Below are 57,671 nucleotides of genomic sequence, written 5' to 3'. Positions count from 1 at the left end.
TCTAAAAAACGGAGAACCTGCCCTTGCGGGCCACCCATAAATTCAATACCACAACGCTTGGCTTCCTTTTGTACCATCAGATGTACCTGGTGCCCAAAACGTTTAAAGACTAACATTGGTTTATCCATGATTATTCCCTTCTAATTAAAAATAGTTCTCTTGAGAACAAATAAGTTTCCACGAGAGCTATTTTATCATTTTTTAAAAAGATGTCAAGAAAAAGTTTCCTAGAGAACTATCTAAGCAGAAATTGACATTAGTTGATAATTTATCTATAATAGGCACTAACTTGTCTGATTACACTAGAAATGGGAGAATTTTCAAATGAAACAAGAAGAGTATAAAACCTTAGGAATCCTTGCTGTCATTTTTGGAGCCCTGGCTCTTCTCAGCTCTCGGATACCAATTATCAATAGTCTAGCCTTTCTCCTTGGATTTGTTGCCTTGATCTTAGGAGTCATCAGCATTGGCCTCAATCTCCAAAATCAAAAAACATTAGCTATGATTGGTTCAAGCTTTGGCCTCATTTCCATTATCATTGTACTGATAAGCCAACTGCTATTCACTCCTATCTTCGCTGATTTTATAAGAGGCTATCGTAGCTCTTCTAATTATCTCATGGAAGAACCAACCAATGAAGATTGGCCAAATAGTACCATTGATGAATATGAAGAGGAAGAAGAGATCTTTACCTGGACTCAAGAACAGTTTGATGCCTTAATAGAGGGCGACCCTTCCAACCAAGGGCAAGGGGGTACCAACTACAAAGACATTATCAGTGAACATGGGATTCCAGATTCTGAAGTAGATTCAAGTGACAGTGATTATGAAACCAAAAGAATCACCTACCTCTCCCTAGGTTCACCTAGTAAGGCAGTTGTTTTAAACTTTGTAAAGCAGAAAAATGGTCAGTTTCTTCTGATTCATAAATTTGCTGTCGGACTGGACCGAAAAGAACAATCTGATTCTGGAGTGAAAGTTTAACATAACTAAAAAGGTGCTGGGAATACAATCGGTAGACCAAGTCTCGATTTCTAAATCCCAACACCAGGATATTTCCACAATCCATTGGATTATGGACAATTATAGATTACTAATAACGTTTTGAGCAAAAGAGATTTCCGTCTCTTTCCTGCTCCTTTTGTTATCACAAGATAAACAAACCCCTTGAAAATATTGAATTTTCAAAGGGGTTATTTTTATTCTTAGAATCCGTCTACGTTTGTGTAGATTTTTTGTACGTCTTCGTCGTCTTCAAGGACTCCGTAGAGTTTTTCAAATGTTTCCAAATCTTCACCTGACAACTCAACTTCTGATTGAGGAATCATTTCCAATTCAGTTACTTGGAATTCTTCAATACCAGCTTCACGCAAGGCAACGATAGCCTTGTGAAGATCAGTTGGAGCTGTGTAAACAGTGATTGTTCCTTCTTCTGCTTCTACATCGTCTACATCGACATCTGCTTCAAGCAAGAGTTCAAAGATAGCATCAGCATCATCACCTGCAAAGACGATAACACCCTTGTTGTCAAAGAGGTAAGATACAGAACCTGAAGCTCCCATGTTCCCGCCGTTTTTACCAAAAGCAGCACGAACATTCGCAGCTGTACGGTTAACGTTTGAAGTCAAGGTATCAACGATCAACATAGAACCATTTGGTCCGAAACCTTCGTAACGTCCTTCTGTAAAGGTTTCGTCTGTGTTTCCTTTTGCCTTATCGATAGCCTTATCAATAACGTGTTTTGGCACTTGCGCTTGTTTGGCACGATCGATAACGAATTTCAAAGCAGTGTTTAGTTCTGGATCTGGCTCACCTTTTTTAGCTGCTACATAGATTTCTACACCAAATTTTGCATATACTTTAGAGTTAGCTCCATCTTTAGCCGTTTTCTTGGCTACGATATTGGCCCATTTACGTCCCATTAGGAATCTCCTTTTTTCACATTTTAATCTTTCTTATTATAACACAAGTCTATCCGATTTTCACTAGAGGAAATGGATTTTCTTTTGTAAATTAAGCTAGGATTTCCCGCCAGTAGCCAAGAGTTTTTTGCCTTCTTTGATCCATGGATGTTTGGAAAGTGAGAAGTAAAGTTGGGCAGTCATAACTAGCCAGAGAAGGGGCTCACATAGAATCACACCTGTATAACCTGTCCAAGGAATAATCCAAGCGACGAAAATAATTTTACCAAAAAACTCGATAAAGCTTGATACAAGTGGCAAGAATTTTTGACCGAGACCCTGCAAGCTATTTCTATAGATCAATAAAAGACTCAAAAACGGATAGAATACAGAACTGATGCGTAGGTACAAAGCCCCATTTTCAATCAAGTAACCGTCTGTCGAACTTGCCAGGAAAGAAACCAGGCTAGGGCTTGCAAAAAATAGGAATACACAAGCAAAGCTTGCCCAAGCCATACTGATATAACTCCCTAGTCGAAGACCGTGGACAATGCGATCTGGACGTTTTGCACCAAAGTTTTGAGAGATAAAAGTCGTCATCGATGCTGAGATAGCCGTCATTGGCAATAAGGCAAAGGCCATGATTCGGCGTGCTGCTGTCTGAGCACTGATAATGACTGCTCCAAAACTATTGACAGAGGATTGCAAAATAACACTTCCGACAGAGACGATTGAACCCATCAAGCCCATGGCTAGCCCCTGCTCTAAGAGATCGACATAGAGGGCCTTATTCCATTTAAAATCCTTCAACCTAGGAAGGAGCTCTGGAACACTCTTTCGGATATAGAAATAACAAAGGATAGCTGACAAACCCTGGGATATAATGGTTGCAAGACCAGCAGATTGAACACCTAACTGCAATTGTGTAATAAAATACAAATCCAGAATGACATTAACGATGGCTGAGAAAATAAGAAAACCAAGCGCAGCAAGACTATCGCCAACAGAGCGTAGCAAACCTGCAAAAAGATTATAAGCAAAGCTCACTCCCACACAAGTAACAATCATGGAGATATATTCATAGGACTGAGGGAGAATTTCTGCAGGTGTTTCTAGGTACTGTAAGAGAGGATAAAGACCGAAAAAGCCCATCAACATGACAAGCACACTCAAGATAATCCCTAAAATCCAAGTTGCTGCGACAGCTTCTTTAATCTTAGCAAAATTACGAGCGCCGTAGAGACGTGCAATAACAACACCCATCCCATTTCCAACACCGAGGGCAAAGCCGATAATCAAATCAAAAATGGCTGTCGTTGCTCCGACTGCCGCCAATGAATCTTGCCCTAAAAAACGCCCAACAATCAAGATATCAGCTGTATTGTAAAGTTGCTGAAAGATATTGGACAGTAGAATCGGTAATGCAAAACTAATTAGCGCGGGAAGGATGGGACCATGAATCAGGTCCACCGTTGATTTTTTATTCATAAGGCTATTATATCAGCTTTCTAGTAGGGGAACAAGGGAATTTGGATAAGAAAGCGTTGCCTAGATGCAAACAATCTGGTATAATCGTGACAGAAAAGGAGGGTAGGTATGACCTTAACAAGCCAGTTAATTACTGATGTATTCCCAGACCTTGAGAAAGTTGACCAATTAAACAAGGAAGCCTTTCCTGAAGAAGAACGCGTCTCTTTGGAAGAATTTTTAAGTTACCAGGATAGAGATGATGCCCACTTTTTCGCTTTCTATAACGAGGAAGAATTTGTCGGCTTCGCTTTTGCCATTTCCAACCAAAAAGCATTCTACATTAGCTTCTTTGCTATTATGCCTCATCTCCGTAGTCATGGCTACGGGAGAGAAATCATTGAAAAACTCATTGATTTTTACCAACGTACCATGATTCTTGAAGTGGAGCGGTTGGACGAAGATTGTGATAACCTCGAACAACGAAAAGCCCGCATGGACTTCTACCTACAAAACGGCTTCAAAACAGCCAATGCTTTTTTGGAGTACGAAGGTCTTAGTTTTGAGATTCTATATCGTGGCGACCACTTTGATGAAGAAGCCTATCGGAATATCTTCCAAAAATTACAAGAAGAAAATTATTTTGACTTCCACATCGAGTACCGTCGCTTTAGTGAACACTAATCTATACTGCAGTCTTTAACTTCCCAGTAAGAAACTGCAAACTTCTCGACAATGAAAACTCAATCACCTGTGCTACAGGTGATTTTTTTGTGATTCCGAAATCAAATAGCAGAAAGTTTTGCTAAATCCATCAAAATATAGTAGATTGAATCTAGAATAGTGCATTACGACTGCTAAAAACATTCCTAGAAATAAGTTTGACTTTCCTAATCGAATTGTTCATCCCTTATTTGAATCTACTATAGTATTTTCTATTCAATCTGCTACACAACAAAATTATAGTAGATTGAATCTATAATAGTACATCACGACTGCTAAAAATATTTCTAGAAATAAGTTTGATTTTTCTAATCGAATTGTTCATCCCTTATTTGAATCTACTATAGTGTTTTCTATTCAATCTGCTACACAACAAAATTATAGTAGATTGAATCTATAATAGTACGCTACGAATTCTAAAATATTTCTAGAAATAAGTTTGACTTTCCTAATCGAATTGTTCATCCCTTATTTCAATCCACTATAAATAAGGCTGAAACAATTTTGTTTCAGCCTTATCTTGATTTCTCTTATAAAAATGTCACTAAGTTTACGCTTTTGTTCCAGCTTCTGGCATGATCAGCCAGAGAATGAGATAGGCAAGAATTCCTGATCCACCTAGTAATGTGAAGAGAATCCAAAGTCCACGAACAAGTGTTGCATCAATATCTAAATAGTCAGCAAGACCTGCACAAACACCTGCAATTTTTTTATCTTGAACATTGCGAACTAAACGTTTTTCCATACCAACAATCTCCTTGGCATTACTTTTATTTTCAATTTATTTTATCATCAAATCAAATCTTTTGCAATAGTCTTCCTCATTTTTACTGTGAAAATCTGTCATTCCTACTCTCATAACCTTGTTTCTTTATTCTCATATAGCAGAAAAAGTGGGGATTCCTCCGCCACTTTTACTTTTTAATCTTCAATTTCGATTTCAAGATCATCGCCAAGGTCAAGAGTCACTTCTTGATTAGCTACTTCTACTTCGGGAGCCTTTACTTTTTCATCGGCTACTGCATCGTCTTCAATCAAGCCAAACTTGACACGAACTTGGTGGTCAATCTCATCAAAGACTTCTGGATGATCTGCCAAGTATTTCTTTGCATTTTCAGAACCTTGACCAATCTTTTCGTCTTTATAAGAGTACCATGCTCCTGCCTTCTTGATGATGTCAAGATCACTTGCAATCTTCAAAAGCTCACCAGTTCTTGAAATTCCTTCTCCATACATGATTTCAACAAAGGCTTCTTTGAATGGTGGAGCTACCTTGTTTTTAACAACCTTAATCTTGGTTTCCTTACCTACGCTCGTATCTTTTTGATCACCAGTTCCCTTGATTTGTGTGCTTCCACGAACATCCAAACGGACAGAAGCGTAGAATTTAAGGGCACGTCCACCAGGAGTTGTCTCTGGATTACCAAACATAACTCCTACTTTTTCACGCAATTGGTTAATGAAGATAGCAATTGTCTTAGTCTTATTAATAGAAGCTCCAAGTTTACGCATAGCCTGGCTCATCATACGAGCTTGAAGACCAACGTGGCTATCTCCGATATCTCCATCGATTTCCGCACGAGGTACAAGAGCAGCAACTGAGTCGATAACAACAAGGTCAACTGCACCTGAATCAATCAATTTCCCAGCAATTTCAAGACCTTGCTCCCCTGAGTCTGGTTGTGACAAGAGCAATTCGTCAATGTTAACCCCAAGAGCTGCTGCATAGGCTGGGTCAAGCGCGTGCTCCGCATCGATAAAGGCAGCAATTCCGCCTTCTTTTTGGGCTTGCGCTACCGCATGAAGGGCAACCGTTGTCTTACCAGATGATTCTGGACCGTAGATTTCGATGATACGTCCCTTTGGATAACCACCTGATCCGAGTGCAATATCAAGAGCCAAAGAACCTGAGCTCATCACTTGGACCTTTTGCTCTGCACGTTCACCCAAGCGCATGATTGATCCCTTACCGAAATCTTTTTCAATCAATTTAAGGGCATCGTTTAGGGCTTTTTCACGATCAGCACCAAATTTTTTGCCAATTTCGTCTAATTTTTTTGTTGGTTTTTTCGCCATTTTATTCTCCTGTATTCTAATAGTCCTTAGACCTTCTTCTATTATAACAAATCTCCATCACTTAATAAAGCTTTGCGAACTAGGTTAAAGGCATGTAATACTGCAATTTCTCGCACATCTGCACGACTTCTACCTGCGATATTGGCCTGGATAACTTCTGCCCCCGAAGCTTGCGCCAAAGCAATAAAAACTGTACCTGCTGGATGTCCTTCTAGGCTATCTGGTCCAGCCACTCCTGTCAAACTAATGCCAAAATCTGACTGGGTCTTGATTCGCGCCTGTTCAGCCATTTTTTCAGCAGTAAAGGCTGAGACGACTCCGTGTTTTTCCAATTCAGCCTGTGGAATATCAAGCATCTTAGCTTTTTCTTCAAGGCTATAAGTCACAAAACCACCTTTAAAGATAGCAGACACACCTGAGAAATCAGCCAAAGTAGCTTGAAAAAGACCTGCAGTCAAGCTTTCTGCTGCAGTGATAGTTTTCTTTTGCTTTTTCAACTCTTCTACTACCAGACTAGCCAAGCTGGTTTCTTCCCCATAGCCATAGCAAATTTCTCGAAGTGAAACGCCCTCAAAAGTTTCTCTTTCAAGGATTTTTTGTTCTAAAGTATCTAGAACACGATCTGCTTCTTCTTGACTCTTAGCCTTGGTCGATAAGCGAAGGGTCACTTCCCCAGTTTTAGCATAAGGTGCCAAGGTTGGATCCGTCTGCTGGTCAATCAAATCTGATAGAATGGTCACTAGCTGGCTCTCACCAATCCCAAAAAAACGTAGCACACGTGAATAGAGCTTAGATCCCGTTGTCAATCTTGGAAGCAACTCATTTAAGACCATAGGTTTCAATTCACTTGGAGGTCCTGGTAGAACAACGTAGGTTACCCCAGCCACCTCGATCATACCACCGACTGCCAGTCCTGTTTCGTTTGGTAATGGAGTTGAACCTTGAACGATTTGAGCCTGGCGTTCATTATTTGGAGTTCTAGCATAGTCTGGTCGATGAGCAAAAAAGTCATCTAGCTTAGCCTGAGCCTGAGGATCAAAAGTCAAGTCGCGTCCCAAAAATTGGGCCAAAGTTTGCTTGGTCAAATCATCTTCCGTCGGTCCCAAGCCACCTGTTAAAATGACTAGACTACTGCGATTCTGAGCAATTTCTAACAAGGATAAGAGACGAGCCTCGTTATCTCCTACAGCTGTCTGAAAATAGACATCTACACCGATTTCAGCCAATTTTTCAGACAAGAATTGCGCATTGGTATTGACAATCTGACCTGTCAAAATCTCTGTTCCAACAGCTATAATTTCTGCTTTCATTTTTTCCTCCTACTTACCTATTCGGATTTCTTTGAAAAAATCGCAGGATAATTCCTACGATTTGATGGATAGTTTCTTGTTATTCTGACTCCTCAGAAGATGGTGGCAAGTGGCCAAAAAGATTCTCGTACAAGACTATATTGGTCTCCAAATTCGTAACCTCTGGTTGTCCGAGCGAACGGCGTAAAAGATTTTGCATCTCTAGTATATGCTCACCAGAAACGATTTGGTAAGAAATCCCGTCAATCATTTCACCTTCACCACGTAATTGTTGGGTTTCGATATTTTTAAAGGAATCTTGATAACCCATCAACTGAGGAATGGTTGTCGTTGTAATCTCGATATTTGTCTGCATGTTGTCACTAAGAGCCTTCAGAATCTCTTGGTAGTGACTCACACTGTTCAAACTAAGAATTTTCTCGACAACCTTTTGAATCACTTCACGCTGGCGTTTTTGACGACCATAGTCCCCTTCAGGATCCTGATAACGCATGCGTGAATAAACAAGGGCTTCTTCACCATTGAGGGTTTGCTCACCGACTCCAATCGAAATCGTATTAAAAGGTTCCTGATCTTGAATAGAAATTGGGAAGCCGAGAGTGTTGTTGACTGTAATACCACCTACAGCATCAACCATTCTTTGAAGGCCATGCATATTGACCATCACATAACGGTCGATATGAATGTTCATCATCTTTTGAATCGTTGAAATAGACAACTCTGCTCCGCCATCAGCATAGGCAGCATTGAGTTTCGCTTCTCTAACACTACCATCTGGTTGCTGGATTTGTGTGAGAATATCACGCTCCAAACTCATCATGACCGTCTTCTTAGTTTTAGGATTCACTGTCACTAAGATCATTGAATCACTATTCCCAGCCCATGGGTCTGTACGTTCAACATTTCCTGTATCCACGCCCATAAGCAAAATCGTCAGAGGTTCGGTCGCTTCAATTACCTTGGTTTCTTCACCGATTTTTTTATAGGTTTTAGCTAAAGTTTGCGTACTTTGCTGATAAATTGTATAGGCATAGGCACCTACACCTAGCACAGTCACAAGGACCAAACCCAAAAACATTCCAATTATTTTTTTTACCATACTCTTATTCGTCTATCAGTTGACCCATTAGGTAAACATCTAGAAACTCTCCTCCTTCTATACAAGCACCACGTTCCTGTAATCCTTCTATGATAAAGCCCATTTTTTCATACAGATGCACCGCGGCAAGATTTCTTTTTTGAACTGTCAATTGTAACCGTCGAATACTACCACTTGATTTGGCCCATTCAATAGTTTCTTCCATCAAGATACTACCGAGACCATTTCCCCAGTAAGCTTTTTTTATTCCTAAAAAAACATCTCCAATATGACTGACTCGCGGACGTTGATCAGCTGTTGTATTGATGATTCCTACTAACTCATCATTCAAAAAAGCGAGTAGGGTAATTTGATTATCCGACTGGGCCTGCTTATCCAAAAAATGTTGCATCTCAGACTCACTCATTGCAATCCCATTTTCATCCAGACTGGTAAAATTAGACTCTTGACCAATTTGATCTAAGAGAGCAATGACCGCTGAAGCATCCTGGATTTCCGCTTCACGGATTAAAAGATCATACTCCATCCGTCAATCCTTTCAAAAGTTCTGTCGCTCTTTGGCCATGAGCATGAAAGACGATTTCTCGGCCCTCATCTTTTTTAAGGATTTCTAACTCCAGATAATCTGATGGAAGATTTTCCCCCAATAGATGTCCCCACTCAATAACCGTTACACCTGAACCAAAAAGAAATTCATCCAAGTCGATAGAATCTGCATCCCCTTCGATGCGATAAACATCTAAGTGATATAAGGGTAGACGTCCCTCATATTCTCGAACAATGGTATAAGTAGGACTTTTAATCATTTGATGAATGTCTAATCCCTTAGCCAGACCCTTTGTTAGCGTTGTTTTCCCAGCACCTAATTCACCAGTCAAAATCAACACATCATTTCTTTCTAACAAATGCCCTAGGTCTTCCCCAAGTGCAATCAACTCATCTTCATTTTTTGTGTACATGTACTTATTATACCAAAAAGTTTTATTTTGTGATATTTCCATCAACAAAAAAAGAGGAGACTCCCCTCTTTTTTTGTTTTTGTCATTAGTTAAGAGCCATACTGATGTAATTCAAGATAAACAAGGCATCCAAAATCCAAATCATGACATGCACATCTTTCACTTGACCTTTGACAACCTTCGTCAAAGTATAAGTTAAGAAACCAACGGCAATCCCTTGTGTGATTGAGTAACTGAATCCCATAAAGATAGATGTGAAGAAAGCTGGAACAGCTTCAGCCATATCATCCCAAGGAATATTTTTCAAGTTAGAGAGCATCATAATTCCGACAATAATCAAAATTGGTGCAGTTGCAGCTGTTGGAACGATTGCTAGAAGTGGGCTAAAGAAGCTTGATAGGGCAAAACAGATGGCAACAACCAAAGCTGTCAAACCAGTACGTCCACCAGCACCGATACCAGCTGCAGACTCAACATAAGTTGTAACGTTTGAAGTACCTGCAATAGCACCTACTGAAGTTGCCACCAAGTCAGAGTAAAGAGCCTTATCCAATTTAGCTGACTCATGGTTTTCACCACTTGTTGCAATGATACCAACTTTTTCACCAGTACCGATAAGAGTACCGATAGTATCAAAAATATCTGTCAATGAGAAGGCAAGAATGGCCATCAAGGTTTCTGGCAAACGAGAGGTGTTTGAAATCAGAGATCCCAATCCTTCTGAACCAAGAGCAGCACCAAACAAGGTTCCTAGATCGTTAACTGCTGATGAAAGATTATTGCTTGCAAAGTCAATGCTAGACAAATCAACAAGACCAACAGCAATCGCAAGAACTGTCGTTGTCAAAATAGAAAGGATGATACCACCTTTGATCCCCTTAACAACGAAGAAGATAGTAATGGCAATACCTGCAAGAGCTACCAAGACAGCTGGCGTGTTGAAGTCTACCAATCCTGGAACAGCTGCTGAGTTTGCAGTAAGTGCTGCTTGAGCCTTATCTGCTCCTTCACCTGCTACTGTATAAGTACCTGGGTCAATCGAGAATTTCAAGAGACCAGCATTCTTAATCCCAACATAAGCAAGGAAAACCCCAATACCTGCTGAAATCGCTGAACGAAGTGTTGTAGGAATAGACTCAATGATCATTTTACGAACATTGGTCAATGTAATAATCAGTGAAATAACTCCACAGATGAAGACCATCCCAAGAGCTTCTTTCCAAGTGTAGCCCATCCCAAATACAACTGTAAATGTAAAGAAGGCGTTAAGTCCCATACCTGGAGCTTGTGCATATGGCAAGTTAGCATAGAAGGCCATCATCAAAGTTCCCACAACAGAACCGATGATTGTTGCCAAGAATACACCCTGAACAGGCATTCCTGTTTGTGAAAGCATTTGAGGGTTTACAAAGAGAATATAACTCATTGCAAAGAAAGTTGTTAAACCAGCAAGAACCTCTGTACGGACGTCTGTCCCGTGCTCTTTTAGTTTAAATAGTTTGTCCATTTTTAATCTCCTTTGTCATTTTACGAACAATAGAACCATTATATCATCAATCATTCACCTTTTCAAGGTGTTTTTTTAAAAAATTAAAAAACACTAATAGATATTGTTCTCCCGCATTTCACTTAGAGTCAGCTTTTCTCTCCGCTTTTTGATATAATAGAAAACATCTTATCTGAAACTAGATTCGGGAGGATCTTATGACCCAAAAAATGATTGCCGTCGACTTGGACGGAACCTTACTTAATGGCGAAAGCAAATTATCGGATTTTACCAAGGATACTATCAAACAAATATCTAAAAAGGGCCACCATGTCGTGATTGCAACAGGTCGCCCTTATCGTATGGCTAAAGATTTTTATGACCAGCTTGAACTTGAAACGCCTATGATCAATTTCAATGGTTCACTCACTCACTTGCCTGGTAAGGTTTGGGAGCATGAAAAATGCCTGACTGTTGATAAAAAGTATCTCTTAGATATGGTTCAACGAAAAGAGGAAATCGAGGCCGACTTTATCGCAGGTGAATACCGTAAAAAGTTTTACATTACAGCTCCAGACAAGGACATTGCCGACCCTAGGCTATTTGGTGTTGAAAACTTCAGACCTGAAAATCAGTTTAATTCTGAACTTGTCACCAAGGATCCTAACTGCATTTTATTGCAGACTCGCGCAAGTGACAAATATGCCCTAGCAGAAGAGATGAATCAGTTTTACAAGCACCAACTCAATATTAACACTTGGGGTGGTCCTTTAAACATCCTCGAATGTACACCCAAAGGAGTTCACAAGGCCTTTGCCCTTGAATATCTTCTCAATGTCATGAATATAGACAAACAGAATTTAATTGCCTTTGGCGACGAACACAATGACCAAGAAATGCTTTCCTTTGCAGGCAAAGGATATGCTATGAAAAATGCTAATCCTGCTCTACTTCCTTTCGCTGACCAACAGTTGCCACTAACCAACGAGGAAGATGGAGTCGCTCACTTTTTACAGGAACACTTCCTTTAACACCATCCGTTCTGTACTTTTTGGGTAGAACTTAACTACCTTAAAAGTATGGAATTTTTTAATCACCAGAAATTGATGGAAGAAAAAGGACTTGAATCTGGTTAATTTAGATTCAAATCCCTACAAATAATGTTTATTTCTTTAACACGATACGGTCTGAAATCTCACGATCCATATCATCAATGATAATCTGGTTTTCTTCTGCTACATAAACCTTGATATCGTCTCCAACAAAGACTCTCTGGTTTTCTGGTTCGAAGGTTACCTTTTTAATTTCCTGATCACTATCAGGCTCTACTTCCGTCCATGTTCCAGTATTTCCAGTAACGACCAAGATAACGGTGTCCCCATCATCTTGTCCCGTATAGGTTCCATCAATATTAGTTACTGAACTAGCTGTTGAACTAGAAGCTGACGTTTCCGATTTCTGACTAGTGCTCGCTTCTGCACTAGTGCTTACTTGAGAGGAAGGAGTTGACTGCGCTTTTGGGGAGCAAGCAGCTAAGAGACTAAGACTTGCCAAAGCAGCAAGAGAAAGTGTGAATTTTTTTAGTGACATAGGATCTCCTTTCTTTTAACAACTATGAAGCAGCATAATACTGCTGAGCCATTTCACCTCTACTATATTAAATAAAGAGAGGGGCGAGGTCAAACATTCACAAGATAGGCACGAACCTCTGATATAAAATAGAGAGAACCCGTCACAAACAGTAAATCTTTCTCCCCTGCAGAAGCTTCAAAGCCATCTATAAAATCTCGATATGAGGAAACTCTATGATAGTCACTCAAGTCTTGGTCCTCCAAGGAACCCTGATAGTCAAAGCTCGTCACATAGAGAGCTGTATCAGGTAAATGTTCTGTCAAATAAGTAAGCATTCCACTATAATTTTTTCTCTTCAAAGCACCAAAAAGGATTTGTGGATGATAGCCTTGCTGGATTTTCTCCTGAATAAATTCAACCAATCGTTCTAAAGCCGGTAGATTATGGGCACCATCTAGATAAATGTGCTCTGTAACAGCTTCTAAACGCCCCGCCCATCTGGTAGTTTTCAAAGCAGCTTGGATGGACTCTTCATTGACCTTTTCACTTCTTTGCGTCATAAACAATAGAAAAGTTTGCAAGGCCAGAGCTGCATTTTCCTCTTGATAGGCTCCTTCCAAACCTAGTTTTAATTGGCTCAAGTCCACTAGAGAAGAAGAAAAATGTCCTTCTTTGAAAGAAAAATCTTTGTCAGCTTGATAGAGAGTCACACCCAAATCTTCTGCAACCTTTTGACAAACAATCTGTGCTTCCGGTGCTAGGTTGGCAATAACGGCTGACTTGCCTGACTTAAAAATCCCTGCCTTCTGTTCAGCAATTTCTGCTAAACTATTACCTAAAGTCTCTTGGTGATCGAGGCCGATCGATGTAATAACTGAAATTTCTCCAGTTACCACATTAGTCGTGTCCAGTAAACCTCCAATACCAACTTCCAGCAAGACCAGATCCACCTTTTGTTCTTTAAAATAAAGCAAAGCAATCAAGGTCAGCAACTCAAAAAAAGATAGCTGATCGTGAGTTTCTAGAAGCCTTTGCTCCATTGCTTTGACTTGATCTGCTAAACGAATAAAATCTACGTCCAATATGGGGTCACCATTAATACAGATGCGATCATGGATGCTAACAATGTGGGGCGAAGTAAAGGTTCCAACCTTTTTGCCATGAGAAACAAAGAGTTCCCTCATAAAAGCAATAGTAGACCCCTTGCCATTAGTTCCTGTCACATGGATAATAGGATAAGTTTTCTCAGTATTCCCCAACAAATCCACCGCTTGTTGCATCCGCCCCAAACCCGATCGGAAATTCAAGCCAATCCGACTATGAAGCCATTCTTCAACTTCAAACATATGTATCTCCTTAATAAAAAAGACGGTGGGACAGAAATCGATTGACGAAGTCTCGATTTCGTAGTCCCAGCCCCGCGAGGCTTCAACAATTCATTTGATTGTTGAAGGTTGCGGATAGAAAAATGAAATTTTTCACCAAAAAAGCTTTTGGGAGTCTAAAAGACGAACAAAAAGTCCAATCAGCTACCGCGTCAAAATTTGGTGGCTAATAAAAAGCGAGGCCGGGATTTTTATCCCAACCTCTTACCTAATTTGCTAGTTCCTAGCTAAATTTTATTTTTAGTGGGGACTAAAAACACCCACCGGACTTACTTGCAGTCTTCATTTTTATCACAAGGGTAAAAATGTTCCTCGGACGTTCCTGCTTTTTCTTATTTCTAGAAGCAGGGCTGATACAGTCTACCAGACTTACTTACGGTCTTTATTTTTAGCGTAAGGCTAAAAACGTCTACTGGACGTTCCAACTCTTCCACTTTCTAGGAGTTGGGGTAAAAATATTCACTGAACATTTTTACTCCTCCATAAAGCTGTTGAAGACTTCTTCAATCATGTTCCATTCATCTTCTGAATCTTCAGGGATTGGTTGCAATTCGCCTTCTGTTCCATCTTCATTTTCGATGAATGAGTAAGCTTGGATTTCAACTTGTCCATCTTCGTCTTCTTCTGCGTTAACTGGTACAAGAAGAACATAGTTTTTACCAAATTCTTCTTTTCCGTCAATGGTCAAAAGGATTTCAAACAAGGTTTCGTTTCCTTGCTCATCTACAAGTGTAATAAGTTCACGTTCTTCGTGATCGTGGTTGTGATTGTGATCGTGTGACATAGTTTCTCCTCTGTCTTAAAATTTTCTATCTAAATAATTTTGCAAAATCAATTGAGCGGCTAATTTATCAATAACTTTTTTACGCTTATTGCGACTAATATCCGCTTGCTCAATCAACATACGCTCTGCAGCGACCGTAGTTAGGCGTTCATCTTGATAATCTACCGGTAAGCCAAAGAGCTCTACCAACTTCTCGCCATATGCCTGGCTAGCTTCCACCCGTGGGCCACTTGTATTGTTCATGTTTTTAGGCAAACCAACAACAAACTGCTCCACTTTATAGGCTTCAACCAATTCTTTGAGACGTTCAAAACCAAACCGACCTTGCTCTTCATTGATTTGGATGATTTCAAGCCCTTGAGCCGTAAACCCAAGTGGATCACTAATCGCTACCCCTACCGTTTTTGAACCAACGTCCAATCCCATAATTCTCATAGATTATAGATCGACTCCTTGTCCTTTAAGGTAGTAGCGGACCAATTCTTCAACGATTTCATCTCGCTCGTACTTACGGATTTGATTTCGTGCATTGTTATAACGAGGAACGTAAGCTGGGTCACCACTAAGAACATAGCCTACAATCTGATTAATAGGGTTATAGCCCTTTTCGTTCAAGGAAGCGTAGACATCTGTCAATGTTTCGCTGATTTCTTTTTTATTGGAATCGTCCAATTTAAAACGTACGGTTTCTTCAGTAAATCCCATTCTAACACCCTCTTTCCTTAGAATAGTACTATTATAGCACATTCACGGTCGTTCTACAAATCACACAGTCTGATTCTGTTGATTTTCTGTGACTTTCTACTTGACTGTTGCCCCATTTGCAACACGATTTGCGATATAGTCCTCTGGTTCGTTTTTCAATAGGTTTTCCAGTCCAACATTCTTCAAATATTCGTTTTCGCTGGCTTTTTTAATATCCATCGTTTGGAAATCATAGCTAGTCTTAGTTTCCATTTCTTTCTCATTTAAAAGAGTCGTTTCAATGGTAAAGCCTGAAATTTTTCGAGCTGCTTGAACAGACTCATCTTTGTCCTCAGCTTCTTTTAGAGCTTTTTTAGCTTCTTCTAGTCCTCGTTCAGAAATATAAGCTTTTAAATCTTCTGATACAGGACGTTTTTGCTGAATGGTCAAGCTTAAAAATTGATTGCCTTTGTAGGTAATGATTTGAGTTTGCTGAGCACCACTCTCATCAGCTGGCAACACCAAGGTCTTGGTCACAACCGTATTCTTGGATGCATTTTCTAATACGGGCAAGGTAGACTGTAGGGCTTCTTGAGAACTCTCAGTAGTTGAAGCTGCTGTTTCTTTTTTCTGACCACATCCAACGAGCAAAAATAGCGTTGCGAATGTTCCAATGACTAACTTTTTCATAAATCCTCACATGTTATCAAATTTAAATATTAGAGAAGGCCAGGAGTCACTCCCAGCCTTGATGTTTTATAGAGCCGCACGTAAACGCGCTTCTGCATTTTCCACATTACGGACAGAGCGTGGCAAAAAGGCACGGATATCATCTTCCTTATAACCAACTTGTAGGCGTTTCTCATCTACAAGAATCGGACTTTTCAAGATACGTGGTGTTTCCATAATTAAGTTGAGCACTTCATTGACACTCAAATCTTCGATATCAACACCAAGGGCCTTTGCATAACGATTTTTCGATGATACGATACTTGCAATTCCATTATCTGTTTTTGTCAAAATATCAAGTAATTCTTCTCTCGTAATTCCTTCCTTACCGAGGTTTTGTTCTTTATAACTTAACTGGTGGGCATTGAGCCAGGTCTTCGCTTTTTTACAGCTAGTACAACTTGAGACTGTATAAATTTTAATCATGTACCTACCCCTTTCGCTACATGTTACTATCAGTTTAGTCTATTATACCATAAAAAACATCGGACTTGCGACCTATTTTAAAAAAATTTTAACTTTTTTGGCAATTTTTGAACTTTTTTCTTGACAAAACACGAACTATAACCATTCTTTATACTTCTTAATATAAAATTTCTTAATAACTGTGACGCTAAACATATACAAGAAAATAATACAGATTAAGAATAAGAAGTAAGGAAGTCCTAACGGTGCCAGACGAAGTATATTTACTAGCGGTCCATAAGGTAGACTGGTTACGAAAAAAGCTGCAATCAGAGTCATAAAAATCACAAGCCAAGCTGGTCTGCTTTGTACAAAAGGAACTTTTGCTGTACGAAGCATATGGATGACCATGGTTTGAGACCACATAGATTCGATGAACCATCCTGTCTGGAATAAGATAATAAACTGAAGGGCAGATTCTGACCCGTGAACATAATGATGGCCTGTTATCATTGGAACAATGATAAAGTAAAGGAAGATAAAGGTCAAAATATCAAAGATAGATGAGATAGGCCCCATCCAAACCATAAATCGGGTAATGGATTTTGCTTCCCATGTATGGGGTTGTTTTAGGAAGTCTTGATCCACATTATCAAACGGCAAGGCTACACAGGACAAATCATAAACTAGATTTAGGACGATTAGATGTACAGGAGCCATTGGTAAAAACGGCAAGAAAATACTCGCAACAAGAAGTGAGAAGATATTCCCAAAGTTTGAACTGACGGTCATCTTAATGTACTTGGTCATGTTAGCGTAGACCTTACGACCTTCAACGATACCAGTTTCAAGAACCATGAGATCCTTGTCTAGCAAAATAACATCTGCTGTTTCCTTAGCGATATCGACTGCTGTATCTACAGAAATACCCACATCTGACACCTTCATAGATGGAGCATCGTTAATACCATCCCCCATATAACCAACACCATGACCATTTCTCTTTAACTGTAGAATGATACGAGCTTTTTGGTCAGGAGACAATTTAGCAAATACTGTCACTCTTTCAACTGCTTCTGCCAATTCTTGATCTGTCATTTTGTCGATATCAGAGCCCAAGAGCATATGCTCAACGTCCAAACCAACCTTTTCACAGATGGCTTGAGTTACTTTTTCATTATCCCCAGTCAAAATTTTTGTTCTGACACCATGCTCAAGTAAAGCCTGAATAGCTGGTGCTGCAGATGGTTTGGGTGGATCCAAGAAGGCAAGGTAACCCGTAAGGATCATATCACTTTCATCATCCACAGCATAGGCATAGTCTTCACGTAAACCTGATTTGTAGCCAACACCTAAGACACGCAAGCCTTGACGGTTTAATTGACCAACTTCTGCCAGTACTTCTTTGCGAATACCTTCCGTAATAGGGATTATTTCTCCACGATATTCCACATGTGTCGAAATGTTCAACATTTCTTCTAAAGCGCCTTTGGTCACCATACTAACAACATTGCTGTCATCTTTGACGATAACACTCATACGTCTGCGCTCAAAGTCAAATGGAAGCTCGTCAATTTTTTGAAAACTGGTATCTAGATTTTGTAGGATAGCGTGTTCTTTGGCTTCTTTTTCAGTTCTACTGATAATGGCACGGTCCATCAAGTTTTTCAAACCGGTTTGGAAATGTGAATTTAGATAAGCTCTTCTTAAGACTGCCATATCCAAATCACCGTGGATATCCAAAGGGTATTCTAAGACAATCTCATCTTGCGTTAGAGTTCCAGTTTTATCTGTACATAGGATATCAATTGCTCCTAAGTCCTGAATGGCATTGAGTTTTTTAATCACGACTTTTTCTTTGGCCATGATAATGGAACCTTTGGCCAAACTAGCTGTGATAATCATTGGAAGCATTTCTGGTGTAAGTCCGACACCGACGCTCAAGGCAAATACTCCAGCCTCTAGCCAGTCTCCATCAGTCAATCCATTTGCGAAAAACACGATTGGAACCATGACAAGCATCAAGCGGATCAAGAGCCAAGAAATGCTGTTCATTTCACGTTCAAAAGAAGTTGGTTCATCGTAAGTGTTGAGAGTCTGTTCAATAGCTCCCATCATGGTGTCATCACCAACAGCTAGAACCATAGCTGTAGCACTTCCTGAGATAACGTTTGTCCCCATGAATGCCAAAGATTCTGCTTCTAAAAGACTCTCTACATTTTGATTAGTAGCTTTATTTAAAGCAAGCTTTTCAACTGCATCACTTTCTCCAGTCAAACCTGACTGTTGAACGAAAAAGTCGCGTGATTCAAATAAGATGACATCTGCTGGAATCATATCTCCAGCACTCAATTTCACGAGATCTCCCACAACCAACTCATCGATTGGTAACTCTTGTTCAAGACCATCACGAATAACAGTTGCTGTATTGACAATCATTTTTGAAAGATTGGTTGTTGCCTTGTCGCTCCGCAATTCTTGGACAAAACGGATACCTCCTGAAATCAAAACCAAGACAACGATAATGATAGAAGTCGTTGGATCTTCTTGACCAGGTTTGGCAAGCCAGACGTTTGTAACGAGAGAGATAAAGGCAATCACCAGCAAAATAATTGTGAAAGGATTGATAATGGACTCATAAATCTTTTTAAAGATGGAATCCTCTTGACCTTTTGTAATGGTGTTTTCACCATATAAGTCACGGTTTTCTTCGACCTGTTCAGAATCTAAGCCCTTTAAACTTGTATGGTAAAAAGCTAGACTCTCTTTAAATGGAGTTTGAATAGCTGCTGCTAGTCTTTCTTTTGTAGTTTTCATTGGTTTCTCCTATCTGTATGAATGGTGATTTCATACACAGAGTCCAATCACTTTATAAGGACAAAACGACACAAATCAGCGATTGGCTGTGTATGTGCGGTTCTGGATGATCGTCAATTTGCATCGTTTTTCTCCTTTCTTTGTTTTAAAATAGCAGAAAGTCCTGCCATAAAATGGCAGGACTAAAAAACTGATTATCTGTTTTCGTTCAAGCTTTAACTCCATAGGGCGATGTAATGAGCTTAGTCTTGACCTTCGCGACCAGGACTGTTGACCAACGAGTAGTGTCTCCACTGCTTTGCGGTAGTCATCCGTATCCCTATGGTAGCCTCACCTACCGTTTTCGCCTTTCAGTATAAACCTTTAACTAGTAAAAGTCAACGATTTATCTCATTTTTCTTAGATTACGATTAATTCTTTTGGAGCAAGGGTTAATAACTCACAACCTGTATCTGTAATCAGGATATCATCTTCGATACGAACCCCGTATTTACCTTCAATATAAATACCAGGTTCATCAGTCAAGACCATACCAGTTTTGATAACTTCTTTAGAAGTTTGGCTAAAGTAAGGTTCTTCGTGAATATCAAGTCCGATGCCGTGCCCGATACCGTGAGTAAAGTATTCTCCATATCCTGCTTCCACAATGATATCACGAGGGATTTTATCAAAATCACGGAAACCTAAGCCATCCTTAGCTTGGTCTATCAGAGCTTGGTTGGCCTTCAAAACGGTGTTGTAGATTTCTGCTTGTTCATCACTGACATGACCTAGGTAAATAGTACGAGTCATATCACTGACATAGTGGTCATAAAGGCACCCAAAATCCATAGTGATTGCTTCACCTAGTTCTACTGGCTTGTGCATTGGGTGGGCGTGAGGTTTAGAAGAGTTGATCCCACTAGCTAGAATCGTGTCAAAAGACAAACCAGCAGCGCCTAATTCACGCATACGGAAGTCCAGGAAGTTGGCAATTTCAATTTCAGTCTTCCCTGGCTTGATAAAGTCAAGGGCATCGTGGAAAGCTTGATCAGAGATAGAACAAGCCTTACGAATAGTCGCAATCTCTGTCTCATCCTTAATCATACGAAGCGCTTCAACAAACTGTGTCTGTGGAACTAGTTCCAAACCTTCAAAAGCGGTTTGCATGCGATGGTAATAAGAAACTGAAATCTCATCTTCAAACCCGATACGAGAAAGACCCATGTCTTTTGCAATCTTTGCGATAGTAGCCAACTCGTCACGCTCTGCAAAAATCTCAAAACCAGTAACTTCTTGCTTGGCAGCGATAATATAGCGGGCATCTGTCACCAAGACTTGACGGTCACGACTGATAAAGACTGTCCCATTTGAACCCCAAAATCCTGTCAAATAATAGACATTTTTAAGGTTGTTGATAATGATTCCATCTAATTCTTTTTCTTGCATTTTATCTAAAAATGCTTGCACACGTTTATTCATGATGTAACTTTCCTTTCAAATACTGTCCTGTATAGCTGGCTTCATTAGCAGCTACTTCTTCTGGTGTTCCTGTTGCGATAATGGTTCCGCCACCGACACCACCTTCTGGTCCTAAGTCGACAATATGGTCTGCTGTTTTGATGACATCCAGATTGTGCTCAATGACGAGAACTGTATTGCCATCATCGACAAAGCGGGACAAAACGGTGAGTAGACGAGCGATGTCCTCAGTATGCAAACCAGTTGTCGGTTCATCTAAAATGTAGAAAGACTTGCCTGTTGAGCGCTTGTGGAGTTCACTAGCCAACTTCATACGCTGGGCCTCTCCTCCAGAAAGTGTCGTAGCTGGTTGTCCCAAGGTCACATATCCTAGACCAACATCTTTGATGGTCTGGAGTTTGCGTTGAATTTTCGGAATGTGTTGGAAAAATTCTACTGCATCGTTGACCGTCATATCCAAGACTTGCGAGATATTCTTTTCCTTGTAGTGAACTTCTAGGGTTTCACTATTGTAACGAGTCCCATGACAGACTTCGCAAGCTACGTAAACATCTGGCAAGAAGTGCATCTCAATCTTGATAATCCCGTCACCCGAGCAGGCCTCACAGCGCCCACCCTTGACATTGAAACTGAAACGCCCCTTCTTATAGCCACGAATCTTGGCTTCATTTGTCTGGGCAAAAAGGTCACGTATATCGTCAAAAACTCCTGTATAAGTCGCAGGATTAGACCTCGGTGTTCGTCCAATTGGACTCTGGTCAATATCTATCAGACGGTCGATATGCTCGATTCCTGTAATAGTCTTAAACTTACCAGGTTTATCTGAATTGCGATTGAGTTTTTGAGCAATGGCTTTTTTGAGAATACTGTTAATGAGTGTCGACTTCCCTGAACCAGAGACACCTGTCACCGCAATGAACTTTCCTAGCGGGAAACGAGCGGTAACATTTTGCAAGTTATTCTCACGCGCTCCTGTCACCTCGATAAAGCGACCATTCCCCACACGGCGCTCTTCTGGTACTGGAATGACACGTTTACCTGACAAGTACTGTCCTGTAATGGATTTGCTATTGCGAGCCACCTGCTTAGGCGTTCCTGCTGCTACAATCTCTCCACCAAAGACACCCGCTCCAGGACCGACGTCAATCAGATAATCAGCTTCTCGCATAGTATCTTCATCGTGTTCTACCACGATCAAGGTGTTCCCCAAGTCACGCATCTTTTTCAGACTGGCAATCAAACGGTCATTGTCCCTCTGGTGAAGACCGATGGACGGCTCATCAAGGATATAGAGAACTCCTGAGAGATTGGAACCAATCTGAGTCGCCAAGCGAATACGTTGACTCTCCCCACCTGATAGAGTTCCTGCCGAGCGGGATAACGTTAAATAGTTAAGGCCCACGTTATTGAGGAAAGTCAAGCGGTCCTTGATTTCCTTCAGGATAGGACGAGCGATAATAGCTTCATTTTCAGATAGGGTTAGCTGGTCAATAACTTCCAAATGGTCTGCGATGGAGAGGTCTGAAATTTCTCCGATATGGAGTCCTTTCTCTCCTCCTACACGAACAGATAAGGCTTGGTCATTGAGACGATAACCGTGACAGGTGCCACAAGTTAGCTCGTTCATATAGAGGCGCATCTGTGTACGAGTGTAGTCGCTATTGGTTTCATGATAGCGACGCTTGATATTTCCAAGCACTCCTTCAAATGGAATGTCGATATCACGAACTCCGCCGAATTCATTCTCATAGTGGAAATGGAATTCTTTCCCATCTGAACCATAGAAGATGAGATGTTTATCCGCCTCAGACAAGTCCTCAAAAGACGTATCCATATCCACTCCAAAAGCTGTCATGGCTTGTTCCAGCATATTTGGATAATAGTTAGAAGAGATCGGATTCCAGGGCGCTAAGGCTCCCTCACGAAGAGTCTTACTAGCATCTGGTACGACTAAGTCCGTATCAACCTCTAGCTTGATTCCCAAACCATCACACTCACTACAGGAGCCAAACGGTGCATTGAAGGAGAAGAGACGGGGTTCTAGCTCTGGAACCGTAAATCCACATACTGGACAAGCATAGTGTTCTGAAAAGAGCAACTCTGAATCATCCATAGTATCAATAACTACATATCCTTCAGCGATACGGAGAGCTGCTTCGATAGAGTCAAAAAGACGACTACGGATACCATCCTTGATGATGATACGGTCCACCACCACATCGATGGTGTGTTGTTTATTCTTTTCAAGTTCAGGAACTTCGGTCACATCATAGACAACCCCATCGACACGGACACGGACGTAACCATCTTTTTGAATCTTTTCAATCAGAGTCTTATGCTGACCCTTTTTCTTACGAATAACAGGAGCCAAAATCTGCAGACGCTGGCGTTCTGGTAATTCCAAGACCTTGTCTACAATCTGTTCGACAGACGAAGCCTTGATAGCCCCATGTCCGTTGATACAGTATGGCGTCCCCACACGCGCATAGAGGAGACGTAGGTAGTCATTGATTTCCGTCGTAGTTCCTACAGTTGAGCGAGGGTTTTTACTAGTCGTTTTCTGGTCAATGGAAATGGCAGGGCTGAGACCATCGATAGAATCCACATCTGGTTTTTCCATATTCCCTAAGAACTGACGAGCGTAGGCTGATAGACTCTCTACATAGCGGCGTTGCCCTTCTGCATAAAGAGTATCAAAGGCAAGACTGGATTTGCCCGAACCCGACAACCCCGTCACCACAACTAGCTTGTCTCGTGGAATTTCCACGTCAATATTTTTTAAATTATGGGCGCGTGCCCCATGGATGACAATCTTATCTTGCATGTTACTTCTTTCTAGTCCATTGTTGCTTTCCATTATACCAAAAAAAGTGAAATTCTATTACCAAAAAAGCCGATTTTGTAGTATAATAGTACGGTGTCAAAAATCACTTAAACACAGAATAGATTAGGAAAGGATAGGAGATATGAAACAAGTCTTTCTCTCAACAACAACTGAATTTAAAGAGATTGATACGCTCCAGCCGGGCACTTGGATCAATCTCGTCAATCCTACCCAGAGCGAATCGATGGAAATTGCTTCTGCTTTTGATATTGATATCGCTGACCTCCGTGCACCACTCGATGCCGAAGAAATGTCTCGTATTACCATTGAAGATGAATACACTCTGATCATCGTAGACGTCCCAATCACAGAGGAAAGAAATAACCAGACCTACTACGTGACTATTCCCTTGGGGATTATCATCACAGAAGAGGCTATCATTACTACTTGCTTAGAGCCTCTACCACTTCTAGATGTCTTTATCAATCGGAGACTTCGAAATTTCTATACCTTTATGCGTTCGCGCTTTATCTTTCAAATCCTCTACCGCAATGCGGAGATTTACCTAACCGCCCTCCGTTCAATCGAACGTAAGAGTGAGCAGATTGAGAGTCAACTTCACAAGTCTACTCGAAATGAAGAATTGATTGAACTCATGGAGTTGGAAAAGACCATCGTCTACTTCAAGGCCTCTCTTAAGACAAACGAGCGCGTGATTAAAAAATTGACCAGTGCGACTAGCAATATCAAGAAATACCTTGAGGATGAAGACTTACTGGAAGACACCTTGATTGAAACGCAACAGGCCATCGAGATGGCGGATATCTATGGAAACGTCCTTCACTCTATGACAGAGACCTTTGCCTCTATCATTTCAAACAACCAGAACAATATCATGAAAACCTTGGCCCTCGTGACCATCGTTATGTCTGTGCCGACCATGATTTTCTCAGCCTACGGAATGAACTTTAAGGATAATGAAATTCCTTTAAACGGAGAACCGCATGCTTTCTGGCTCATCGTCTTTATCGCCTTTGCTATGAGTGTTTCTCTCACTCTTTACCTCATCCATAAAAAATGGTTCTAAACAGGAGTTATTATGTCACAGATTGATTTAAAAGAATTAACCAAGAAAAACCAAGAATTTATCCACATTGCAACCCAACAATTTCTCAAGGACGGAAAAACCGACGCTGAAATCAAGGCCATCCTTGAAGAAGTCATTCCTCATATCCTTGAAGAACAACCAAAAGGTGTAACTGCTCGTTCAATTTACGGAGCACCAACTCACTGGGCTCACAGCTTTAGCGAAAAAGAGCAATACGAGAAAGAACATCCAAAGGAAAACGACGATCCAAAATTGATGATGTTGGATTCAGCCCTTTTCATTACAGGACTGTTTGCAGTAGTTAGTGCCTTGATGAGCTTCTTCTCAAACCAACCAGTGGCTTACGGTTTGGTAACACTCATCAGTGTAGGGGCCTTCGGAGGAGTTGCCTTCTACCTTCTCTACCACTTCATCTACCGCTACTACGGACCAGATACTGACCGTAGCCAACGCCCTCCATTCTGGAAATCACTTTTGGTTATGCTAGCAACCATGTTTGCCTGGGTCTTCATCCTCTTCTTGAGTAACTTCCTTCCACAAGCCATCAACATCAGCTTACCACCTCTTGTTTTGTTGGTCATTGGAGGAGCTCTCCTTGCCCTACGTTTCTACCTCAAAAAACGTTTCAACATTAAGAGCGCAAGTGCAGGACCAGCTAGATATTAAGACAAACAATAAAAGTAGTGTGTTTTGTAGACAGACTACTTTTTTGTAGTTCTAAATCATTTTTTGATTCTTCAAAAAGTAGACACATTGTCTAAAATCGTTTTAATGTAAAGGCTTCCCTTAGAATCCCAAGGTTTTATCCTTGAATTCAAGTTGTTTTTCTGTTATACTAATAAAGTAATAAGGAGAAATATATATGACTAAACAGAGAATTAATCAAATTGTTGGTTCAATTGGTGCCTTTATCGGGATTATTGTATTTATAGCCTACATCCCCCAAATTTTTGCCAATTTACAAGGGAACAAAGCTCAACCATTCCAACCTTTATCAGCAGCAGTCTCTTGCTTAATCTGGGTCATTTATGGATGGACAAAAGAGCCTAAGAAAGACTGGATTCTAATCATTCCAAACTCAGCCGGGGTTATCCTTGGCGGACTGACTTTCCTTACTGCTCTATAAGAATACAACTACTATAAAAAGCAACCACACGATTGGTTGCTTTTTGCTTACTTTCTTGATCTAAAAGCCTTCTTCTGGCTCTAATTCTTGTTGTTCCCCCTCATCTTTTGTGATAAAATAAGCTCAATCTATTTCTAGGAGGATGAGATATGATTTCTACTATTGGTATTATTAGTTTATCTAGTGGCATTATCGGAGAGGACTTTGTCAAACATGAAGTGGACTTGGGTATCCAACGTCTCAAGGACTTAGGACTCAAGCCTATCTTTTTACCTAATTCACTAAAAGGCTTAGACTTTGTAAAAGAACATCCTGAAGCTCGTGCAGAGGATTTGATTCAAGCCTTTTCTGATGATAGTATCGACATGATCCTATGCGCCATCGGTGGAGACGATACCTATCGTTTATTGCCTTATCTTTTTGAAAATGACCAACTACAAAAGGTTATCAAACAAAAAATTTTTCTTGGCTTCTCGGATACAACTATGAACCACCTCATGTTGCATAAACTAGGAATCAAGACTTTTTATGGTCAATCCTTTTTAGCAGACATTTGTGAGTTAGACAAAGAAATGTTGCCATACAGCCTCCACTACTTTAAAGAATTGATTGAGACTGGAAAAATCTCAGAAATCCGCCCTAGCGACCTTTGGTATGAGGAAAGAACTGACTTCAGTCCCAAGGCTCTGGGAACACCTCGTGTCAGCCATGCAAATACAGGTTTTGACTTGTTACAAGGCAATGCTCAGTTTGAGGGAGAAATCCTCGGTGGTTGTCTCGAGTCTCTCTATGATATTTTTGACAACTCTCTACACGCAGACAGCACAGACCTCTGCCAAAAATACAAACTTTTCCCTGACTTGTCAGACTGGGAAGGAAAGATCCTACTGCTAGAAACCAGCGAAGAAAAGCCTAATCCTGAAGACTTCCAAAAGATGTTGTGGACTTTAAAGGAAACTGGTATATTCGAAGTTATCAGTGGACTCTTGGTCGGGAAACCTATGGATGAAACTTTCTATGACGGCTATAAAGAGGCACTATTGGATATCATTGATAGCAATATCCCTATTGTCTATAATCTGAATGTCGGCCACGCAACTCCAAGAGCCATTGTCCCCTTCGGAGTTCACGCCTATGTAGATGCAGAGGAGCAAGTCATTCGCTTTGACTATAACAAAGAAAGCTGAGATGAATTTCTCAGCTTTTTCTCATTATCATTACTGGCATTTTCATCACATACTACCGATAGCTAAAATAATAAAGGAGAGGCTATTGCCTAACATGTGAACAAGTAGGGGATAGTAGATATTCTCCTTTTCTTTCACATAAATAATAGAAAAGGCGAGGCCCCCACCTAGGTATCCGACTGCACCGACCCACTCTGATAAACTTACATTATGCATATGAGTCAGAGCAAAGACAATTCCTACCAGAAGAATGCTTAGCCAACTTGGCAGACTTTTCTGCAAGTGATGCAATAAGAGCTGACGGAAAAAGAGTTCTTCCACCAAAGGTCCAATGATGCAGGCGAAAACCGCTATCAGTAGTGGTTGCTCTTGAAAGGTACTTTGAATATTCGACTGGTTTAGACCTTGTCCGACCAGCCCCAAAAACTGCCTCAACAACTCTGATATAAATCCAAAGGCAACAGTCATCAGAATGAGAAAGAGCCATCCTGTTAAGACGCCAAGGAAGAATTTTCTTTTAGAATTTCTAATCTCATTCCATTGTTGGATTAATCGATCCTTGAACAAGAAAGAGCCGTATAGTGCTAATACTACATAGACTAGATAATTTGCAATGGTAGATGGCATCAGGGAAGCCAACCATCTAACGCCATCAAATACAAAGAGAATTGTATATAGGAGCCCAAAAATCAGAACTCCCTTATATTTTGTAGACTTCATTTAAGCCCCTTCCATTCACAATCATTCTCATGGTCATCAACCAGACCTGCAGCCTGCAGATAGGACAATACAGCGACTGGTCCAGTAAATTTGAAGCCACGTTTTTTGAATTCTTTGGATAATTTTTCAGATAGAGCTGTTTTGGCAGGCGCCTGGCTGTAGTCAGGTACATCATTCACAATCGTCTTCCCACCGACAAAAGACCAAAGATAGGCATCAAAAGTTCCGAATTCTGCCTGAACTTGTAGAAAAGCCTGAGCGTTGGCCCGCGTCGCAAATATCTTGGCACGATTGCGGATGATGGCTGGATTATCCATCAAAGCTTCCAATTCTTCATCAGTCATGTCCGCAACACCTTGAACTTGATAGTCATGAAAAGCTTGACGAAAAGCTTGGCGTTTATTGAGCACCGTTTCCCAAGACAGACCTGCCTGATAGGTCTCCATACAGAGCAACTCAAAAAGAGCCTGGTCATCATGAAGGGCCTGGCCCCACTCTTCATCGTGGTAGGCTACATATAGAGGGTTGTTCATTTTAACCCAGCCACAACGTTTTGGCATAGACTTCTCCTATTTCACCAACATCTTGAGGGCAGACTTGATATAGTTCTCAGCTGTATCTGTCGTTCCTTCAAAGAATTTCTTGATTTTCTTAAGCTCAGTTGCCTTGTAGCCCAAAGCCAACATGGCTTCCATAGCTTCTTCCAGTTCTTGGTTGTCACTGCTAGATGGAGCTGCAGTTTTAGCAGGGAGATCGTCTCCTGCCACAACAACTTTCCCTTCTAAGTCCAACACCATCTGTTGGGCTGTTTTCTTACCGATTTTAGGGAACTTGGTCAAGTAGGTGATGTTCTTAGTCTCAATAGCTTGAACGAGACCTGCATTGTCATCAGCTGCAATGATAGCCAGAGCTGATACAGGACCAATGCCCGACACCGAAATCAAGCTGAGAAAGAGTTTTTTCTCGTCTTCTGAACGGAAACCGTAAAGGAGATGAGCATCTTCGCGAACGACTTGATGCACATAGATTTGCGCTTCTTGATTGACTTGTCCTGAGTAAGCATAAGGATTGGCTACGTGTAAGATGTAGCCGATGCCGTTAGCTTCTAGAACGATGTATTTAGCAGTAATTTTGGTAATGATACCTTTTAGATATTCGTACATAATTTTCCCTTCAATTTATACTCAATGAAAATCAAAGAGTAAACTAGGAAGCTAACCGTAGGCATAACTTAAGTTAGACAAGGTAAGGCTGACGCAGTTTAAAGAGATTTTCGAAGAGTATTAGTATTTGCCTAGCTCTCGGAGGCTCGTATGATTTTCCTGAATGCGACGGAACATCTTTTCCATGTCTGACTTGGTAAAGTGGACCAAAACAGGACGTCCGTGTGGACAGTTATAGGGGTTGTCACATTGAGAGAGTTGGTAGAGGAGTTGTCTAGCCGAGTGGTCATCGATACGGTGGTTAGCCTTGATGGACCGCTTGCAGGACATCATGATCGCTAGCTCTGCTCGGTATTTCTTGATTGAAACTTCCTTGGTCAAAAGGAGCATATCACACATCTCGTAGATCCCTGACTCGATTTCCTCCTCTGCCATCCAAATAGGATGTTCCCGAAGGATGAATTGATTCTCACCATATTCTGCTAGAAAGACTCCCACTTCCTCTAAAAGAGGCATTCTTTCCTTGAGACGAAGGGCATCATCTGCTGGGAATTCAAAGATGTAAGGCACTAGGAGTTGCTGTTGGCTCTGGTCAACATTGCCAATGCTTTCGCGGTACTCTTCGTACTTAACCCGCTCCTGGGCCGCATGCTGGTCTATGATGTAGAGCCCATCTCGCCCTTGAGCAAAGAGATAGGTTCCGTGCATTTGACCGAAAAATTCCAACTCTGGGAAGCTCGAAGATTCTTCTCGTTCCAGCTTGTCATAAGCCTTATCCAAACTAGCCATATCTAACTCTGGATGATCTAGTTGGTCGTAGCTGACCGATTTTCTCTCTGCAAAATGCAGTTTGGCTGGTTTGGTTATCTGGTCCAAGGTTTCCTTAGCAAACAGATTCAAATCCTGTCTTTCTTCTGTCAAATTTACCTGATGGTCTGCTACCTCAGCTTGAGTCGGTCTTGTAGGTTCATTTTTTTCATAGTAAAGCGTATTTTCTCTCAACGGCAAAGTCGTTTGCTCTACTTTTTCACGATTACGAACCGTAGACTTGGCAAGATTTTCCAAGGCGTCTGGAATCAAGGTCTGTTCCTTGAGACTCTTTGCGATAGCTTCTGAAACCAGCGCCATCAGCTCTCTTTCCTTAGAAATCCGCACTTCTTGCTTGGTTGGATGCACATTGACATCAGCTAAGTAAGGGTCAATCTGGATGTGAATAACAGCTAGTGGAAAACGCCCCACCATGAGCTTGCTGCCGTAACCATCTAAAATAGCACGATTGAGCAGGAAGTTTTTGATATAACGGCCATTGATAAAAAGGCTGATATAATTGCGGTTAGCACGTGTCAATTCAGGCAAGGACACAAAGCCTGAAATTTCAAAATCTAAGTCAGAGTTCTCAATTTCAACCATCTTTTTGGCACTGGCTAAACCATAAATTCCAGCAATGGCTTGGCGCAGTTGACCAGTCCCAGCTGTTCGCGTCATCTCCTTGCCATCACTAATCAAGCTGAAAGAAATCTCAGGATGAGCAAGGCCCAGACGGTTGACAATATCGATGATATGAGACAACTCCGCTTGCTGGCTCTTCATATACTTGAGGCGAGCAGGCGTGTTGAAAAAGAGGTCCTCCACACAAACCTTAGTCCCCACAGGACTGGTCGCTGGAATGATTTCCTCAACTTCTCCCCCACGAGCCACTAACTTGGTTCCATGACTGGCACCGTCCACCGCTGTCAAAAGAGTCAAAACACTGACAGATGCGATAGAGGGCAGAGCTTCACCACGAAAACCGAGAGTCCGAATCCGAAAAAGATCCGCTTGATTCTTAATCTTACTGGTCGCATGACGGCGGAGAGCCAACTCGACTTCATCGTGGGCAATCCCGTGACCATTATCTGTTATTTGGATTTTCTTAAGACCAGCTTCTTCAATCTCAACGATAATCTGGCTAGAGCCAGCATCAATGGCGTTTTCAACTAATTCTTTGACAACGCTAGCAGGACGCTCGATAACTTCTCCTGCTGCGATCTGGTTGGCCAAGACTTCTGGTAATTCAATAATATGAGACATCTTTCAGCCCCTTTCTTAACTATTTTTATCTATTTCTCTGAAAATAATACTCTTCAAAAATCTCTTCAAACCACGTCAGTCTCATCTTGCCGTATATGTGTTACTGACTTCGTCAGTTCTATCCACAACCTCAAAACGGTGTTTTGAGCAACCTGCGGCTAGCTTCCTAGTTTGCTCTTTGATTTTCATTGAGTATAAGCTAGTGCTATTATACCATATTTCACTCGTTTCCAAAAAAGTCCGAGTAGCAACTTTCTTCCCGATTTTACTAGGTTATTTGCCAAGTTTGTGGTAAAATAGGTAGAAACAATATTTTAAAAAGGAGAAAAGACACATGCACATTTTTGATGAGCTAAAAGAGCGTGGTTTGATTTTTCAAACGACTGATGAAGAAGCTTTGCGTAAAGCCCTAGAAGAAGGTCAAGTTTCTTATTATACTGGCTACGATCCAACTGCTGACAGCCTTCACCTAGGCCACCTTGTCGCAATCTTGACAAGTCGTCGTTTGCAGTTAGCAGGTCACAAACCTTATGCGCTCGTTGGCGGTGCTACTGGTCTCATCGGAGATCCGTCCTTCAAAGATGCTGAGCGTAGTCTCCAAACAAAAGACACAGTAGATGGCTGGGTCAAGTCTATCCAAGGACAACTTTCTCGCTTTCTTGACTTTGAAAATGGTGAAAATAAAGCTGTCATGGTCAACAACTACGACTGGTTTGGCAGCATCAGCTTCATTGACTTCCTCCGTGATATCGGAAAATACTTCACTGTCAACTACATGATGAGCAAGGAGTCCGTGAAAAAACGGATTGAAACAGGGATTTCTTACACTGAGTTTGCCTACCAAATCATGCAAGGTTACGACTTCTATGTCCTTAACCAAGAGCACAATGTAACCCTCCAAATCGGTGGTTCTGACCAATGGGGAAATATGACTGCTGGTACCGAATTGCTTCGTCGTAAAGCCGACAAGACTGGTCACGTTATCACTGTTCCACTGATTACAGATGCAACTGGTAAGAAATTTGGTAAATCAGAAGGAAACGCAGTTTGGCTCAACCCTGAAAAGACTTCTCCATACGAAATGTACCAATTCTGGATGAATGTTATGGACGCTGATGCTGTTCGCTTCTTGAAGATTTTTACCTTCTTGTCACTGGATGAGATTGAAGACATCCGCAAACAATTCGAAGCAGCACCACACGAACGCTTGGCTCAAAAAGTCTTGGCTCGTGAAGTCGTGACTCTTGTCCACGGAGAAGAAGCCTACAAAGAAGCCCTTAACATCACTGAACAACTCTTTGCTGGAAATATTAAGAACCTTTCAGTTAAAGAACTCAAACAAGGACTTCGTGGAGTGCCAAACTACCAAGTACAGGCAGACGAAAATCACAACATCGTTGAACTTCTCGTATCTTCTGGCGTGGTTAACTCAAAACGCCAAGCCCGTGAAGATGTTCAAAACGGTGCCATCTACGTCAACGGCGACCGCATCCAAGACCTTGACTATGTCTTGAGTGACGCAGATAAGTTAGAGAACGAACTCACTGTTATCCGACGTGGGAAGAAAAAATATTTTGTATTGACTTACTAAACTGTTCAACATTTACCTATAAAAAAAGGAGTTAACCTCGAGAAAGGTAACTCCTTTTTGTTGTTGATAACCATATCTATCTAGCCTTAATAGACAGGCTACGCAGTACAATACGTAAGGTTGTTAGATTATGTAAGATAGAGAGATTTGAAGGACTGAGCCAATTAAACAAGCCAAAGCCAATCAAACTACTATTTACGATAACGGTATCTTGAATATTCTTCTTGATGAGTGTTTGCAAAGATGATGATAGCCAATCCAACTCTTGGAAGAAATCCAAGCGATTATCTAACAATAAGATATCGCTCATCTGCTTAGAAATGTCTGCACTCTCATTCATCACCACACCGATATCTGATAGGGTTAGAGCTGCTGAGTCATTCAATCCATCTCCAACCATCAAAATAGTGTGACCTGCTTTCTGCAGTTCCTCTACTAGCTCAAATTTCCCATCAGGTTTCAAGTCTGTATAGACCTGATCAAAGGGCAAATCTTTGACTAATTCCTCTGTTCTAACCAAGGTGTCCCCTGTTGCCAGAATCAATTTTTTCCCTTGTGCCTTAAGTTTCTCCAAGGCTGCTTTTGCTTCTTTTCTCAAAGGAGTATGAATACAGAACATTCCAATCAATTCATTCTGGTAGGCTAAGAATAAGAGATTGTAGTGACTCTTGTACTCTTCAATTAAAGCATTTTGTTCTGAACTGATATGAATCTGTTCATCCTGCATCAAGACATAATTCCCAATAAGAACTGGTTGGCCATCTATATGAGATTTGATTCCCTTGCTTGCGATATATTGGAGTTTCCCATGCATTTCCTCATGTTCAATCCCCTCCATCTCAGCTTGCTTGACGATGGCATTAGCAATAGGATGATAAATGTGTTCCTCAAGACAGGCACTGATTCTTAGAATATCCTCCTCACTATAGTCCCCAAAAGGTAACACCTTTTCAACTATAGGATAACTAGTTGTGATTGTTCCCGTCTTATCAAACAAGAAAGTATCAACTTCCAGATATTTCTCCAGAACATCTCCATCCTTAATCACCATTTCACGATTCAACCCCTCCTTGATAGCTGTCAAATAAGCTACAGGAGTAGAGATTTTCAAAGCGCAGGAGAAATCGACCAATAGGAAAGAAATAGCCTTAGAAAAAGAACCTGTTAATAGGTAAGTCAGACCAGCCCCCAAGAAATTATATTTGACGACCTTGTCCGCCATTTTGATGAAATAGCGTTGTTTCGTTTTCTTGTTTTCTTCAGATTTCTTCATCAACTCAATCAGTTGTAAAATCCGGCTGTTCATCTGATTATCGGTTACACGAATGCGTAACTCTCCAGTTTCTAATACTGTATTTGCACAAACCAAATCAGACTCTCTTTTTTCAACTGGAAAACTCTCTCCCGTCAAGGAACTTTCGTTGACCATACCTAAACCTGAAACTACTTGTCCATCAAACAGAATTTCATTTCCTTGAGATAGGACCAAGACATCTCCTATTTGAACATCGGAACTCTTGATACTAACGACCATATCCCCCTGTACTAAGAATACGTCGCTCTCTTTTGCAAGAAGGCTTTGTTCTAAATCTGTTGCAGTTTTTTTCAAGGACCACTGATCTAAATGATTCCCCAAATCAAGCATAAACATGATATTGCTAGCTGTCTTGGATTGGTTCATAAACAAGGACAATAAAATCGCCGAACAGTCCAAGACCTCCATCGTTAGTTCCTTACGCGCTAGTGTTTGATAGGCTTCTCTAATATAACCCAAAGCCTGATAACAAGTCCATATATAGCGAATAGGATACGGCACAAAACTACGAAAAATCATACGCTTAATCGCTGCACCTGAAACAATAGAATAAGCACTCTCTTCTCTACGAATGGGAAGAGTCATCAACTCAGAAACTTTCCCTTTATCAATTCTTTTTAAAAAGGCTTCTGCATTGTCTAATACAGAGAAGCCTTCTTTTATGCGTAGAGTAAAGTGCTGTTGATCCATGTAAAACTGGATAGACTCAATCCCCTTTTCATCTCTCACCAAGGAACGAAGATAGTCTTGAATATCCAAGGTGAGTGAAAAAGAAGATGATAGTCGGATATGTTGGTATCCTCTATGTAGCACTTTAAAAGACATACTATTCCCCTATAAGGCTATCTAATTGCTCTTCTTTTTTCTCTTGCTCATACAAATATTTGGCATCTTGCAAGACATCGTCTCCATGTTGTTTCACAACAGAAACAGATGCATCTAGCCCGTCTTTCAACTTGTAAGCCTTAGCCAAAGCTTTAGAATAACCTTTTTTAGCTTCCTTACTTGCTAAGATTTTCAAACCAAGGGTACCAAATGCGACACCACCTAAAAAGAGTGATGATTTTTTCGCAACTTTTGCAACGGTTAATACTTCTTTTAACATACTTATTTCCTCCTAGATATTATTATATAGCAATTTAGATATAAAAGCAATTTAATTTTGGTACTTTAAAAAGTAATTATACTACTATTTAATTCTATTACAAATCATCCTAAAGTTGCTTTCATTTGCCTCTTTTGATACACTTAAACTATGAATACAAATCTCAAACCTAAACTCCAGCGTTTTGCTTCTGCGACTGCCTTTGCCTGCCCTATCTGTCGAGAAAATCTGACTCTGGTAGAGACTAGTCTCAAGTTCTGCAACCGTCATTCTTTTGACTTGGCGAAATTCGGCTATGTCAATCTGGCACCTCAAATCAAGCAATCTGCCAACTACGACAAGGAAAACTTTCAAAATCGCCAACAAATCCTAGAAGCTGGCTTTTACCAAGCTATTTTAGATGCTGTATCTGACTTGTTAGCAAATTCAGAAACTAGCACCACAATCTTAGATATCGGTTGTGGCGAAGGTTTCTATTCTCGCAAGCTCCAAGAAAGTCATCCTGACAAAACCTTCTATGCCTTTGATATTTCCAAAGATTCCGTTCAAATCGCTGCCAAGAGCGAACCCAACTGGGCAGTCAATTGGTTCGTTGGTGACCTGGCTCGTCTTCCTATAAAAGACGCTAGCATGGATATCCTGCTTGATATCTTTTCGCCTGCCAACTATGGAGAATTTCGTCGCGTTTTATCCAAAGACGGTATCTTGATAAAGGTTATCCCAACTGAAAATCACCTCAAGGAAATCCGTCAAAGGGTACAGGACCAGCTGACAAACAAGGATTATTCTAATCAAGATATCAAGGAGCATTTCCAGGAACATTTCAGCATCCAATCTATCCAGACTGCTTCCCTGACCAAATCCATTACAGCAGAGCAAAGACAAGCTTTACTCAGCATGACACCCCTCCTCTTTCACGTTGACCAAAGCAAGATTGACTGGAGCCAACTGACAGAGATTACCATTGAAGCAGAGATTTTGGTTGGGAAAGCACTGTAAATATATTTTTGAGATACTACAAAGCCCGCACCTCTTCTTGAGATGCGGGTTTAAATCACGATTTTTCAAGTATCTATCCGAAAAGTGGAAAAATTTTAACCTCTCCATTTATTTTCGATTTGAAATGACAAATTTATCAATAAATAGCAAGTGATATAAGGCAAGTGCTACCCCATAACAACATCCATGAAAAGAGATTTCTTGATGAGTAAGTGGAAATGAAGAACTATTACCCATATAAAGGCATGACCAAATTACAAAAAGAATCCAAAATAAATCAGTCCATTTATATTTTGAAAAATATTTTTTCCACATAAGAACATCCTCCTTCTTTACTACAATACTATTATAATACTGTTTGTAAACGAATACAAGAAATTTGAGGTAACAGCTAAGAAGAACCTTAGGCTTAAAGGTAGTACAACCAGCCTTCTTAGTGTTCTCTAGGTTTGATTTTTAAGTCTAGAAATTATTGACAAATTATTTTTTCTTTTGAGACCAGTCAACCTCAAATCCATAACATTCAAAAAAGCGAATTTCAATTGAAACTCGCTTTTTTGCTAGATAGTGTAATAACTATTAAATTATATATCTTAGTTCAAGTGCCAGATATCTTCGTTGTACTGAGCGATTGTACGGTCAGATGAGAAGAATCCTGCTTTAGAAATGTTAACGATAACTTTGTCCAACCATGCGTCACGGTCTTCGTAGTCAGCCAACATTTGCTCTTTAACTTTGATGTAGTCTTCCAAGTCAAGAAGAGTCATGAACCAGTCTTTGTTGATTAATTCGTTATAAAGACGTTCCAAGCGTTCAATCTTACCAACTGCAAGAACAGCGTCACTCACGATAAAGTCAACCAATGGTTTGATCGCTTTACGAGCGTAGAATTCGCTTGATTTGTAAGCTGATTTTGCGTAAAGGTCGATAACAGTTTCTGAATCTTCACCAAAGATGTAGATGTTTTCGTCTCCAACCAACTCAGCGATTTCCACGTTAGCACCGTCCATAGTACCAAGAGTCAAAGCTCCGTTCAACATGAATTTCATGTTACCAGTACCTGAAGCTTCTTTAGAAGCAAGTGAGATTTGTTCTGAGATATCACATGCTGGGATAAGGAAGCTTGCTGCAGTAACGTTGTAGTTTTCAACCATAACCACTTGTAAGTGTGGTGCAACTGCTGGGTCGTTAGCAATCACTTCTGACAAGCAAAGGATCAAGTGGATGATGTCTTGAGCAATTGTGTAGGCAGGAGCTGCTTTACCACCAAAGAAGACTGTGATTGGACGAGCAGGGATGTTTCCAGCCTTGATGTCAAGATATTTGTGGATCACATACAAAGCGTTCATTTGTTGACGTTTGTACTCGTGAAGACGTTTGATTTGGATGTCAAAGATAGAGTTTGGATTGATTTCCACACCTTGGTGCTCTTTCAAGTGACGAGCCAATTTACGTTTGTTGTGAGCCTTGATGCTTTCCAATTTTTCTTTTACAGCTACTTTATCTTCATAAGACAAGAGTTTTTCAAGCTCATCTGCTTCATGGTGCCAACCATCTCCAAGAATCTCATCTAAGTAGTGAGACAATCTTGGGTTAGCATGCATGAGCCAACGACGGAAAGTAATACCGTTTGTTTTGTTGTTGAATTTTTCTGGGTAGATGTCGTAGAAGGCTTTCAACTCTGAGTTCTTCAAGATTTCAGTGTGAAGAGCCGCAACCCCGTTTACGCTGTATCCGTAGTGGATATCCATGTGAGCCATGTGAACACGTCCGCTCTCATCGATGATTTGAACAGCTGGGTCTTTGTATTCTGCTTTAACACGACGATCCAATTCTTTGATGATTGGTACCAAGTGAGGAACCACTTCTTCCAAGAATTCAAGAGGCCATTTTTCAAGGGCTTCAGCAAGGATTGTGTGGTTAGTGTAGGCAGTCATGCTACGAACGATTGAAATTGCTTCATCAAGTTCGATACCACGTTCAGTCAAAAGACGGATCAATTCAGGGATAACCATTGATGGGTGAGTATCGTTGATTTGTACAACTGCGTAGTCAGCAAGGTCGTGCAAGTTGCTTCCTTTTTCGATTGCTTCATTGATGATCAATTGCGCACCGTTTGAAACCATGAAGTATTGTTGGAAGATACGGAGCAATTCACCTTGTTTATCGCTATCGTCTGGGTAAAGGAAAAGAGTCAAGTTGTGAGCGATATCTGTCTTATCAAAGTTGATACCATCTTGAATGATTGAAGAATCAACTGAATCCAAGTCGAACAAACGCAAACGGTTTTTAGTTGCTGTTTCATAACCAGTAACATCAATATCGTAAAGAGTTGATGTCAAAGTAAAGTGTGCAAATGGTACTTGGTAGCTACGACTTGAGCGAACCAACCAGTTTTGGTCAGTCAACCAAGCATTAGGAATCGTTTCTTGTTGGTTGTTTTTAAGCACTTGTTGGAAAAGACCGAAGTGGTAGTTCAAACCAACACCGTCACCATTCAAACCAAGTGTAGCGATTGAGTCGATAAAGCAGGCTGCCAAACGTCCCAAACCACCATTACCAAGTGATGGTTCCAATTCTACTTCTTCGATTTCGATCAACTCTTTACCTGCAGCTGCAAGTTCTTTTTTAACTTCGTCATAAAGACCAAGGTTAATCAAGTTGTTTGACAAGAGTTTACCAATCAAGAACTCAGCTGAGATGTAGTAAACTTTTTTCTTACCAGTGTTGACTGGTTTTTGGCTACTAGCAAGTTTGCTGTAGTTAAGAAGAGCAAGATAAAGCTCTTCGTTGCTGCATTCTGCGATAGATTTATTGTAACGATTTTGTACAAATTCTTTTAATGGTAACATTTTTGTGTCTCCTGATAATGTCTTATTTCTTTAATTCTACCAAATTTTCATTGATACGGCGATAAATTGTAGTCAAGTCAAGCAAAGTTTCTTCGACAGCAGGAGTCAATTGTTCCTCTGTCATACGCCATGACCAGTTTCCACCAAGAGTAGATGGGAAGTTCATACGAGCTGAACCATCCAACTCTAGCAAATCTTGCATAGTGGCAATCGTCATGAAACTTACTGATGCGAAAGCTGTACGAAGCATAGCATGCACCACTGTTTCGTACTCTTTACGGTTTGTGTAGCGAGCCATATACTCACGAGTTGGATCATCAATCTCATCACGGTACCAACCAAGAACAGTGTTGTTATCGTGTGTTCCTGTATACATAACTGAGTTTGCTGGTGCCAAGTGTGGGCTGTCGATACTTTCGTGTTCTGGATTGAAAGCAAATTGAAGGACTTTCATTCCTGGGAATCCAGTGCGCTCACGAAGCTCGATGACTTCATCAGTCATGAATCCAAGGTCTTCTGCGATGATGTTCAAGTCACCAAGTTCTTCTTTAACAGCTGCAAAGAGTTTGTAATCAGGTCCTTTCACCCATTTACCAGGTGCCGCTGTTTCAGAACCCGCAGGAATTTCCCAGTAAGACTCAAATCCACGGAAGTGGTCGATACGCACGATGTCGTAAATCTTAAAGCTTTCACGCAAGCGTTCAATCCACCATTTATAACCATCGCGATCCATTGCTTCCCAGTCATAGATTGGATTCCCCCAAAGCTGACCTGTCTCAGAAAACTCATCTGGTGGGCATCCTGCGATGCAAGTTGCTTTTCCGTTTTCATCAGTTTTAAAGAGATGTGGATTTGCCCACATATCGCTTGAATCTTCAGCAACATAGATTGGCATATCTCCCACAATCTCGATGTGGTTTTCGTTAGCATATGCTTTCAATTTCAACCATTGTTGGAAGAAGAGATATTGGGTTACGCGGTGGTAGACCAATTTGTCAGCCAACTCATTACGATAGTGTGCAAGAGCTTCAGCTTGACGAGTGCGAACTGCTGCATCAGGCCATTCTGTCCAAGCGAGATTATCAAAATGCTCTTTGATAGCCATATACTCTGCAAAAAGTTCAAGCCATGATTGGTTCTCTTGAGCAAATTTTTCAAAATCTTTGACATCTCCAACTTCAAGGAAACGTTTAACTGCTTTTTCTAGAAGCGGACGGCGTGCATAGTAAATCTTAGCGTAATCAACTTCAGTTGGGTTGCTACCGAAGTCTACTCCCTCAAGATCGCTTGCTTCCAACAAACCTTGATCTACCAAAATATCAAGATCGATAAAATGAGTGTTTCCAGCAAAGGCTGAGAAAGATTGATAAGGAGAATCTCCGTAGCTGGTTGTTCCTAAAGGAAGGATTTGCCAGTAACGTTGTTTGGTACGAACCAAGAAGTCAACGAAATCATAGGCGCTTTGACCAAATGATCCGATTCCGTAAGCTCCTGGAAGTGATGAGATGTGCATCAACACACCACTTTGACGTTTTTTCATAATAGCACCTCAAGTGTTTGTAGTTAAATATTTCATTTTTACAAGCGCAAACGTTTGCGCTAAGTAAAGTATAACCCATTTCAAAAAGAAATGCAAGCGTTTCAACAAAAAACTTTTCAATTTATTTACTTTATAGCTTTTTTAAAAAACTATATTCTTATTTTTTTACCTCTACAAAAACATCTTCAAACCATGCAATCGTTTCCCTTAAATTATTCTTGAATTGAAATTTATATGATTTCATCTTTTTCTTCCTATTATATGACCAATTTTAGGGATTAAGCAGTTATAAGCTTTTTTAATTTTTTTCAAAAAACGCTTGCAACCGTTTTCTGTTTGTGCTATACTAAGTTCATAAGAGAAAACGTTTGCGTTTCCTCGAAATCAAAATTTGTTATTCTTTAGGAGGAATACATTATGTCAACTAAATTCATGAAGAGCGCAGCTGTACTTGGTACTGCTACTCTTGCTAGCTTACTTTTGGTAGCTTGCGGAAGTAAAACTTCTGACAAAGCTGCTGACTCTTCTGCATCAGGAAGTCAAGAAATCACTTTCTATGTTGAAGACCAATATAAAGCTTTTGCAGAATCAGCTGCCAAAGCTTACGAAAAAGAAGCTGGTGTAAAAGTTACTATTAAAACAGGGGACCAATTAGGTGGACTTGACAATCTTTCACTTGATAACCAATCAGGTAAAGCTGCTGACGTCATGATGGCTCCATACGACCGTGTAGGTAGTCTTGGTACTGACGGACAACTTTCAGAAGTAACTTTGAGTGACGGTGCTAAAACAGACGATACTACTAAATCTCTTGTAACTGTTGGTGGTAAAGTTTATGGGGCTCCAGCCGTTATCGAGTCACTTGTTATGTACTATAACAAAGACTTAGTGAAAGAAGCTCCTAAGACATTTGCTGACTTGGAAGAACTTGCTAAAGATAGCAAATATGCCTTCGCTGGTGAAGACGGAAAAACTACTGCTTTCCTAGCTGACTGGACTAACTTCTACTACGCATATGGACTTCTTGCTGGTAATGGTGCCTACGTGTTTGGACAAAACGGTAAAGACCCTAAAGATATTGGTCTTGCTAACGATGGTGCTATTGCAGGTATCAACTACGCTAAAACTTGGTATGACAAATGGCCTAAAGGTATGCAAGATACTGAAGGTGCTGGAAACTTGATCCAAACTCAATTCCAAGAAGGTAAAACAGCTGCTATCATTGATGGACCTTGGAAAGCTCAAGCATTCAAAGATGCTAAAGTAAACTACGGTGTTGCAACTATCCCAACTCTTCCAAACGGTAAAAACTACGCAGCCTTTGGTGGTGGTAAAGCTTGGATCATCCCATCAAGCACTAAGAACCTTGAAGGAGCTCAAAAATTCGTAGACTTCCTTGTTTCAACTGACCAACAAAAAGCATTCTACGATGCAACAAACGAAATCCCAGCTAACACTGAAGCTCGTACTTACGCTGAAGGTAAAAACGATGAGTTGACTACTGCTGTTATCAAACAGTTCAAGAACGCTCAACCAATGCCAAACATCTCTCAAATGTCAACAGTTTGGGACCCAGCTAAAACAATGCTCTTTGACGCTGTAAGCGGTAAGAAAGATGCTAAAACAGCTGCAAATGATGCTGTAACATTGATCAAAGAAACAATCCAACAAAAATTTGGTAACTAATTGATTGATTCAAGGGGGATTTAAAACTTATCCCCCTTGATTTTTAGATATTAACAGAACTCAGCTTGACGTTCACATCTTATGAAAGGAGTACTCATGGAACAACAACCAAGAAAAGCAGCCTTGCTTTCATTGATTCCTGGGTTGGGGCAAATCTATAACAAACAAAAAGCCAAAGGTTTTATCTTCCTTGCTGTAACATTAGCTTTTGTCCTCTATTTTATAGTACTTGCAGCACCTGAATTGAGCAACTTGATCACACTCGGTGAAAAACCTGGCCGTGACAACTCTCTCTTTATGTTGATTCGTGGTGCATTTCACTCTATTTTTGTAATTGTTTATCTAGCATTTTATATTCTCAATATTAAAGATGCTCATACCATTGCAAAACGTATCAATAATGGCATCCCTGTCCCATTGACACTTAAGGATATGATTAAAGGTATCTATGAAAATGGATTCCCATACTTGCTCATTATCCCATCTTACGTTGCCATGACATTTGCCATCATCTTCCCAGTTATTGTAACCTTGATGATTGCCTTTACTAACTATGATTTCCAACATTTACCACCTAATAAATTGTTGGACTGGGTTGGATTGACCAACTTCACAAATATCTGGAGCTTGAGTACCTTCCGTTCAGCCTTTGGCGCCGTTCTTTCTTGGACTATTATCTGGGCTTTGTCTGCATCAACTTTACAGATTGTAATCGGTATCTTCACAGCTATTATTGCTAACCAACCATTCATCAAAGGAAAACGTATCTTTGGTGTTATCTTCCTTCTGCCTTGGGCAGTTCCAGCCTTCATCACTATCTTGACATTCTCAAACATGTTTAACGATAGTGTTGGTGCTATCAATACTCAAGTTTTGCCACTTTTTGCTAAAGTTCTTCCATTCCTCGATGGGGCACTCATCCCTTGGAAAACAGACCCTACTTGGACTAAGGTTGCCTTGATTATGATGCAAGGTTGGCTTGGATTCCCTTATATCTATGTCCTTACTCTCGGTATCCTACAGTCTATTCCAAACGACTTGTATGAAGCAGCTTATATCGACGGTGCAAACGCTTGGCAAAAATTCCGCAGCATCACTTTCCCAATGATCTTGGCTGTTGCGGCACCTACTTTGATTAGCCAATACACCTTCAACTTCAACAACTTCTCTATCATGTACCTCTTCAATGGTGGTGGTCCTGGTAGTGTCGGTGGTGGAGCTGGTTCAACCGATATATTGATCTCATGGATTTACCGTTTGACAACAGGTACAGCTCCACAATACTCTATGGCAGCTGCCGTTACCTTGATTATTTCAATCATCGTCATCTCTATTTCTATGATTGCCTTCAAGAAACTACACGCATTTGATATGGAGGACGTCTAAGATGAATAACTCAATCAAACTAAAACGTAGACTGACTCAAACCCTCACTTACCTCTACTTGATCGGACTTTCAATCGTCATTATCTATCCTCTTTTAATCACGATTATGTCTGCCTTCAAGGCTGGTAACGTTGTGGCCTTTAAACTCGACAGCAATGTCAACTTTAGTCTTGATAACTTCAAAGGGCTCTTTACAGAAACCTTGTACGGTACCTGGTACCTTAATACTTTGATCATCGCTTTGATCACTATGGTCGTTCAGACAAGTATTATCGTGCTTGCTGGTTATGCTTACAGCCGTTACAACTTCTTGGCTCGTAAACAAAGTTTGGTCTTCTTCTTGATTATCCAAATGGTGCCAACAATGGCTGCTTTGACTGCCTTCTTCGTTATGGCCCTCATGTTAAATGCCCTTAACCATAGCTGGTTCCTCATCTTCCTATATGTAGGTGGTGGTATCCCTATGAACGCTTGGTTGATGAAAGGTTACTTTGACACCGTGCCAATGTCTCTCGATGAATCTGCAAAACTGGATGGTGCAGGACACTTCCGCCGCTTCTGGCAAATCGTTCTCCCTCTCGTTCGTCCAATGGTTGCTGTACAAGCACTCTGGGCCTTCATGGGACCTTTCGGAGATTATATCCTCTCTAGTTTCTTGCTTCGTGAGAAAGAATACTTTACAGTTGCCGTTGGTCTCCAAACCTTCGTCAACAATGCGAAGAACTTGAAGATTGCCTACTTCTCAGCAGGTGCTATCCTCATCGCTCTTCCAATCTGTACACTCTTCTTCTTCTTACAAAAGAACTTCGTTTCAGGACTTACAAGCGGTGGCGACAAGGGGTAATATACCCCCGCCACCCTTTTTCATTGTTAATACTCTTCTAAAATCAAATTCAAACCGCGTCAACGTCGCCTTGCCGTACTCAAGTACAGCCTTTGGCTAGTTTCCTAGTTTGCTCTTTGATTTTCATTGAGTATAAACTAATGCTTATATAGTCTGGTGAGAAACAAGAGATTATTGAGAATCCCCTCATTGTTAGTTGATAAATTTTATTAATAGTCTACTTTCAACAAGGATTCGTATCCCCTGCTTGAAATAAAACCCATTTCTCTATATAATACTCGTATAGAAAAATGCCTATAGAAAGAGATTTATGTTACCATATCCGTTTTCTTATTTTAATAGTATTTGGGGATTCCGTAAGCCCCTCTCTCATCGTTTTGGTCTAAACTGGTTTCAACTGATTTTTACCAGTATTTTCTTGATTAGCTTGTCTATGGTGCCTATTGCCATCCAGAACAGCTCTCAGGACACCTATCCTTTAGAAACCTTCATCGATGATGTCTACTCTCCTCTGACGGACGATGTCGTACAAGATTTAGCTGCGAATACTCAGATTAATGATGGGAAGCTAAGCTACACTGGTTCAACCCCTCATCAAGTTTCTGTTCAAATCGGAGACGCTTCTAGTGCAAACTTTCCTGAGGAACTACTTCTTAACTTTGAACCTGAGCAACTCGTCATCAGTAAGCAAGGAAAAGAATTGACTAGTATTCGCTATCATGCGATCACGACCGAGAGCTTCCAAAGCAAGGAAAGCTTAACACAAGCCATTTCTAAAGACTGGTATCAACAGAATCGTGTCTATGTTAGTCTCTTTCTTGTGTTAGGTTCTAGCTTCCTCTTTGGACTTAATTTTTTCATCGTTTCTCTAGGTTCTAGCCTCTTGCTCTACTTTACGAAAAAATCACGTCTCTTTTCATTTAAAAGCTATAAAGAGTGCTATCATTTCATTTTGAACTGTTTAGGATTACCAACCTTACTTGCCATGATTCTCGGTCTCCTAGGCCAAAATATGGCAACTTTAATTACTGTTCAAAACATTTTATTTGTTCTATACCTGGTCACTATCTTTTACAAAACGCATTTCCGTGATCCAGACTACCATAAGTAGGAGATTATTATGCCTGTTACGATTAAAGACGTGGCCAAGGCTGCAGGGGTTTCACCCTCAACCGTAACCCGTGTTATTCAAAATAAATCAACCATTAGCGATGAGACTAAAAAACGAGTTCGAAAGACAATGAAAGAGCTCAATTATCATCCTAACCTCAATGCCCGAAGCTTGGTTAGTAGTTATACGCAGGTCATTGGTTTAGTTCTTCCAGACGACTCCGATGCCTTCTATCAAAATCCTTTCTTTCCTTCTGTCCTACGTGGTATTGCACAAGTTGCTTCAGAAAATCACTATGCCATCCAGATTGCAACCGGAAAAGATGAAAAAGAACGCTTAAATGCAATTTCACAGATGGTCTATGGAAAGCGTGTAGACGGTCTTATCTTCTTGTATGCCCAAGAAAATGACCCCTTGGTAAAATTAGTCTCAGAAGAGCAATTTCCTTTCCTCATCCTTGGAAAATCCTTATCCCCTTTTATTCCACTTGTTGACAACGATAATATTCAAGCTGGTTTTGATGCAACCGAATACTTCATTAAGAAAGGATGTAATCGAATCGCTTTCATCGGTGGAGCCAAGAAACTCTACGTTACGCAGGATCGTCTAACAGGTTACGAACAAGCCCTTCAAGAACACAAACTTCCTCTTGATAGTCAACGTACCTTCTTTGCAGATGAATTTCTTGAAGAAAAGGGATATAAATTTAGTAAACGTCTCTTCAAACATGATCCTCAAACTGATGCCATCATTACAACAGATAGCCTCTTAGCTGAAGGTGTTTGTAACTACCTCAACGATCACAATCTCAATATCCCTGTACTCAGCTTTGATTCTGTTAATCCAAGATTAAACCTAGCGGCCTATGTGGATATCAATAGCCTCTCTCTGGGACGTACTTCATTTGAAACCATCCTGCAAATCATCAGCGATACCAAAGAAAATCGTCAAATCTGCTATCGTCAAGTGATTGCCCACAAAATCGTTGAAAAATAAAAAAGCCCAACTCTGACAATGTGTTCAAGAGTTGGGTTTTTCGTTCTATTCATTGTTACAAATAACTATTAGTAAACTAGAGCAAGGTATCACTAATGGAATTTGAAGATGTCCTGAAATCTTTAGTTTTCGACTTCGACAAATCGGCCTAGGATATGAACATTTTCTGAAACAGAAACAAAGGCTGTTGGATCGACTTGCTTCATGATTAATTTAAAATCATTGAACTCTGCACGAGTGATAACCGTAATCAAAACAGCCTTACGCTGGTGATTATAAGTTCCTTCAGCATCATGGATCATGGTTGCTCCACGGTGCAATTTATTATGGATCTTCTCAATGACGGCATCTGGATTGCTAGTGACAATCATAGCCTGCATGCGTTTTTGCTTGGTGAAAACTGCATCTGTCACACGACTTGAGACAAAGATGGTAATCATGGAATAAAGGGCATATTTCCAACCAAAGGTCACCCCTGCAATCAACATGATTGTACCATTAACCAAGAAAGATATACTTCCGACGTTACGACCAGTCTTCTTACGAATGGTTAAGCTGACAATGTCTGTTCCACCACTGGAGATGTTATGACGTAAAGCAAAGCCAATCCCCAGTCCCATGACAACACCCCCAAAAAGGGCATTGATGATTGGATCCTCTGTTAAGATCACCACAGGCACAAACTGGATAAAGAGCGAGCTCATAGATACCGTGATAAAGGTAAAAATTGTGAACTTATGTCCAATTTGATACCAGGCCAAAATCATGAGAGGAATATTGATGGCATAAAAGGCTACTGAAATCGGGAAATGAAAACCAAACCAGTGGTTACTAAGGGCAGATATAATCTGGGCCAAACCTGTCGCACCACTTGAATAAACGTGCCCTGGTTGGAAGAAGAAATTGACGGCTACTGCTGATAGAAAACCATATACCAGAGAAGCTGAGATTTTTTCATCGTATTTTTCTCGAGAAATACTTTGTAAAACACGCAAAATCTTTACTCGATACGCAAAGCGACGAAGATAATGGTACCACTTTTTAGTTAGTTTCGTTTGTTTCATCTTGTTCTACTTGTAGATTAAGTTCCTCTAGTTGTTTAAGAGCTACTGTTGATGGTGCTTGCGTCATTGGGTCAGTTGCCTTATTGTTCTTAGGAAAGGCGATGACTTCGCGGATATTTTCTTCTCCAGCGAGCAACATGACAAAACGGTCAAGTCCGATAGCCAAACCACCGTGTGGTGGGAATCCATAGTCCATAGCTTCCAAAAGGAAACCAAACTGGTCATTTGCTTCTTCAGCTGAAAAACCAAGAGCTTTGAACATACGTTCTTGAAGTTCTTTTTGGTTGATACGAAGACTACCACCACCAAGTTCATAACCATTCAAGACGATATCATAAGCAATGGCACGAACCTTAGCCAAATCACCTTCAAGCTCATGAGCAGTTTCTGCTTGAGGAAGGGTAAATGGATGGTGGGCACTCATATAACGGCCTTCTTCTTCAGACCATTCAAACATTGGCCAGTCAACAACCCAAAGGAAGTTGAACTTGTCAGTATCAATCAATCCTAGTTCTTTAGCAATACGTCCACGAAGGGCACCAAGAGTTGCATTAGCTACTTCAAGCGTATCTGCTACAAAGAGAACCAAGTCCTTATCTTCAAGACCAAGTGCTGTTGTCAATTCTGCTTGGGTGCCAGTCAAGAATTTGGCAACTGGTCCGTTTAATTCTCCATCAACGACCTTGACCCAAGCAAGACCTTTAGCACCGTACTGCTTGGCTACTTCTGTCATCTTGTCAATGTCTTTACGTGAATAGTTGTCCGCAGCTCCTTTGACCACAATGGCTTTTACAGCAGGTGCTTCTGAGAAGACTTTGAAATCAACACCTTTGACAACTTCTGTCAAGTCTTGAAGCAACATATCAAATCGAGTATCAGGCTTATCAGAACCGTAAAGAGCCATAGCATCGTCATACTTCATTCGAGGGAATGGCAGTGTTACTTCGATGCCTTTGGTTTCCTTCATCACGCGCGCAATCAAGCCTTCTGTGATGTCTTGGATTTCTTGCTCAGTCAAGAATGAAGTTTCCAAGTCGACCTGGGTAAATTCTGGTTGACGGTCACCACGCAAGTCTTCATCACGGAAACATTTGACGATTTGGTAGTAACGGTCAAATCCAGCATTCATCAACAACTGTTTTGTAATCTGTGGACTTTGAGGAAGAGCATAGAAATGCCCTTTATTAACACGAGATGGTACCAAATAATCACGCGCCCCTTCTGGCGTTGATTTAGAAAGGAATGGCGTTTCAACATCGATAAATTCCAACTCATCCAAGTAGTTGCGGATAGAATGTGTTACTTTGGCACGAAGTTTAAGATTTTCCAACATTTCTGGACGACGAAGGTCAAGGTAGCGGTAACGTAGACGTGTATCGTCGTTTGCCTCAATGCCATCCTTAATCTCAAATGGTGTTGTTTTGGCTGTATTAAGCACAGTAAGAGTTGTTACATTCAGTTCAACTGCTCCAGTCGCCAACTTATCATTGGCTTGCTCACGTGCAGCAACCTGACCAGTCACCTCGATGACAAATTCACTACGAAGGCTTTCAGCTGTTGCCATCACCTCTGCAGATACTTTTTCTGGGTTGATAACCAACTGCATGATTCCTTCACGGTCACGAAGATCGATAAAGATCAAACCACCAAGGTCACGACGACGGGCAACCCATCCTTTCAAGGTAATTTCTTGTCCGATGTGTTCCTCACGAACACGACCAGCATACATACTACGTTTCATGTTTTATCTCCTCTTTTATTCTGTTACTATTTTACCATAAAAGCGCAGGCTCTTCATGAAAATCATCAGAAAAGTTGAGAAGAATCCTGCTATAAATGAAAAAATCCAGCAAAGTCATTCGCTGGATCTTATTTTACTTGGTATTTCTTTATTGTTTTCGCTTTTCAGCAATCTCTGCAGCCTTTTTAGGGAGAACAATCTCCGTTGCATAGGCTGTCGCAAATCGCATAATACCTGCGATTGGTGCAAAGATAACTGCTAGATGGTTATAAAAGAAATCCCCTTTAAAAGCATAGGCAAGCGCTCCAATAATAAAGAAGAGTACAACTGCCTGAATCACTGCTAATAATATCACTCGTTTCATGACTTCCTCCTGAGTCTATTATAGCATCATTATCATCACAAATGAAATTAAATTGTTCAAAGCATGCAATCCCATACTATAAGCCAGACCACCCTTACTAACATAAGCCAATCCCAAGCTAAAACCAAGTGAAGCATAAACTAGGAATTGTTGAGGAGTGCCAGGGAAATGAACAAGAGCAAAAATGATACTACTTACAAGTAGGAAGAGAGCTGTCTGCTTGACATTATCCTGTTGAGGGAAGACATAGCGAGCCAACATCCCTCTAAAGGTTAACTCTTCTGTCAGGGGTGCAAAGACAACAATCATGAAGAAAGAGAAGAGAGGTTGATTATGAGTCAATTGTTCTGCCGTCTGTTGACTGACAGATGGATCATTTGGTAAGAAAGTTTGTACAACAATGATAAGGACCCATACCAAGGCAGGCAACCAGATGTATTTGTTAAGGCCCGTTTTTTCTATCGTAACAGTTCCTGTCTTATACCACTTGTATGTTAAGAAGGTAAAAGCTCCTGCTAATAGAATATAAAGCGGAAGAACACCGACTATAGGTGCACCTGAACCAAGAGCAATCAGAGGTAAAGCCTGAATAAAACCGTAGATAAACAAAAATGATAAGAAAGCTAGAACAAACCAGCCAATGTTTTTAAGTGTTTTCATAAGATTCTCCTATTTGAAATAACGTTTTGTTTTTCTTAATTGTGCGATAGTTATATAAAGATGGATGATAATCAAAAGAACTAAGGCGACCAATTGTATTTCTCGTAAAATAACTGATAATACTATCAATAAAATATAGAGTGCGGGCAGTATAATTTGATCCAGCCTAAACAGAGTTAAAAAGGCACTCTCCATCTCTGCCTGCTTTTCTCCCTCATCATAACTGTTAAGATAATCTAAAATATCTTTTGGAGTGTAATAAGCAGACAGTTTATAGTGTCGAACGATAAAAATAGTTCGCAACAAGTAATTGGCAACAATAATGTATAAGCATAATAGAATAAGAGTAGGAAGAATTAGCAAGGTATTTTTAAATATCGGAGAAATCAGTATGATCCCACTAGTCATCATTGCTATCATCAAAACATTGGAAGAAACTGAACCATAATCCAAGTAACGATAAGCTCTTACATAGGTCTGGTCACTATCTTCTTCCTCTGTCGCCCTTTGATAAAGAGTATAAACTTCGCGACTTTTACCAAGATAATACATGGCTAAAACAAAGGAAAGTCCTCCAATAACGAGAGCAAGTCCATAAATAGTAGGTAAGACTTGTTCCATTTGAATCTGTTCAACTATCCCTCTAAGAGTGTAGGCAAAGGCTACTACAAAAGCACTTAACATACACATTACTACTCTCAACCATCTACGATTATTATTCATTTTCTAACCTCTATCTAAACTAGCCAATAACCTTAAGTAGTTTCAGTGATCTTTCCTATTTGAAATAACGTTTCACCATAGGTAACTGCATCACATTGATATAAACATGGATAGCTCCGACAAGCAAGAAGGCTAGTAACTGAATCTCTCCTGTCAGTAAGGAAAAGAGAGCAATCAGAAAGTACAAAGCTGGCAAGACATACTGATGTAATTGGAATAAAATCCGAAAACTCTGTTCCAAATTAGCCTGGCGCTCCCCTTCATCGTAAGAATTGACATAACCTAAGATATCCTTTGGCATAGAGAAAAATACCATATCAAACTGGCGAACAATCGCAATGGTTTTATAAAAATATTTTTGAACATTAAAAATCAATACTAATCCCAAAAAAGAAAGAGATAAGGTTAGATTGCTTCTATTTAGTATAACCACTTCACTTGCTGAAATAAAGAGAGCCAATAAAATCGCTACGTTTGTAATATTAAAAGCAATGTTACCAAACTCAAGATTCCGGTACATTTGCACATAATAGGTTTCATTCAGGTCATCATCCATTTCCTCTTGATACAAGGAATGAAATTTTCTGCTTTTCTTTAAGAAATTGAATGTCAAAAGAATGCTAATGAAACCTAACAGTAAACAAATAGTTGATATCCAGGGTATCAAGACTTTTACATCTAAAATAACTTCGTAGGATTCGGCACCGGCCTTAAACATCCCTACAAAACCGCCCAAGAAACCTCCAAAGACAACAGCTGCTAAAAATAATAATAATCCACGTTTCTTTTTCATTTTCATCCCCCTCTAAACCAATCCAACTAACCACTGACCAAAGGTTTTACCTGATTCATAAATTGCTGTCAAACCATCTGTTCCAAGTGATACTAAAATCAAACAAACAGCAAACAAGAGAATAGCTTGATTTCTTGCTTTTTTTGCTCCATCTCCTAATTGCTCTTTACCTAGCCAACCTGCTAGATAAGCATAGAGGGTCACTGTTATAATCCCCATCTCCGTCGAAGAGAGAAACAAGAAGAGCGTCACCAAACGAACGATGTTGGTTTGGATGTTAAAATAATTTCCTAAACCTGCACAAACACCTGCAAGTGCTTTGTCTTCAGTATCTACTTGAAAACCTGCTAAAAACTCTTTCATAACTTTTCTCCTTTTACGAGCTCTTTAAACTTTATTTTTTTCTCTACCCATCTAAAGACTAATAGTAGCACTAAATTTATCCAGAAGAGATACTTACTTTCGACGATTGTAAACCAACCAAATAGGGTTCCAATCATAGCCAAAAGATTCACAATAAACACAACGATACATAGATAATAAATCCCTTTATACTTGTTCATCACTCATCCTCCTCTAAGCGAAAGACCGACTCGACTGGCTCATGGAATATCTGAGCAATCTTCAGGGCAATGACGATGGATGGCGTGTACTCATCCCGTTCTAGCAAACTGATGGTTTGCCTGGACACGCCTGCTAGCTTGGCCAGTTCAGTTTGATTAAGGCCATCGCGAGCCCGAAGCTCTTTTAGACGATTTTTTAGTTGCATGTCACACACCTACTTTCCGTCAAATTGAATCGTTTGGATATCCTCAATGCGTTGTAGTTTGAATTTTTCTTTTCCTTTTTTATTTACACGGCGTAGCTTGACCCACTCCTCATCAACATCTACAACTTCCCAATTGTCTGTCCCAAAAACTTGTCCAAAGATTGTTGGTTTTTTCCCAATCAATTCTTTTAATAATCTTGACATTTCTTTATTTCCTTTCTGTTTTTGCTCAATTCTTTTGATTTTATTCTCTAGTTTCTTGACCCTTTGGGTATGATAGAGATAAAACATAAACACAAGAGGTACAAATCCTAATGCCCACATAATCGTTCCTTTCTGCTATACTTTTCTTAACTTGATTTCATTGTAACACATCTTTTTATTTTTGACAAGTATATTTGTCAAAAAGTTTAAGATTTTTGTCATTTTGCAAAAGAAAACGGTCAGGAATAGTATCCTGACCAGTTTATATGCTATTAAAATCCTAGTTTTTCAAAGATTTCTGAGAAGTTTTGACTGATAGCACCAAGCGAAACTTGAACTTCTTCTCGAGTTTGGTTATTCTTAACTGTCACTTGTCCGCTTTCGACTTCACTCTCTCCTAGAGTGATGATAGTCTTAGCCGCAAAGACATCGGCTGACTTAAACTGAGCTTTAAGCTTGCGGTTAAGGTAATCACGCTCTGCTTTGAAACCTTGTTGGCGAAGAGCCTGTACTAATTCCAAGGCCTTAACATTTGCTCCTTCTCCCAAGACTGCGATATAGACATCTAGGGCGTTTTCGATAGGAAGTGCTACACCTTGTTTTTCAAGGACCAAAAGCAGGCGCTCTACACCAAGTCCAAAACCAAATCCAGCAGTCTCAGGACCACCAAAATAGGCAACTAAGCCATCATAGCGACCACCCGCACAGACGGTCAAGTCATTGCCCTCGATTTCTGTGATAAACTCAAAAATCGTGTGGTTATAGTAGTCCAAACCACGCACCATGTTGGTATCGATGATATAGGCTACTCCGAGATTTTCCAACATCTGACGAACAGCATCAAAGTGAGCTTGGCTTTCTGCATCCAGGTAATCCAAGATAGATGGTGCATTCTCCACAGCTACCTTGTCTTCTTTTTCCTTAGAGTCCAAGACACGGAGAGGATTTTCCTCCAAACGACGTTGGCTATCCTTAGACAAGGTCTCCTTGAGCGGTGTTAAGTAGTCAATCAAGGCTTGACGATAGGCCGCACGGCTCTCAGGATTTCCAAGAGTGTTGAGATGTAGTTTGATGCCTTGAATGCCGATTGCTTTCAAGAAGTGGGCTGCCATAGCGATCGTTTCTACATCGGTAGCTGGATTGCTAGAGCCAAAGCACTCCACACCAATCTGGTGGAATTGGCGTAACCGACCTGCTTGTGGGCGCTCATAGCGGAACATTGGACCCATGTAGTAGAACTTGCTTGGCTTTTGCACTTCTGGGGCGAAGAGTTTGTTTTCCACATAAGAACGAACGACTGGAGCAGTTCCTTCTGGACGGAGGGTAATATGACGATCTCCCTTGTCGTAAAAATCGTACATTTCCTTGGTTACGATATCCGTTGTGTCTCCAACAGAACGACTGATGACTTCGTAGTGCTCAAAAATTGGGGTACGTACTTCTGCGTAGTTGTAGCGTTTGAAGATTTCACGCGCAAAGCCTTCAACGTACTGCCATTTGGCAGACTCAGCAGGTAAAATATCCTGCGTTCCTTTTGGTTTTTGTAATTTCATAGGGAATCCTCTTTCTAACTTAATAGTCCTATTTTACCATAAATGAAGGGATAGCGACAGTGTGAAAAGAAGACTAACACCTAAATTTCATTTTTGAGGTTAAGACTAGCTAGGAGAATCGCAAGCAAGGAAAGCCCAACAAACAGAGCCCATGTTAACTGTATATCCCATACTGCCACCAGTGAAAAACAGGCCGTCCCCACTGGTATAGATAGAGTAAACAACAAACCTAAAAAATTACTAGTACGAGAGAGAACCTCTGGAGCAAGATTTTTCATGAGCAGAGCACTAATTTTTGGAGAAATTTTCCCAGAAACATACATGGTAAAAAAGACGAAAAGCATCCCGAGCAAGACTTGGTTTAACAAATTAGATAGACCAACTAGACTGGCTCCTAATGTAACCCACATCATCAATCTAGGCAGAGATTGCTTCCCAAAATAATCATTGCCCGTAAGGCTACTGATGATAACCGCTAATAAGGTAATCAATTGTAAGATAAACAATGCATCCTTGTAGGAAAAATTCAGTAAGGAATGATTTAAAAGGAAGATGTTATAGATACCACCTAAGGCACCACCCAAAGCATTGATAATCAAGATAGCAAAGAGCATAAAACCAAAGTTTTTCTGTCCACTTTTAAGAAAAACGAGACGTAAGTTTCGGTAAATCGTTAAAAATTGATCTTTGATAGAAAGTTTCTCATTTTTCAGTGATTTACTATCAACAAGTGGAGTTGATAAGCTTAATTCAGCCCTTCCTAAAAAGAGAATGAGAGCTGACACTAGGAAAAATATGGCATTGATTCCCGCTACGAGCGAAAAGTTCTGTGTTGACACCCCTAATAGCCAAACTCCAAAAGCTTGGCCACCAATCGCAGAGATGTAGGTAATAAACTGAGAAAAGGAATAGGCCTCCATCAGATCTGACTCTGCTACCTTTTCTTTAACGAGAGGCATTCGCAAGCCACCAGCAAAATCACTGGCTACATCACTAAGGACATTGATGAGGCAAAGGGTCGAAAAGGCAAAGAAACTAGCTTGCTGAACAACTAGGGCTGCTAGAAAAAATAAAACCGCCTGAAATAAACCGACATAGGTCATCCATTTGACCTTGTCCTTGGTATAATCTGCCCGAATTCCCACAAAAACTGTAAAAAGAGTTGGAAGCATCATCACAACATTAGCCATGGCAACAGCAACAGAAGCCTCTGGCAAAGTTGAGGCATAGACCACAAATACTAAATTAAAAATGGAAGCTCCAAAAGCATTGAAAAATCGTGATAAACTCAAAACTCTGTATGCTTGATTTCTTAGTAATAGTTTCATATAGATTCCTCTCTTTCGCACATACTACTTTTATGGTAGCTCTAGTATAGCATCAAGAATCTTACGAGAAGATATTTTTGAATATATGCAACAGACTAAACTGATAACGAAAACGATAGAATTTATCTAATGCTAATCAGTATCTTCACAGTCCTATCGTTTCAAGTTATTTTATCTAGTTGCAGATATTTAACACTTCATGGCGCTTCTATAATAGTCAGCAGATCTGCTACAACCAATCATATCGAAAATACGGAGAGCGTCCTCCATCTTTCTCTGCCCTTCCTCTGCTCTTCCTTGCTTACTATCAAGCAAACCTTCTGCCCAGAGGTAGACTATTCGAAAATAGGTTTCATTTTCTTCAAAGAAGTTCTTTTCAATTTGTTTTTTAAAATAGAGGGCATTGGTAAAATCATCAATTTCAATACAGGCCATAAAAGCATTGAGGAGCAAGGTGTGCATCATATTTCGATTTTTCCCAACTCCTTGCAAGAAATCTGACTTCCGCAACATTTCTCGAGTGTACTTTGTAAAAAGCTGGACCGACAAAAGAGGAGAGCAGGAAGAAAAGAACAACAATTCATAGTGTCCCCAAATTTCGACAGAAAATAGATAATCATGTAGGACTCTTTCTTCCTCAGCGGTCAATGTAACCGTCTCATCAATGGCTTTCATATAGGATTTTATTAAAATAGCATTGAGAATGTGTTGCTGTCTATCTTTTGAAAAAGGAAGTTGTTGATACTCTCTCTGGTAGAGAGTGCGCAAGGATGTCAAATCTTGAGGGTCAATAGCCTCAACTATTCTGTTTCTAAATTCAGAATAGGCATCCTGATGAAAACCTCTCGCCAAAAATAACAATTCTTCCATACTCGCATGAATATTCTCCAAAGCTGTGATTAACTTTGGAGCAGATATTTCACTCTGACCATTTTCAAAACGCGACAATAAGGATGCTGAAAATCGTCCACCTGTTGCTTTTCTCAAAGAAATTTTTCTTGATTCTCGTAGCTCTTTAAAAACTTTTCCTAAATTCTTCATCCTCTTACCACTCGTCTTTTATTTTTTCCTATTTTACCACATTTCCTAATAAATACTAGTTCCAAACCAGCATTTACAATCTGCCACAGGCATGATACAATGAATAACATCAGATATACGAAGGAGAACTTATGAAAAAGAATATCTTGACGACCCTTGTAGCTGCCCTTGTCTACTTTCTCTGTATCGGAGTGGGTGTTCTACTAGGAAACCTTGTCGACCACACTGGAAATATGTTTTACGCCCCTGCCTTTTCTGCTCTTGTGGGCGGTAGCGTCTATATGATCCTTTTAGAAAAAGTGCCTCGTTTTGGAGCGATTACTACGATTGGACTTGTAATTTCTCTATTTTTCCTCGGAAGCAAGCATGGTGCTGGTGCCTTTCTTCCAGGAATCATATGCGGTCTTGCAGCAGATGGCATTGCTCATCTTGGCCACTACAAAGATAAGGTCAAGAACCTTCTTTCCTTCCTAGTTTTTGCTTTTGGCACCACTGGTCCCATCCTACTCATGTGGTTGGCACCTCAAGCCTATATCGCAACTCTAGTAGCTCGTGGAAAATCCCAGGACTATATCGACCGCATCATGGTTGCACCAAATCTCACTACCATCCTTTTCTTTGTAGCAAGTGTCCTCATTGGTGCTTTACTTGGTGCCTTGATCGGACAAGCGCTGAGTAAGAAATTCGCAGATAAAATGTGATATAAAAAGAGCCACACGGCTCTCAGTGGGTAGACAAACCCTTTCGGTAATTTTACTACATCTTGAAAACTCTTAGAAATGCTGATACATGCTATTTTTAAGAGTTTTTTTATTTTCTCTAATATAGTTATTTAGTTTTAAAAAAGCACTCTAATGATTCAAAGATATTGGGGACTTCCCTTAATAAATCTGTCACTTTCTTTTTCAAGATAGCCCAAGCCTGCTCAATAGGATTCAAATCTGGTGAAT

At 40.4% G+C, this 57,671-nt stretch carries 56 protein-coding genes, 1 pseudogene and 1 riboswitch (1 of these 58 running past the window's edge); of the genes and pseudogenes, 15 read left to right on the top strand and 42 right to left on the bottom strand.

Translation table 11 applies throughout. The features are described from left to right. Positions 1–128, bottom strand: the start of a protein-coding gene (locus tag QM469_RS07565; RefSeq protein WP_414276430.1) for a MarR family winged helix-turn-helix transcriptional regulator. It extends 334 nt beyond the left edge of the window; only the first 128 of its 462 coding nucleotides appear in the window; it begins with the start codon at positions 126–128; its stop codon lies off the left edge, out of view. A gap of 196 nt (positions 129–324) precedes the next feature. Here QM469_RS07565 and QM469_RS07560 point away from each other — a divergent pair, with 196 nt between their 5' ends. Further along, entirely contained in the window at positions 325–984 is a 660-nt protein-coding gene (locus tag QM469_RS07560; RefSeq protein WP_414276429.1) for a hypothetical protein, read from the top strand. Positions 985–1,205: 221 nt separating this feature from the next. On the opposite strand, the gene QM469_RS07555 is transcribed toward QM469_RS07560, so the two are convergent. Next, positions 1,206–1,922 (bottom strand): YebC/PmpR family DNA-binding transcriptional regulator, encoded by a 717-nt coding sequence (locus QM469_RS07555; protein WP_371607896.1) that lies wholly within the window; start codon positions 1,920–1,922, stop codon positions 1,206–1,208. Between the two features lie 96 nt (positions 1,923–2,018). Then, positions 2,019–3,389, bottom strand: coding sequence for an MATE family efflux transporter (locus QM469_RS07550; protein WP_414276428.1), 1,371 nt, complete (start codon positions 3,387–3,389; stop codon positions 2,019–2,021). A gap of 108 nt (positions 3,390–3,497) precedes the next feature. On the opposite strand from QM469_RS07550, the gene QM469_RS07545 reads away from it, so the two are divergent. Further along, the gene (locus tag QM469_RS07545) at positions 3,498–4,052 is read left to right on the top strand and encodes a GNAT family N-acetyltransferase (protein WP_281335279.1); all 555 of its coding nucleotides are present in this window, start codon (positions 3,498–3,500) and stop codon (positions 4,050–4,052) included. Between the two features lie 589 nt (positions 4,053–4,641). Here QM469_RS07545 and QM469_RS07540 read toward each other — a convergent pair. From QM469_RS07540 to QM469_RS07510, 7 genes are all read right to left on the bottom strand, one after another. Then, a complete protein-coding gene (locus QM469_RS07540; protein WP_248034440.1) occupies positions 4,642–4,836 on the bottom strand; it encodes a PspC domain-containing protein in 195 nt (64 codons plus the stop codon). Between the two features lie 176 nt (positions 4,837–5,012). Then, a complete protein-coding gene (recA, locus tag QM469_RS07535) occupies positions 5,013–6,167 on the bottom strand; it encodes a recombinase RecA (protein ID WP_153224556.1) in 1,155 nt (384 codons plus the stop codon). A gap of 41 nt (positions 6,168–6,208) precedes the next feature. Beyond that, entirely contained in the window at positions 6,209–7,477 is a 1,269-nt protein-coding gene (locus QM469_RS07530) for a competence/damage-inducible protein A (RefSeq protein ID WP_153224557.1), read from the bottom strand. 79 nt (positions 7,478–7,556) lie between these two features. Continuing rightward, on the bottom strand, positions 7,557–8,576 hold the full coding sequence (brpA, locus tag QM469_RS07525; protein WP_153224558.1) for a biofilm formation/cell division transcriptional regulator BrpA: 1,020 nt from the start codon (positions 8,574–8,576) through the stop codon (positions 7,557–7,559). Between the two features lie 4 nt (positions 8,577–8,580). After that, the gene (locus tag QM469_RS07520; protein WP_153224559.1) at positions 8,581–9,102 is read right to left on the bottom strand and encodes a GNAT family N-acetyltransferase; all 522 of its coding nucleotides are present in this window, start codon (positions 9,100–9,102) and stop codon (positions 8,581–8,583) included. Further along, positions 9,092–9,535, bottom strand: a complete 444-nt coding sequence (gene tsaE / locus QM469_RS07515; protein WP_153224560.1) for a tRNA (adenosine(37)-N6)-threonylcarbamoyltransferase complex ATPase subunit type 1 TsaE — start codon at positions 9,533–9,535, stop codon at positions 9,092–9,094. The genes QM469_RS07520 and tsaE overlap by 11 nt, the downstream gene beginning before the upstream one ends. Before the next feature lie 85 nt (positions 9,536–9,620). Further along, positions 9,621–11,042 carry an NCS2 family permease gene (locus QM469_RS07510; RefSeq protein WP_153224561.1) on the bottom strand — a complete coding sequence of 474 codons (1,422 nt, stop codon included), beginning with the start codon at positions 11,040–11,042 and terminating at the stop codon, positions 9,621–9,623. Between the two features lie 197 nt (positions 11,043–11,239). On the opposite strand from QM469_RS07510, the gene QM469_RS07505 reads away from it, so the two are divergent. Continuing rightward, on the top strand, positions 11,240–12,052 hold the full coding sequence (locus tag QM469_RS07505; protein ID WP_153224562.1) for a Cof-type HAD-IIB family hydrolase: 813 nt from the start codon (positions 11,240–11,242) through the stop codon (positions 12,050–12,052). 133 nt (positions 12,053–12,185) lie between these two features. On the opposite strand, the gene QM469_RS07500 is transcribed toward QM469_RS07505, so the two are convergent. The 10 genes from QM469_RS07500 to uvrA form a co-directional block, all read right to left on the bottom strand. Further along, complete coding sequence (locus tag QM469_RS07500; protein ID WP_153224563.1) at positions 12,186–12,611, bottom strand: SP_0198 family lipoprotein; 426 nt, start codon at positions 12,609–12,611, stop codon at positions 12,186–12,188. Positions 12,612–12,700: 89 nt separating this feature from the next. Then, complete coding sequence (locus QM469_RS07495) at positions 12,701–13,939, bottom strand: bifunctional folylpolyglutamate synthase/dihydrofolate synthase (RefSeq protein ID WP_153224564.1); 1,239 nt, start codon at positions 13,937–13,939, stop codon at positions 12,701–12,703. A 511-nt stretch (positions 13,940–14,450) separates the two neighbouring features. Further along, positions 14,451–14,762, bottom strand: coding sequence for a DUF1292 domain-containing protein (locus tag QM469_RS07490; RefSeq protein WP_153224565.1), 312 nt, complete (start codon positions 14,760–14,762; stop codon positions 14,451–14,453). 15 nt (positions 14,763–14,777) lie between these two features. Next, positions 14,778–15,197, bottom strand: a complete 420-nt coding sequence (ruvX, locus tag QM469_RS07485; protein WP_153224566.1) for a Holliday junction resolvase RuvX — start codon at positions 15,195–15,197, stop codon at positions 14,778–14,780. Between the two features lie 3 nt (positions 15,198–15,200). After that, positions 15,201–15,467, bottom strand: coding sequence for an IreB family regulatory phosphoprotein (locus QM469_RS07480; protein WP_000507060.1), 267 nt, complete (start codon positions 15,465–15,467; stop codon positions 15,201–15,203). A 96-nt stretch (positions 15,468–15,563) separates the two neighbouring features. Beyond that, the gene (locus QM469_RS07475; RefSeq protein ID WP_414276427.1) at positions 15,564–16,136 is read right to left on the bottom strand and encodes an SP0191 family lipoprotein; all 573 of its coding nucleotides are present in this window, start codon (positions 16,134–16,136) and stop codon (positions 15,564–15,566) included. Positions 16,137–16,202: 66 nt separating this feature from the next. After that, the gene (spx, locus tag QM469_RS07470) at positions 16,203–16,601 is read right to left on the bottom strand and encodes a transcriptional regulator Spx (RefSeq protein WP_000591165.1); all 399 of its coding nucleotides are present in this window, start codon (positions 16,599–16,601) and stop codon (positions 16,203–16,205) included. 135 nt (positions 16,602–16,736) lie between these two features. Next, positions 16,737–19,397, bottom strand: coding sequence for a magnesium-translocating P-type ATPase (gene mgtA, locus QM469_RS07465; protein ID WP_414276426.1), 2,661 nt, complete (start codon positions 19,395–19,397; stop codon positions 16,737–16,739). Between the two features lie 192 nt (positions 19,398–19,589). Beyond that, a riboswitch (M-box (ykoK) riboswitch) is annotated at positions 19,590–19,743 on the bottom strand. Positions 19,744–19,796: 53 nt separating this feature from the next. Continuing rightward, the gene (locus QM469_RS07460) at positions 19,797–20,858 is read right to left on the bottom strand and encodes a M24 family metallopeptidase (protein WP_373094592.1); all 1,062 of its coding nucleotides are present in this window, start codon (positions 20,856–20,858) and stop codon (positions 19,797–19,799) included. Then, on the bottom strand, positions 20,851–23,682 hold the full coding sequence (gene uvrA, locus QM469_RS07455; RefSeq protein WP_414276425.1) for an excinuclease ABC subunit UvrA: 2,832 nt from the start codon (positions 23,680–23,682) through the stop codon (positions 20,851–20,853). The genes QM469_RS07460 and uvrA overlap by 8 nt, the downstream gene beginning before the upstream one ends. 142 nt (positions 23,683–23,824) lie before the next feature. Here uvrA and QM469_RS07450 point away from each other — a divergent pair, with 142 nt between their 5' ends. From QM469_RS07450 to QM469_RS07435, 4 genes are all read left to right on the top strand, one after another. Further along, positions 23,825–24,769, top strand: coding sequence for a magnesium transporter CorA family protein (locus QM469_RS07450; RefSeq protein WP_223140287.1), 945 nt, complete (start codon positions 23,825–23,827; stop codon positions 24,767–24,769). Positions 24,770–24,781: 12 nt separating this feature from the next. Next, positions 24,782–25,456 (top strand): DUF1129 domain-containing protein, encoded by a 675-nt coding sequence (locus QM469_RS07445; protein ID WP_006146142.1) that lies wholly within the window; start codon positions 24,782–24,784, stop codon positions 25,454–25,456. A 196-nt stretch (positions 25,457–25,652) separates the two neighbouring features. Further along, entirely contained in the window at positions 25,653–25,916 is a 264-nt protein-coding gene (locus tag QM469_RS07440; protein WP_004250486.1) for a SemiSWEET family transporter, read from the top strand. A gap of 149 nt (positions 25,917–26,065) precedes the next feature. Then, positions 26,066–27,103 (top strand): S66 family peptidase, encoded by a 1,038-nt coding sequence (locus tag QM469_RS07435; protein WP_414276424.1) that lies wholly within the window; start codon positions 26,066–26,068, stop codon positions 27,101–27,103. Positions 27,104–27,148: 45 nt separating this feature from the next. Here QM469_RS07435 and QM469_RS07430 read toward each other — a convergent pair whose 3' ends face one another. From QM469_RS07430 to mutL, 4 genes are all read right to left on the bottom strand, one after another. Beyond that, positions 27,149–27,823 (bottom strand): lysostaphin resistance A-like protein, encoded by a 675-nt coding sequence (locus QM469_RS07430; RefSeq protein ID WP_414276423.1) that lies wholly within the window; start codon positions 27,821–27,823, stop codon positions 27,149–27,151. Further along, entirely contained in the window at positions 27,820–28,383 is a 564-nt protein-coding gene (locus QM469_RS07425; RefSeq protein ID WP_414276422.1) for a DNA-3-methyladenine glycosylase I, read from the bottom strand. The genes QM469_RS07430 and QM469_RS07425 overlap by 4 nt, the downstream gene beginning before the upstream one ends. 9 nt (positions 28,384–28,392) lie before the next feature. Further along, a complete protein-coding gene (gene ruvA, locus QM469_RS07420; protein WP_000273405.1) occupies positions 28,393–28,986 on the bottom strand; it encodes a Holliday junction branch migration protein RuvA in 594 nt (197 codons plus the stop codon). 120 nt (positions 28,987–29,106) lie between these two features. Then, the gene (gene mutL / locus QM469_RS07415) at positions 29,107–31,056 is read right to left on the bottom strand and encodes a DNA mismatch repair endonuclease MutL (protein WP_414276421.1); all 1,950 of its coding nucleotides are present in this window, start codon (positions 31,054–31,056) and stop codon (positions 29,107–29,109) included. Between the two features lie 334 nt (positions 31,057–31,390). On the opposite strand from mutL, the gene tyrS reads away from it, so the two are divergent. After that, the gene (gene tyrS, locus QM469_RS07410; RefSeq protein ID WP_075227902.1) at positions 31,391–32,647 is read left to right on the top strand and encodes a tyrosine--tRNA ligase; all 1,257 of its coding nucleotides are present in this window, start codon (positions 31,391–31,393) and stop codon (positions 32,645–32,647) included. A gap of 76 nt (positions 32,648–32,723) precedes the next feature. Here tyrS and QM469_RS07405 read toward each other — a convergent pair whose 3' ends face one another. Continuing rightward, positions 32,724–34,787: a heavy metal translocating P-type ATPase gene (locus QM469_RS07405; protein ID WP_311522491.1), complete on the bottom strand. Its 2,064-nt coding sequence runs from the start codon at positions 34,785–34,787 to the stop codon at positions 32,724–32,726. 1 nt (position 34,788) lies between these two features. Next, positions 34,789–35,067 carry a DUF6110 family protein gene (locus QM469_RS07400; RefSeq protein WP_000910910.1) on the bottom strand — a complete coding sequence of 93 codons (279 nt, stop codon included), beginning with the start codon at positions 35,065–35,067 and terminating at the stop codon, positions 34,789–34,791. A gap of 150 nt (positions 35,068–35,217) precedes the next feature. On the opposite strand from QM469_RS07400, the gene QM469_RS07395 reads away from it, so the two are divergent. Then, complete coding sequence (locus QM469_RS07395) at positions 35,218–36,066, top strand: methyltransferase domain-containing protein (RefSeq protein ID WP_414276420.1); 849 nt, start codon at positions 35,218–35,220, stop codon at positions 36,064–36,066. Between the two features lie 108 nt (positions 36,067–36,174). On the opposite strand, the gene QM469_RS07390 is transcribed toward QM469_RS07395, so the two are convergent. From QM469_RS07390 to malQ, 3 genes are all read right to left on the bottom strand, one after another. Then, positions 36,175–36,381, bottom strand: coding sequence for a hypothetical protein (locus QM469_RS07390; protein ID WP_075227905.1), 207 nt, complete (start codon positions 36,379–36,381; stop codon positions 36,175–36,177). A gap of 278 nt (positions 36,382–36,659) precedes the next feature. Then, on the bottom strand, positions 36,660–38,918 hold the full coding sequence (gene glgP, locus QM469_RS07385) for a glycogen/starch/alpha-glucan family phosphorylase (protein WP_414276419.1): 2,259 nt from the start codon (positions 38,916–38,918) through the stop codon (positions 36,660–36,662). Between the two features lie 22 nt (positions 38,919–38,940). Continuing rightward, the gene (gene malQ / locus QM469_RS07380; protein WP_414276418.1) at positions 38,941–40,458 is read right to left on the bottom strand and encodes a 4-alpha-glucanotransferase; all 1,518 of its coding nucleotides are present in this window, start codon (positions 40,456–40,458) and stop codon (positions 38,941–38,943) included. 417 nt (positions 40,459–40,875) lie between these two features. Here malQ and QM469_RS07375 point away from each other — a divergent pair, with 417 nt between their 5' ends. The 5 genes from QM469_RS07375 (at position 40,876) to QM469_RS07355 (ending at position 46,481) form a co-directional block, all read left to right on the top strand. Then, positions 40,876–42,144 carry an extracellular solute-binding protein gene (locus tag QM469_RS07375; RefSeq protein ID WP_414276417.1) on the top strand — a complete coding sequence of 423 codons (1,269 nt, stop codon included), beginning with the start codon at positions 40,876–40,878 and terminating at the stop codon, positions 42,142–42,144. 96 nt (positions 42,145–42,240) lie between these two features. Beyond that, positions 42,241–43,530 (top strand): ABC transporter permease subunit, encoded by a 1,290-nt coding sequence (locus tag QM469_RS07370; protein ID WP_414276416.1) that lies wholly within the window; start codon positions 42,241–42,243, stop codon positions 43,528–43,530. Position 43,531: 1 nt separating this feature from the next. Next, positions 43,532–44,374 carry a sugar ABC transporter permease gene (locus QM469_RS07365; protein WP_045613887.1) on the top strand — a complete coding sequence of 281 codons (843 nt, stop codon included), beginning with the start codon at positions 43,532–43,534 and terminating at the stop codon, positions 44,372–44,374. A 310-nt stretch (positions 44,375–44,684) separates the two neighbouring features. Continuing rightward, entirely contained in the window at positions 44,685–45,485 is an 801-nt protein-coding gene (locus QM469_RS07360) for a DUF1189 domain-containing protein (RefSeq protein WP_414276415.1), read from the top strand. 9 nt (positions 45,486–45,494) lie between these two features. After that, the gene (locus QM469_RS07355; protein WP_281335257.1) at positions 45,495–46,481 is read left to right on the top strand and encodes a LacI family DNA-binding transcriptional regulator; all 987 of its coding nucleotides are present in this window, start codon (positions 45,495–45,497) and stop codon (positions 46,479–46,481) included. 122 nt (positions 46,482–46,603) lie between these two features. On the opposite strand, the gene QM469_RS07350 is transcribed toward QM469_RS07355, so the two are convergent. The 13 genes and pseudogenes from QM469_RS07350 to QM469_RS07290 form a co-directional block, all read right to left on the bottom strand. Beyond that, the gene (locus QM469_RS07350; RefSeq protein WP_281335256.1) at positions 46,604–47,545 is read right to left on the bottom strand and encodes a YitT family protein; all 942 of its coding nucleotides are present in this window, start codon (positions 47,543–47,545) and stop codon (positions 46,604–46,606) included. After that, complete coding sequence (aspS, locus tag QM469_RS07345; protein ID WP_281335255.1) at positions 47,523–49,286, bottom strand: aspartate--tRNA ligase; 1,764 nt, start codon at positions 49,284–49,286, stop codon at positions 47,523–47,525. Before aspS ends, QM469_RS07350 begins: the two co-directional genes overlap by 23 nt. 148 nt (positions 49,287–49,434) lie before the next feature. Then, a complete protein-coding gene (locus QM469_RS07340) occupies positions 49,435–49,650 on the bottom strand; it encodes a hypothetical protein (protein WP_281335254.1) in 216 nt (71 codons plus the stop codon). An 18-nt stretch (positions 49,651–49,668) separates the two neighbouring features. Beyond that, complete coding sequence (locus QM469_RS07335; protein WP_414276414.1) at positions 49,669–50,310, bottom strand: lysostaphin resistance A-like protein; 642 nt, start codon at positions 50,308–50,310, stop codon at positions 49,669–49,671. 9 nt (positions 50,311–50,319) lie between these two features. Beyond that, complete coding sequence (locus QM469_RS07330) at positions 50,320–51,033, bottom strand: DUF3169 family protein (RefSeq protein WP_414276413.1); 714 nt, start codon at positions 51,031–51,033, stop codon at positions 50,320–50,322. 55 nt (positions 51,034–51,088) lie between these two features. Next, entirely contained in the window at positions 51,089–51,832 is a 744-nt protein-coding gene (locus QM469_RS07325; RefSeq protein ID WP_414276412.1) for a DUF3169 family protein, read from the bottom strand. Positions 51,833–51,838: 6 nt separating this feature from the next. Continuing rightward, positions 51,839–52,189, bottom strand: coding sequence for a PspC domain-containing protein (locus tag QM469_RS07320; protein ID WP_414276411.1), 351 nt, complete (start codon positions 52,187–52,189; stop codon positions 51,839–51,841). Next, positions 52,186–52,389: a hypothetical protein gene (locus QM469_RS07315; RefSeq protein WP_414276410.1), complete on the bottom strand. Its 204-nt coding sequence runs from the start codon at positions 52,387–52,389 to the stop codon at positions 52,186–52,188. The genes QM469_RS07320 and QM469_RS07315 overlap by 4 nt, the downstream gene beginning before the upstream one ends. Then, positions 52,389–52,595 carry a helix-turn-helix transcriptional regulator gene (locus tag QM469_RS07310; RefSeq protein WP_049508780.1) on the bottom strand — a complete coding sequence of 69 codons (207 nt, stop codon included), beginning with the start codon at positions 52,593–52,595 and terminating at the stop codon, positions 52,389–52,391. The genes QM469_RS07315 and QM469_RS07310 overlap by 1 nt, the downstream gene beginning before the upstream one ends. Before the next feature lie 9 nt (positions 52,596–52,604). Beyond that, positions 52,605–53,072: pseudogene (locus QM469_RS07305) on the bottom strand (hypothetical protein). Next, entirely contained in the window at positions 53,072–54,352 is a 1,281-nt protein-coding gene (gene hisS / locus QM469_RS07300) for a histidine--tRNA ligase (protein WP_049548749.1), read from the bottom strand. Before hisS ends, QM469_RS07305 begins: the two are co-directional and overlap by 1 nt. A gap of 80 nt (positions 54,353–54,432) precedes the next feature. Further along, positions 54,433–55,680: a transporter gene (locus QM469_RS07295; RefSeq protein WP_049548748.1), complete on the bottom strand. Its 1,248-nt coding sequence runs from the start codon at positions 55,678–55,680 to the stop codon at positions 54,433–54,435. A 189-nt stretch (positions 55,681–55,869) separates the two neighbouring features. Beyond that, complete coding sequence (locus tag QM469_RS07290) at positions 55,870–56,721, bottom strand: Rgg/GadR/MutR family transcriptional regulator (RefSeq protein WP_371559633.1); 852 nt, start codon at positions 56,719–56,721, stop codon at positions 55,870–55,872. A 131-nt stretch (positions 56,722–56,852) separates the two neighbouring features. On the opposite strand from QM469_RS07290, the gene QM469_RS07285 reads away from it, so the two are divergent. After that, a complete protein-coding gene (locus tag QM469_RS07285; RefSeq protein ID WP_414276409.1) occupies positions 56,853–57,422 on the top strand; it encodes an MptD family putative ECF transporter S component in 570 nt (189 codons plus the stop codon). The last annotated feature ends 249 nt before the right edge of the window (positions 57,423–57,671 follow it).

The sequence above is a fragment of the Streptococcus infantis genome, from assembly GCF_047464215.1.
In the GTDB taxonomy this organism is placed as follows: domain Bacteria; phylum Bacillota; class Bacilli; order Lactobacillales; family Streptococcaceae; genus Streptococcus; species Streptococcus infantis_P.
This window is presented reverse-complemented; position numbering and strand designations above follow the sequence as displayed.

Excerpts from the sequence above, each read along its gene's own strand:
- QM469_RS07560 (WP_414276429.1), top strand. The coding sequence starts at position 325 with ATGAAACAAGAAGAGTATAAAACCTTAGGAATCCTTGCTGTCATTTTT.
- QM469_RS07555 (WP_371607896.1), bottom strand. The coding sequence starts at position 1,922 with ATGGGACGTAAATGGGCCAATATCGTAGCCAAGAAAACGGCTAAAGAT.
- QM469_RS07550 (WP_414276428.1), bottom strand. The coding sequence starts at position 3,389 with ATGAATAAAAAATCAACGGTGGACCTGATTCATGGTCCCATCCTTCCC.
- QM469_RS07545 (WP_281335279.1), top strand. The coding sequence starts at position 3,498 with ATGACCTTAACAAGCCAGTTAATTACTGATGTATTCCCAGACCTTGAG.
- QM469_RS07540 (WP_248034440.1), bottom strand. The coding sequence starts at position 4,836 with ATGGAAAAACGTTTAGTTCGCAATGTTCAAGATAAAAAAATTGCAGGT.
- recA (WP_153224556.1), bottom strand. The coding sequence starts at position 6,167 with ATGGCGAAAAAACCAACAAAAAAATTAGACGAAATTGGCAAAAAATTT.
- QM469_RS07530 (WP_153224557.1), bottom strand. The coding sequence starts at position 7,477 with ATGAAAGCAGAAATTATAGCTGTTGGAACAGAGATTTTGACAGGTCAG.
- brpA (WP_153224558.1), bottom strand. The coding sequence starts at position 8,576 with ATGGTAAAAAAAATAATTGGAATGTTTTTGGGTTTGGTCCTTGTGACT.
- QM469_RS07520 (WP_153224559.1), bottom strand. The coding sequence starts at position 9,102 with ATGGAGTATGATCTTTTAATCCGTGAAGCGGAAATCCAGGATGCTTCA.
- tsaE (WP_153224560.1), bottom strand. The coding sequence starts at position 9,535 with ATGTACACAAAAAATGAAGATGAGTTGATTGCACTTGGGGAAGACCTA.
- QM469_RS07510 (WP_153224561.1), bottom strand. The coding sequence starts at position 11,042 with ATGGACAAACTATTTAAACTAAAAGAGCACGGGACAGACGTCCGTACA.
- QM469_RS07505 (WP_153224562.1), top strand. The coding sequence starts at position 11,240 with ATGACCCAAAAAATGATTGCCGTCGACTTGGACGGAACCTTACTTAAT.
- QM469_RS07500 (WP_153224563.1), bottom strand. The coding sequence starts at position 12,611 with ATGTCACTAAAAAAATTCACACTTTCTCTTGCTGCTTTGGCAAGTCTT.
- QM469_RS07495 (WP_153224564.1), bottom strand. The coding sequence starts at position 13,939 with ATGTTTGAAGTTGAAGAATGGCTTCATAGTCGGATTGGCTTGAATTTC.
- QM469_RS07490 (WP_153224565.1), bottom strand. The coding sequence starts at position 14,762 with ATGTCACACGATCACAATCACAACCACGATCACGAAGAACGTGAACTT.
- ruvX (WP_153224566.1), bottom strand. The coding sequence starts at position 15,197 with ATGAGAATTATGGGATTGGACGTTGGTTCAAAAACGGTAGGGGTAGCG.
- QM469_RS07480 (WP_000507060.1), bottom strand. The coding sequence starts at position 15,467 with ATGGGATTTACTGAAGAAACCGTACGTTTTAAATTGGACGATTCCAAT.
- QM469_RS07475 (WP_414276427.1), bottom strand. The coding sequence starts at position 16,136 with ATGAAAAAGTTAGTCATTGGAACATTCGCAACGCTATTTTTGCTCGTT.
- spx (WP_000591165.1), bottom strand. The coding sequence starts at position 16,601 with ATGATTAAAATTTATACAGTCTCAAGTTGTACTAGCTGTAAAAAAGCG.
- mgtA (WP_414276426.1), bottom strand. The coding sequence starts at position 19,397 with ATGAAAACTACAAAAGAAAGACTAGCAGCAGCTATTCAAACTCCATTT.
- QM469_RS07460 (WP_373094592.1), bottom strand. The coding sequence starts at position 20,858 with ATGAATAAACGTGTGCAAGCATTTTTAGATAAAATGCAAGAAAAAGAA.
- uvrA (WP_414276425.1), bottom strand. The coding sequence starts at position 23,682 with ATGCAAGATAAGATTGTCATCCATGGGGCACGCGCCCATAATTTAAAA.
- QM469_RS07450 (WP_223140287.1), top strand. The coding sequence starts at position 23,825 with ATGAAACAAGTCTTTCTCTCAACAACAACTGAATTTAAAGAGATTGAT.
- QM469_RS07445 (WP_006146142.1), top strand. The coding sequence starts at position 24,782 with ATGTCACAGATTGATTTAAAAGAATTAACCAAGAAAAACCAAGAATTT.
- QM469_RS07440 (WP_004250486.1), top strand. The coding sequence starts at position 25,653 with ATGACTAAACAGAGAATTAATCAAATTGTTGGTTCAATTGGTGCCTTT.
- QM469_RS07435 (WP_414276424.1), top strand. The coding sequence starts at position 26,066 with ATGATTTCTACTATTGGTATTATTAGTTTATCTAGTGGCATTATCGGA.
- QM469_RS07430 (WP_414276423.1), bottom strand. The coding sequence starts at position 27,823 with ATGAAGTCTACAAAATATAAGGGAGTTCTGATTTTTGGGCTCCTATAT.
- QM469_RS07425 (WP_414276422.1), bottom strand. The coding sequence starts at position 28,383 with ATGCCAAAACGTTGTGGCTGGGTTAAAATGAACAACCCTCTATATGTA.
- ruvA (WP_000273405.1), bottom strand. The coding sequence starts at position 28,986 with ATGTACGAATATCTAAAAGGTATCATTACCAAAATTACTGCTAAATAC.
- mutL (WP_414276421.1), bottom strand. The coding sequence starts at position 31,056 with ATGTCTCATATTATTGAATTACCAGAAGTCTTGGCCAACCAGATCGCA.
- tyrS (WP_075227902.1), top strand. The coding sequence starts at position 31,391 with ATGCACATTTTTGATGAGCTAAAAGAGCGTGGTTTGATTTTTCAAACG.
- QM469_RS07405 (WP_311522491.1), bottom strand. The coding sequence starts at position 34,787 with ATGTCTTTTAAAGTGCTACATAGAGGATACCAACATATCCGACTATCA.
- QM469_RS07400 (WP_000910910.1), bottom strand. The coding sequence starts at position 35,067 with ATGTTAAAAGAAGTATTAACCGTTGCAAAAGTTGCGAAAAAATCATCA.
- QM469_RS07395 (WP_414276420.1), top strand. The coding sequence starts at position 35,218 with ATGAATACAAATCTCAAACCTAAACTCCAGCGTTTTGCTTCTGCGACT.
- QM469_RS07390 (WP_075227905.1), bottom strand. The coding sequence starts at position 36,381 with ATGTGGAAAAAATATTTTTCAAAATATAAATGGACTGATTTATTTTGG.
- glgP (WP_414276419.1), bottom strand. The coding sequence starts at position 38,918 with ATGTTACCATTAAAAGAATTTGTACAAAATCGTTACAATAAATCTATC.
- malQ (WP_414276418.1), bottom strand. The coding sequence starts at position 40,458 with ATGAAAAAACGTCAAAGTGGTGTGTTGATGCACATCTCATCACTTCCA.
- QM469_RS07375 (WP_414276417.1), top strand. The coding sequence starts at position 40,876 with ATGTCAACTAAATTCATGAAGAGCGCAGCTGTACTTGGTACTGCTACT.
- QM469_RS07370 (WP_414276416.1), top strand. The coding sequence starts at position 42,241 with ATGGAACAACAACCAAGAAAAGCAGCCTTGCTTTCATTGATTCCTGGG.
- QM469_RS07365 (WP_045613887.1), top strand. The coding sequence starts at position 43,532 with ATGAATAACTCAATCAAACTAAAACGTAGACTGACTCAAACCCTCACT.
- QM469_RS07360 (WP_414276415.1), top strand. The coding sequence starts at position 44,685 with ATGTTACCATATCCGTTTTCTTATTTTAATAGTATTTGGGGATTCCGT.
- QM469_RS07355 (WP_281335257.1), top strand. The coding sequence starts at position 45,495 with ATGCCTGTTACGATTAAAGACGTGGCCAAGGCTGCAGGGGTTTCACCC.
- QM469_RS07350 (WP_281335256.1), bottom strand. The coding sequence starts at position 47,545 with ATGAAACAAACGAAACTAACTAAAAAGTGGTACCATTATCTTCGTCGC.
- aspS (WP_281335255.1), bottom strand. The coding sequence starts at position 49,286 with ATGAAACGTAGTATGTATGCTGGTCGTGTTCGTGAGGAACACATCGGA.
- QM469_RS07340 (WP_281335254.1), bottom strand. The coding sequence starts at position 49,650 with ATGAAACGAGTGATATTATTAGCAGTGATTCAGGCAGTTGTACTCTTC.
- QM469_RS07335 (WP_414276414.1), bottom strand. The coding sequence starts at position 50,310 with ATGAAAACACTTAAAAACATTGGCTGGTTTGTTCTAGCTTTCTTATCA.
- QM469_RS07330 (WP_414276413.1), bottom strand. The coding sequence starts at position 51,033 with ATGAATAATAATCGTAGATGGTTGAGAGTAGTAATGTGTATGTTAAGT.
- QM469_RS07325 (WP_414276412.1), bottom strand. The coding sequence starts at position 51,832 with ATGAAAATGAAAAAGAAACGTGGATTATTATTATTTTTAGCAGCTGTT.
- QM469_RS07320 (WP_414276411.1), bottom strand. The coding sequence starts at position 52,189 with ATGAAAGAGTTTTTAGCAGGTTTTCAAGTAGATACTGAAGACAAAGCA.
- QM469_RS07315 (WP_414276410.1), bottom strand. The coding sequence starts at position 52,389 with ATGAACAAGTATAAAGGGATTTATTATCTATGTATCGTTGTGTTTATT.
- QM469_RS07310 (WP_049508780.1), bottom strand. The coding sequence starts at position 52,595 with ATGCAACTAAAAAATCGTCTAAAAGAGCTTCGGGCTCGCGATGGCCTT.
- hisS (WP_049548749.1), bottom strand. The coding sequence starts at position 54,352 with ATGAAATTACAAAAACCAAAAGGAACGCAGGATATTTTACCTGCTGAG.
- QM469_RS07295 (WP_049548748.1), bottom strand. The coding sequence starts at position 55,680 with ATGAAACTATTACTAAGAAATCAAGCATACAGAGTTTTGAGTTTATCA.
- QM469_RS07290 (WP_371559633.1), bottom strand. The coding sequence starts at position 56,721 with ATGAAGAATTTAGGAAAAGTTTTTAAAGAGCTACGAGAATCAAGAAAA.
- QM469_RS07285 (WP_414276409.1), top strand. The coding sequence starts at position 56,853 with ATGAAAAAGAATATCTTGACGACCCTTGTAGCTGCCCTTGTCTACTTT.